This window comes from Methylobacterium mesophilicum, from assembly GCF_036441335.1.
GTDB lineage: Bacteria > Pseudomonadota > Alphaproteobacteria > Rhizobiales > Beijerinckiaceae > Methylobacterium > Methylobacterium mesophilicum_B.
Map to the genome: position 1 here is coordinate 342,564 of NZ_MLBW01000015.1, position 54,837 is coordinate 397,400.

The 54,837-nt window shown below is 72.4% G+C and carries 54 protein-coding genes, 1 tRNA gene and 6 pseudogenes (1 of these 61 cut by a window edge); 37 read left to right on the top strand and 24 right to left on the bottom strand.

The features are described from left to right. The first annotated feature begins 169 nt into the window (after positions 1-169). The 8 genes and pseudogenes from MMR14E_RS11200 to MMR14E_RS11235 all read left to right on the top strand — a co-directional run bounded on the left by MMR14E_RS11200 (position 170) and on the right by MMR14E_RS11235 (position 6,767). Positions 170-1,213: an ABC transporter substrate-binding protein gene (locus MMR14E_RS11200; RefSeq protein ID WP_331314261.1), complete on the top strand. Its 1,044-nt coding sequence runs from the start codon at positions 170-172 to the stop codon at positions 1,211-1,213. Further along, positions 1,210-2,115: an ABC transporter permease gene (locus tag MMR14E_RS11205; RefSeq protein WP_419539331.1), complete on the top strand. Its 906-nt coding sequence runs from the start codon at positions 1,210-1,212 to the stop codon at positions 2,113-2,115. The genes MMR14E_RS11200 and MMR14E_RS11205 overlap by 4 nt, the downstream gene beginning before the upstream one ends. 18 nt (positions 2,116-2,133) lie before the next feature. Continuing rightward, positions 2,134-2,952: an ABC transporter permease gene (locus MMR14E_RS11210; protein ID WP_331314263.1), complete on the top strand. Its 819-nt coding sequence runs from the start codon at positions 2,134-2,136 to the stop codon at positions 2,950-2,952. Positions 2,953-2,970: 18 nt separating this feature from the next. Then, positions 2,971-3,420: pseudogene (locus MMR14E_RS11215) on the top strand (aspartate/glutamate racemase family protein); the annotation flags it as partial. Continuing rightward, positions 3,414-4,619, top strand: a pseudogene (locus MMR14E_RS11220) (cobaltochelatase subunit CobN); the annotation flags it as partial. The pseudogenes MMR14E_RS11215 and MMR14E_RS11220, both read left to right, overlap by 7 nt. A 47-nt stretch (positions 4,620-4,666) precedes the next feature. Beyond that, on the top strand, positions 4,667-5,860 hold the full coding sequence (locus MMR14E_RS11225; RefSeq protein WP_331314264.1) for an amidase: 1,194 nt from the start codon (positions 4,667-4,669) through the stop codon (positions 5,858-5,860). Then, the gene (locus tag MMR14E_RS11230; RefSeq protein ID WP_331314265.1) at positions 5,857-6,189 is read left to right on the top strand and encodes a hydroxyisourate hydrolase; all 333 of its coding nucleotides are present in this window, start codon (positions 5,857-5,859) and stop codon (positions 6,187-6,189) included. Before MMR14E_RS11225 ends, MMR14E_RS11230 begins: the two co-directional genes overlap by 4 nt. A gap of 131 nt (positions 6,190-6,320) precedes the next feature. Continuing rightward, on the top strand, positions 6,321-6,767 hold the full coding sequence (locus MMR14E_RS11235; protein ID WP_331314267.1) for a hypothetical protein: 447 nt from the start codon (positions 6,321-6,323) through the stop codon (positions 6,765-6,767). Here the strand turns inward: MMR14E_RS11235 and MMR14E_RS11240 are convergent. After that, complete coding sequence (locus tag MMR14E_RS11240; protein WP_331314269.1) at positions 6,752-7,084, bottom strand: hypothetical protein; 333 nt, start codon at positions 7,082-7,084, stop codon at positions 6,752-6,754. The two genes, MMR14E_RS11235 and MMR14E_RS11240, sit on opposite strands and share 16 nt — an antisense overlap. A gap of 63 nt (positions 7,085-7,147) precedes the next feature. Here MMR14E_RS11240 and MMR14E_RS11245 point away from each other — a divergent pair, with 63 nt between their 5' ends. The 8 genes from MMR14E_RS11245 to MMR14E_RS11280 all read left to right on the top strand — a co-directional run bounded on the left by MMR14E_RS11245 (position 7,148) and on the right by MMR14E_RS11280 (position 13,816). Beyond that, positions 7,148-7,489, top strand: a complete 342-nt coding sequence (locus MMR14E_RS11245) for a hypothetical protein (RefSeq protein WP_331314270.1) — start codon at positions 7,148-7,150, stop codon at positions 7,487-7,489. A gap of 211 nt (positions 7,490-7,700) precedes the next feature. Then, positions 7,701-8,669, top strand: coding sequence for a glycosyltransferase family 2 protein (locus tag MMR14E_RS11250; protein WP_331314272.1), 969 nt, complete (start codon positions 7,701-7,703; stop codon positions 8,667-8,669). Positions 8,670-8,705: 36 nt separating this feature from the next. Next, positions 8,706-9,794, top strand: coding sequence for a CDP-glucose 4,6-dehydratase (rfbG, locus tag MMR14E_RS11255; RefSeq protein ID WP_331314273.1), 1,089 nt, complete (start codon positions 8,706-8,708; stop codon positions 9,792-9,794). 70 nt (positions 9,795-9,864) lie between these two features. Beyond that, positions 9,865-10,635 (top strand): glucose-1-phosphate cytidylyltransferase, encoded by a 771-nt coding sequence (rfbF, locus tag MMR14E_RS11260; RefSeq protein ID WP_331314275.1) that lies wholly within the window; start codon positions 9,865-9,867, stop codon positions 10,633-10,635. Beyond that, entirely contained in the window at positions 10,620-11,528 is a 909-nt protein-coding gene (locus MMR14E_RS11265; protein WP_331314278.1) for an NAD(P)-dependent oxidoreductase, read from the top strand. The genes rfbF and MMR14E_RS11265 overlap by 16 nt, the downstream gene beginning before the upstream one ends. After that, complete coding sequence (locus MMR14E_RS11270) at positions 11,528-12,073, top strand: dTDP-4-dehydrorhamnose 3,5-epimerase family protein (RefSeq protein ID WP_331314279.1); 546 nt, start codon at positions 11,528-11,530, stop codon at positions 12,071-12,073. Before MMR14E_RS11265 ends, MMR14E_RS11270 begins: the two co-directional genes overlap by 1 nt. 158 nt (positions 12,074-12,231) lie before the next feature. Next, positions 12,232-13,551 (top strand): lipopolysaccharide biosynthesis protein RfbH, encoded by a 1,320-nt coding sequence (rfbH, locus tag MMR14E_RS11275; RefSeq protein ID WP_331314280.1) that lies wholly within the window; start codon positions 12,232-12,234, stop codon positions 13,549-13,551. 88 nt (positions 13,552-13,639) lie between these two features. Beyond that, positions 13,640-13,816: a hypothetical protein gene (locus MMR14E_RS11280; protein WP_331314281.1), complete on the top strand. Its 177-nt coding sequence runs from the start codon at positions 13,640-13,642 to the stop codon at positions 13,814-13,816. A gap of 24 nt (positions 13,817-13,840) precedes the next feature. On the opposite strand, the gene MMR14E_RS11285 is transcribed toward MMR14E_RS11280, so the two are convergent. Further along, positions 13,841-14,116, bottom strand: a complete 276-nt coding sequence (locus MMR14E_RS11285) for a hypothetical protein (RefSeq protein WP_331314282.1) — start codon at positions 14,114-14,116, stop codon at positions 13,841-13,843. A gap of 73 nt (positions 14,117-14,189) precedes the next feature. Further along, positions 14,190-14,483 carry a hypothetical protein gene (locus MMR14E_RS11290; RefSeq protein ID WP_331314283.1) on the bottom strand — a complete coding sequence of 98 codons (294 nt, stop codon included), beginning with the start codon at positions 14,481-14,483 and terminating at the stop codon, positions 14,190-14,192. A gap of 495 nt (positions 14,484-14,978) precedes the next feature. Between MMR14E_RS11290 and MMR14E_RS11295 the strand changes: the two genes are divergently transcribed. Both MMR14E_RS11295 and MMR14E_RS11300 read left to right on the top strand, forming a co-directional pair. Beyond that, complete coding sequence (locus tag MMR14E_RS11295) at positions 14,979-15,233, top strand: hypothetical protein (RefSeq protein WP_331314284.1); 255 nt, start codon at positions 14,979-14,981, stop codon at positions 15,231-15,233. Positions 15,234-15,265: 32 nt separating this feature from the next. Further along, complete coding sequence (locus MMR14E_RS11300; protein WP_331314285.1) at positions 15,266-15,526, top strand: hypothetical protein; 261 nt, start codon at positions 15,266-15,268, stop codon at positions 15,524-15,526. Here the strand turns inward: MMR14E_RS11300 and MMR14E_RS11305 are convergent. Continuing rightward, the gene (locus MMR14E_RS11305; RefSeq protein WP_331314287.1) at positions 15,523-15,699 is read right to left on the bottom strand and encodes a hypothetical protein; all 177 of its coding nucleotides are present in this window, start codon (positions 15,697-15,699) and stop codon (positions 15,523-15,525) included. The genes MMR14E_RS11300 and MMR14E_RS11305 overlap by 4 nt on opposite strands. A gap of 467 nt (positions 15,700-16,166) precedes the next feature. Beyond that, the gene (locus tag MMR14E_RS11310; RefSeq protein ID WP_331314289.1) at positions 16,167-16,481 is read right to left on the bottom strand and encodes a hypothetical protein; all 315 of its coding nucleotides are present in this window, start codon (positions 16,479-16,481) and stop codon (positions 16,167-16,169) included. A 502-nt stretch (positions 16,482-16,983) separates the two neighbouring features. Between MMR14E_RS11310 and MMR14E_RS11315 the strand changes: the two genes are divergently transcribed. From MMR14E_RS11315 to MMR14E_RS11335, 5 genes and pseudogenes are all read left to right on the top strand, one after another. After that, positions 16,984-17,214, top strand: a complete 231-nt coding sequence (locus MMR14E_RS11315) for a hypothetical protein (protein ID WP_020094727.1) — start codon at positions 16,984-16,986, stop codon at positions 17,212-17,214. A gap of 90 nt (positions 17,215-17,304) precedes the next feature. Then, a complete protein-coding gene (locus MMR14E_RS11320) occupies positions 17,305-17,616 on the top strand; it encodes a hypothetical protein (RefSeq protein ID WP_331314291.1) in 312 nt (103 codons plus the stop codon). Positions 17,617-17,712: 96 nt separating this feature from the next. After that, the gene (locus tag MMR14E_RS11325) at positions 17,713-18,033 is read left to right on the top strand and encodes a polyhydroxyalkanoic acid system family protein (protein WP_331314292.1); all 321 of its coding nucleotides are present in this window, start codon (positions 17,713-17,715) and stop codon (positions 18,031-18,033) included. Positions 18,034-18,162: 129 nt separating this feature from the next. After that, entirely contained in the window at positions 18,163-18,372 is a 210-nt protein-coding gene (locus MMR14E_RS11330) for a hypothetical protein (protein WP_331314293.1), read from the top strand. Between the two features lie 261 nt (positions 18,373-18,633). After that, positions 18,634-18,909 (top strand): annotated as a pseudogene (locus MMR14E_RS11335) (outer membrane protein); the annotation flags it as partial. Positions 18,910-19,137: 228 nt separating this feature from the next. Here MMR14E_RS11335 and MMR14E_RS11340 read toward each other — a convergent pair. Next, positions 19,138-19,407, bottom strand: coding sequence for a GCG_CRPN prefix-to-repeats domain-containing protein (locus tag MMR14E_RS11340; protein ID WP_331314295.1), 270 nt, complete (start codon positions 19,405-19,407; stop codon positions 19,138-19,140). Between the two features lie 1,162 nt (positions 19,408-20,569). Beyond that, the gene (locus tag MMR14E_RS11345) at positions 20,570-21,793 is read right to left on the bottom strand and encodes a flagellin (protein WP_331314296.1); all 1,224 of its coding nucleotides are present in this window, start codon (positions 21,791-21,793) and stop codon (positions 20,570-20,572) included. 829 nt (positions 21,794-22,622) lie between these two features. Here MMR14E_RS11345 and MMR14E_RS11350 point away from each other — a divergent pair. Further along, the gene (locus MMR14E_RS11350; protein WP_331314298.1) at positions 22,623-22,760 is read left to right on the top strand and encodes a hypothetical protein; all 138 of its coding nucleotides are present in this window, start codon (positions 22,623-22,625) and stop codon (positions 22,758-22,760) included. A gap of 995 nt (positions 22,761-23,755) precedes the next feature. Here MMR14E_RS11350 and MMR14E_RS11355 read toward each other — a convergent pair. Then, positions 23,756-23,832 (bottom strand) — tRNA-Arg (locus MMR14E_RS11355). Positions 23,833-24,111: 279 nt separating this feature from the next. Here MMR14E_RS11355 and MMR14E_RS11360 point away from each other — a divergent pair. After that, positions 24,112-24,936: pseudogene (locus MMR14E_RS11360) on the top strand (acyltransferase family protein); the annotation flags it as partial. Between the two features lie 216 nt (positions 24,937-25,152). Here the strand turns inward: MMR14E_RS11360 and MMR14E_RS11365 are convergent. Continuing rightward, positions 25,153-25,782 (bottom strand): annotated as a pseudogene (locus MMR14E_RS11365) (LacI family DNA-binding transcriptional regulator); the annotation flags it as partial. A 572-nt stretch (positions 25,783-26,354) separates the two neighbouring features. Then, positions 26,355-26,561 (bottom strand): hypothetical protein, encoded by a 207-nt coding sequence (locus MMR14E_RS11370; protein WP_331314299.1) that lies wholly within the window; start codon positions 26,559-26,561, stop codon positions 26,355-26,357. Positions 26,562-26,802: 241 nt separating this feature from the next. Here MMR14E_RS11370 and MMR14E_RS11375 point away from each other — a divergent pair, with 241 nt between their 5' ends. Then, positions 26,803-27,024: a DUF6894 family protein gene (locus MMR14E_RS11375; protein ID WP_331314300.1), complete on the top strand. Its 222-nt coding sequence runs from the start codon at positions 26,803-26,805 to the stop codon at positions 27,022-27,024. Positions 27,025-27,254: 230 nt separating this feature from the next. Here MMR14E_RS11375 and MMR14E_RS11380 read toward each other — a convergent pair whose 3' ends face one another. From MMR14E_RS11380 to MMR14E_RS11445, 13 genes are all read right to left on the bottom strand, one after another. Then, complete coding sequence (locus tag MMR14E_RS11380) at positions 27,255-28,166, bottom strand: beta-xylosidase (protein WP_331314302.1); 912 nt, start codon at positions 28,164-28,166, stop codon at positions 27,255-27,257. Further along, positions 28,163-28,936, bottom strand: coding sequence for a TIGR04290 family methyltransferase (locus MMR14E_RS11385; RefSeq protein WP_331314304.1), 774 nt, complete (start codon positions 28,934-28,936; stop codon positions 28,163-28,165). The genes MMR14E_RS11380 and MMR14E_RS11385 overlap by 4 nt, the downstream gene beginning before the upstream one ends. After that, the gene (locus tag MMR14E_RS11390) at positions 28,933-29,328 is read right to left on the bottom strand and encodes a histidine phosphatase family protein (RefSeq protein WP_419539334.1); all 396 of its coding nucleotides are present in this window, start codon (positions 29,326-29,328) and stop codon (positions 28,933-28,935) included. The genes MMR14E_RS11385 and MMR14E_RS11390 overlap by 4 nt, the downstream gene beginning before the upstream one ends. Positions 29,329-29,416: 88 nt before the next feature. Then, on the bottom strand, positions 29,417-30,499 hold the full coding sequence (locus tag MMR14E_RS11395) for an inositol-3-phosphate synthase (RefSeq protein ID WP_331314305.1): 1,083 nt from the start codon (positions 30,497-30,499) through the stop codon (positions 29,417-29,419). Positions 30,500-30,526: 27 nt separating this feature from the next. Continuing rightward, a complete protein-coding gene (locus MMR14E_RS11400; protein WP_331314307.1) occupies positions 30,527-31,534 on the bottom strand; it encodes a UDP-glucuronic acid decarboxylase family protein in 1,008 nt (335 codons plus the stop codon). A gap of 15 nt (positions 31,535-31,549) precedes the next feature. Then, positions 31,550-32,638, bottom strand: coding sequence for a CgeB family protein (locus MMR14E_RS11405; RefSeq protein WP_419539335.1), 1,089 nt, complete (start codon positions 32,636-32,638; stop codon positions 31,550-31,552). 11 nt (positions 32,639-32,649) lie between these two features. Continuing rightward, positions 32,650-33,753 (bottom strand): CgeB family protein, encoded by a 1,104-nt coding sequence (locus tag MMR14E_RS11410; protein WP_331314311.1) that lies wholly within the window; start codon positions 33,751-33,753, stop codon positions 32,650-32,652. After that, positions 33,750-34,862, bottom strand: coding sequence for a CgeB family protein (locus MMR14E_RS11415; RefSeq protein ID WP_331314313.1), 1,113 nt, complete (start codon positions 34,860-34,862; stop codon positions 33,750-33,752). The genes MMR14E_RS11410 and MMR14E_RS11415 overlap by 4 nt, the downstream gene beginning before the upstream one ends. Positions 34,863-35,148: 286 nt before the next feature. Further along, positions 35,149-36,456, bottom strand: a complete 1,308-nt coding sequence (locus tag MMR14E_RS11425; RefSeq protein ID WP_331314315.1) for a TIGR04295 family B12-binding domain-containing radical SAM protein — start codon at positions 36,454-36,456, stop codon at positions 35,149-35,151. Beyond that, the gene (locus tag MMR14E_RS11430; protein WP_331314317.1) at positions 36,453-37,529 is read right to left on the bottom strand and encodes an SDR family NAD(P)-dependent oxidoreductase; all 1,077 of its coding nucleotides are present in this window, start codon (positions 37,527-37,529) and stop codon (positions 36,453-36,455) included. The genes MMR14E_RS11425 and MMR14E_RS11430 overlap by 4 nt, the downstream gene beginning before the upstream one ends. After that, positions 37,526-38,647: an NAD-dependent epimerase/dehydratase family protein gene (locus MMR14E_RS11435; protein ID WP_331314318.1), complete on the bottom strand. Its 1,122-nt coding sequence runs from the start codon at positions 38,645-38,647 to the stop codon at positions 37,526-37,528. The genes MMR14E_RS11430 and MMR14E_RS11435 overlap by 4 nt, the downstream gene beginning before the upstream one ends. A gap of 436 nt (positions 38,648-39,083) precedes the next feature. Then, positions 39,084-39,947, bottom strand: a complete 864-nt coding sequence (locus tag MMR14E_RS11440; protein ID WP_331314320.1) for an SMP-30/gluconolactonase/LRE family protein — start codon at positions 39,945-39,947, stop codon at positions 39,084-39,086. Positions 39,948-39,973: 26 nt separating this feature from the next. Continuing rightward, positions 39,974-41,299 carry a sugar MFS transporter gene (locus MMR14E_RS11445; protein WP_331314322.1) on the bottom strand — a complete coding sequence of 442 codons (1,326 nt, stop codon included), beginning with the start codon at positions 41,297-41,299 and terminating at the stop codon, positions 39,974-39,976. A 161-nt stretch (positions 41,300-41,460) separates the two neighbouring features. Here MMR14E_RS11445 and MMR14E_RS11450 point away from each other — a divergent pair, with 161 nt between their 5' ends. After that, positions 41,461-42,624 (top strand): aldose epimerase family protein, encoded by a 1,164-nt coding sequence (locus MMR14E_RS11450; RefSeq protein ID WP_331314324.1) that lies wholly within the window; start codon positions 41,461-41,463, stop codon positions 42,622-42,624. Continuing rightward, positions 42,621-44,330 (top strand): IlvD/Edd family dehydratase, encoded by a 1,710-nt coding sequence (locus MMR14E_RS11455; protein WP_331314325.1) that lies wholly within the window; start codon positions 42,621-42,623, stop codon positions 44,328-44,330. The genes MMR14E_RS11450 and MMR14E_RS11455 overlap by 4 nt, the downstream gene beginning before the upstream one ends. A 40-nt stretch (positions 44,331-44,370) precedes the next feature. Here the strand turns inward: MMR14E_RS11455 and MMR14E_RS11460 are convergent, their stop codons facing one another. After that, positions 44,371-45,120 (bottom strand): FadR/GntR family transcriptional regulator, encoded by a 750-nt coding sequence (locus tag MMR14E_RS11460; protein ID WP_331314327.1) that lies wholly within the window; start codon positions 45,118-45,120, stop codon positions 44,371-44,373. A 138-nt stretch (positions 45,121-45,258) separates the two neighbouring features. Here MMR14E_RS11460 and araD1 point away from each other — a divergent pair, with 138 nt between their 5' ends. From araD1 to MMR14E_RS11505, 9 genes and pseudogenes are all read left to right on the top strand, one after another. Continuing rightward, complete coding sequence (gene araD1, locus MMR14E_RS11465; RefSeq protein WP_331314329.1) at positions 45,259-46,278, top strand: AraD1 family protein; 1,020 nt, start codon at positions 45,259-45,261, stop codon at positions 46,276-46,278. A 2-nt stretch (positions 46,279-46,280) separates the two neighbouring features. Further along, positions 46,281-47,207: a Gfo/Idh/MocA family oxidoreductase gene (locus MMR14E_RS11470; protein ID WP_331314331.1), complete on the top strand. Its 927-nt coding sequence runs from the start codon at positions 46,281-46,283 to the stop codon at positions 47,205-47,207. A gap of 86 nt (positions 47,208-47,293) precedes the next feature. Continuing rightward, positions 47,294-48,838 carry a carbohydrate porin gene (locus tag MMR14E_RS11475; protein ID WP_331314332.1) on the top strand — a complete coding sequence of 515 codons (1,545 nt, stop codon included), beginning with the start codon at positions 47,294-47,296 and terminating at the stop codon, positions 48,836-48,838. Positions 48,839-49,062: 224 nt separating this feature from the next. After that, positions 49,063-50,571 carry an ATPase domain-containing protein gene (locus MMR14E_RS11480; RefSeq protein WP_331314333.1) on the top strand — a complete coding sequence of 503 codons (1,509 nt, stop codon included), beginning with the start codon at positions 49,063-49,065 and terminating at the stop codon, positions 50,569-50,571. Then, positions 50,558-51,598: a sensor histidine kinase gene (locus MMR14E_RS11485; protein ID WP_331314335.1), complete on the top strand. Its 1,041-nt coding sequence runs from the start codon at positions 50,558-50,560 to the stop codon at positions 51,596-51,598. Before MMR14E_RS11480 ends, MMR14E_RS11485 begins: the two co-directional genes overlap by 14 nt. A 142-nt stretch (positions 51,599-51,740) precedes the next feature. After that, positions 51,741-52,103: a hypothetical protein gene (locus MMR14E_RS11490; RefSeq protein WP_331314337.1), complete on the top strand. Its 363-nt coding sequence runs from the start codon at positions 51,741-51,743 to the stop codon at positions 52,101-52,103. Positions 52,104-52,504: 401 nt separating this feature from the next. Continuing rightward, positions 52,505-53,035 (top strand): annotated as a pseudogene (msuE, locus tag MMR14E_RS11495) (FMN reductase); the annotation flags it as partial. A gap of 8 nt (positions 53,036-53,043) precedes the next feature. Continuing rightward, entirely contained in the window at positions 53,044-53,970 is a 927-nt protein-coding gene (locus tag MMR14E_RS11500) for an aliphatic sulfonate ABC transporter substrate-binding protein (RefSeq protein WP_331314422.1), read from the top strand. Between the two features lie 18 nt (positions 53,971-53,988). After that, on the top strand, positions 53,989-54,837 hold the 5' portion of the coding sequence (locus tag MMR14E_RS11505) for a sulfonate ABC transporter substrate-binding protein (RefSeq protein WP_331314340.1). 195 nt of this gene lie beyond the right edge of the window; only the first 849 of its 1,044 coding nucleotides appear in the window; it begins with the start codon at positions 53,989-53,991; its stop codon lies beyond the right edge, outside the window.

Genomic DNA, 54,837 nt, shown 5'->3' on the forward strand with positions numbered 1-54,837 from the left:
GACGGCGGCGCCCGCCTGAAGACCGCCGGGCCGGGCGCGGCGGGCGCCCGGCCCCGGCCGCCCGGCACCCGCGTGCGCCTGCGCCCGACTGCACCCGAGCGGGTCGGCGTCTTCCCCGATCCCCGACACTGAGGCCGAGCCGCTCGAAACCGAGCCTGGAGAACCGACCATGCAACTGCACCGCCGCAGCCTCCTCGCTGGCGCCCTGACCCTCGGCGCCGCGCAGGCCTTCCCGGGCCTGTCCCGCGCGCAGGCGCGCAAGCTCGTCTTCGCGACCTTCACGGGCAGCTGGGAGGAGGCGCACCGGGCCGTGCTGGTGCCGGCCTTCCGCAAGAGCTCGGGCGGCGACGTCATCCTCGACCCGATGCTGTCGGTCGACCAGATCGCCAAGGTCCAGGCGGCCCGCGCCAACCCGCCGATCGACGTGATGCTGCACGATCCGGGGCCGGCCCTCACGGCCATCGCCCAGGACCTCGTCGAGCCCTACCCGGTAGCCCAGTCGGCCCATTACGGCGACCTGATCGCGGACGCGCAGGAGCCGATGGGCCCGGCGCCGTTCTTCCAGATCGTCGGCCTGACCTACAACCCCGAGAAGGTGAAGACGCCGCCGACCTCCTGGGCCGACCTGTGGAAGCCCGAGTACAGGGGCCGGGTCGGCATCACCAACCTGAATTCCACGCTCGGCACCGGCTTCCTCGTCGAGATCGCCCGGATGCACGGCGGCTCGGAGACCGACGTCGAGCCGGGGTTCAAGGCGCTGGAGGCGCTCAAGCCGAACCTCGCCGCCGTCGCCGCCAACCCGGGCGCCCTGGCGGCCCTCTACCAGCAGGAGCAGGTCGACATCGGGCCGGGCAATTTCAACGCGATCCAGATCCTGAAGGCCCGGGGGGTGCCGGTGGAGTTCGCCGCACCGAAGGAAGGCATCATCGCCTTCAAGACGACGATCCACATCGTCAAGAACACGCCGGTGAAGGAGCTGGCCTTCAAGCTGATCGAGGCCGCGCTGTCGCCGGAGGTGCAGGCCAAGCTGATGCAGAGCCCCTACCTGATCGTGCCGACCAACCGGAAGGTCGCGATCGAGGGCGAGGTCGCCAAGGTCCTGGCGAGGGACGCGGACGAGCTGAAGCGCAAGTCGGTGTTCCAGGACTGGACCGCGATCAACCGCGGCCGGCCGGCCTGGATCGAGCGCTTCAACCGCGAGATCCGGGTGTGAGCGCCGGCCCGGCCATTGCGGCGGGCCCGGTCGCGGCGCCCCTGCGCCCGGGCCGCGCCTGGACGGCGGCCTACGACATCCGCCTCGCGCTGCCGCTCGGGGCGTTCTTCCTCGTCTTCTTCCTGGCGCCGCTGGCGCTGCTGCTGCTCGTGAGCTTCTACGCCGATCCGGCCATGACCCGGTTCGGCCTCGACCAGTACGCCCGGTTCCTGCTCGACCCGTTCTCGCTGCGGGTGCTCGGCGCGACCCTGTGGCTCGGCCTCGAGGTCACGGCGCTGACCCTCCTGCTCGGCCTGCCGCTGGCGCTGCTCCTGACCTGGGCGCCCGGCCGGCTGCGCGGCCTGCTGACCCTGATCGTACTGCTGCCGCTGCTCACGAGCGTGGTGGTGCGGACCTTCGCGTGGATCGTGATCCTGGGGCGCCAGGGCATCGTCAACGCCGCGCTCCTCGGCCTCGGCCTCACCGACACGCCCCTGAAGCTTCTCTACACCGAGGGCGGCCTCGTCCTGGCGCTGGCGCAGGTGCAGCTGCCGCTGATGGTCCTGCCGCTGGTCACCGCCCTGTCGCGGATCGACCCGAACCTCGCCGACGCCTCGGCGGCGCTCGGGGCGGGGGCGTGGCGCACCTTCCTCCGGGTGACCCTGCCGCTCTGCCTGCCCGGCATCGTGGCGGGCTGCCTGCTGACCTTCGCGGCGGCGATCACCGCCTTCATCACCCAGTCGCTGATCGGCGGCGGGCAGATGCTGTTCATGCCCATGTACCTGTACCAGCAGGCCTCCTCGCTCAACAACTGGCCGTTCGCGGCGGCGATCGCGATCGTCTTCCTCGTGGCGGTCCTCGCCTGCGTCGCGCTCCTCAACCTCGCGGGCCGCCTGTCCGGCGGCCGCGCGCGCGCTGCCTGAGGCCACCGGGAGGTCACCATGCGGACGAGCCTGCGGCGCGATCTCGACTGGTTCAGCTTCCACGGCGCGGTGCTGCTGCTGGCCGGGCTCTGCCTCGTCCTGCTGGCGGCGCCGACCGTGATCGTCGTGGCGGTGTCGTTCACCAGCGGCTTCTCCCTGCGCTTCCCGCCGCCGGGCTACTCCCTGCGCTGGTACGCGGCGCTCGCGGAGGCCGAGCAGCTCCGGGCCGCCGCCTGGAACAGCCTCGTGGTGGCGGGCTGGACGACCCTGCTGTCGGTGGGGCTGGGCACCGCGGCGGCGCTCGCCATCGCGCGGTCGCGGCGGCTCTCCGCGCGCCTCCTCGACAGCCTGTTCCTGTCGCCCCTCGTCCTGCCGGCCCTGGCCTTCGGGCTCGCCGCCCTCATGCTGTTCAGCCTCGCCGGCATCCCGGTCTCGCCGCTGACCCTCGTGCTGGGCCACACCGTGGTCTGCGTGCCCTACGTGGTCCGGACCACCGTGGCGGCCCTGTCGCAGATGGACCCGGTGCTTCTCGAGAGCTCGACCTCCCTCGGCGCCTCGCGGCTCTACACGTTCCGCCGGGTGACCCTGCCGCTGATCCGGCCCGGGATCCTGGCCGGGGGCTTCATCGCCTTCATGGCGAGCTTCGACAACGTCCCGGTCTCGCTGTTCCTGCGCGACGCCGCCACCGACATGCTGCCGATCCGCATGTGGCAGGACCTTGAGGGCCGCCTCGACGTCACCGTGGCGGCGGCCTCCAGCCTGCTGATCCTCGTGACCGTGGTGCTCGCCGCCGTGATGGAGCGGGCCGCCGGCCTGTCCCGCCGGCTGGCGGGCTGACGCGCCCGGAGCCCTCGCATGCGCATCCTGCTCCTCAACCCCAACACCTCGGCGGCGATGACCGCGCGCATGGCGCGGGCCGCCGAGGCGGCGCTCGCCCCCGACGCGCGCATCACCGCGCTCACCGCCGCGACGGGCCTGCCCTACATCGCCGGCCGGGCCGAGGCGCAGCTCGCCGGCGCCGCCGTGCTGGAGACGCTCGCCGCCCACCATGCCGGCCACGACGCCGCGGTGATCGCCGCCTACGGCGATCCCGGTCTGGTCGCCGCGCGTGAGCTGTTCGACCTGCCGGTCGTCGGCATGGCCGAGGCCGCGATGCTGACCGCCTGCCAGCTCGGGGCGCGGTTCGCGGTCGTCACCTTCGCGCCCGCCCTTCTGCCCTGGTACGAGGACGCGGTGGCCCTGGCCGGGCTGTCGGCGCGCTGCGCCGGCCTTCACGCGGTGCGCAGGTCGTTCCAGGCCGTGACGGCGGCCTCGCGGTCTTCCTCCAGCCCGACCGCGGCCGCGACTCCGATCGCAAGGCCGGCTACCACGACCTCGACCGCGCCCCGACGCACGCCTACCTCGCCTTCCATCTGGGCCTGCGGCAGCATTTCGACGCCCTGGTGCAGCTCGGCACGCACGGCACCGCGGAGTGGCTGCCGGGCAAGGCCGTGGCGCTGTCGCCCGCCTGCTTCCCGGCACTCTGCGTCGGCGGCCTGCCGGTGATCTACCCGTTCATCGTCGACGACCCGGGCGAGGCCGCGCCGCTCAAGCGCCGCCTCGGCGGGGTCGCGCTCGGGCACCTGACGCCCGACACCGCCGTCCACGCGCCGACGCCCGAGGCGGCCCGCCTCCGCGAGCTGGTGGAGGAGTATGCCGCCGCCAGCGTGCTCGACCCCCGCCGCGCCGACCTCATCGCCCGCGCCATCCTGGAGGAGGCCGCGGCGGCCGGACTGCTGGACAGTGCCGGGATCGGCCCGGACACGCCGATGGACGAGGCGCTGACGCGGCTCGACGCGCATCTCTGCGATCTCGGCGAGACCGTCTTCCGGGACGGCCTGCACGTCTTCGCCCGCGCGCCGGACGGGGCCGCGGAGCCCGTCGCGGCGAGCGCCGATTCCGAGCGTGCCGGCCTGCTCGCGGCCCTCGACGGGCGGTTCGTCCGGCCCGGTCCCTCCGGCTCGCCGTCCCGCGGGCGGGCCGACGTGCTCCCGACCGGGCGCAACCTCGCGACCCTCGACCCGCGGGCCATCCCGAGCCGCGCCGCCGCGCTCCTCGGCGAGAGGGCCGCCGCCGCGGTGGTGACCCGCTACCTCCAGGACGAGGGGGCCTATCCGGCCCGGATCGTCATGGATCTCTGGGCTTCGCCGACCCTGCGTACCGGCGGGGAGGACGTGGCCCACGCCCTCGCCCTCATGGGCGTGCGGCCAATGTGGGACCATGCCAGCACCCGCGTCACCGGCTTCGAGATCCTGCCCCTCGCGATGCTGGACCGGCCGCGGATCGACGTCACCGTCCGCGTCTCCGGCGCGTTCCGCGACACTTTTCCCGACACGCTGGCGCTGCTCGACCGCGCCGCCCGCGCCGTGGCCGACCGGGACGAGGCCGACGACGAGAATCCCCTCGCGGCGGCGCGGCGGCGGGGCGACGCGTCGGTGCGCGTCTACGGGGCCGCGCCCGGGCGAGCGCGGCGCGCTGGCGGGCGGGGCGACCGCTCGGGCCCCTCGACGGCGTGCCGCTGACCGTCAAGGACAGCCTGAACGTCGCCGGGTTCGCGACCGGCTGGGGCAGCCGGCTCTACGCGGGGGAGGGGACGGGGCTGGCCGTCGACCGCGACGAGACGCCGGTGGCGCGCCTGCGCGCGGCCGGGGCGGTGATCCTGGGCAAGACCAACGTCCCGGAGCTGACCGTCCAGGGCTACACCGGCAACCCGGTCCACGGGGTCACCCGGAACCCGTGGGATCCGGCGCTGACGCCGGGGGGCTCCAGCGGCGGCGCCGTCGCGGCGGTGGCGTCCGGGATCGGGCCCCTGGCGGTCGGGACCGACGCGGGCGGCTCGATCCGCCGGCCCGCCTCGCATACCGGCCTCGTCGGCCTGAAGCCGACGGCCGGCCGGGTTCCGCGGACAGGCGGACTGCCGCCGATCATGCTCGACCTCGAGGTGGTCGGGCCGATGGCGCGCACCGTCGAGGACCTCGCGGCGGCGATGCGGGTCCTCGGGGCGGCCGACCCCGGTTCCGTCGCGCCGCACGGCTTCGGCCCGTTCGGGAGCGCCGTCATGCCGGAGCGCCCGCTGCGGATCCTGCACGTCCCGGCCTTCGGGACGGCCCCGGTCGATCCGGAGATCGCCGACAGCGTCGCCGAGGCGGCCGGGCGCCTCGCCGGCCTCGGCCACCGGGTCGAGACCGGCCGCTTCGACGCGGCGACGGCCATCACGGAGGCGTGGCCGGTCCTCGGCCAGGCGGGCATCGCGTGGCTGATGCGCGCGCATCCCGGCCGGCTCGGCGATCTGGGCCCCGACATCCGCGCCCTGGCAGAGGCCGGGGCGACCCTCTCGGCGGCCGACCTGTTCGACGTGCAGCGGATGGCCCTGGCGCTGCGCCGGGACCTCGCCGCCCTGTTCGCCGACCACGACCTGCTGATGACTCCCGCGGCGGCCGCGCTGCCCTGGCCGGCCGAGGACACCCATCCGCCGCGCATCGCCGGGGTGCCGGTGGGCTCCCGCGGCTCGGCGACCTTCACGGGCTTCGTCAACGCCGCGGGCTGCCCGGGAATCTCGATCCCCTGCCGCCCCTCGGGCGCCGGGCTTCCCATCGGGTTCCAGCTCGTGGCGCCCTGGGGCCGCGACGAGACCCTGGTGGCGATGGCGGCGGCCTACGAGGCGGCCCATCCCTGGCGGATGGTCTGGGAGGGCCGGGCCCCGTGACCGGCCTGTCGCTCCACGCCGTCGACGCCGCCACGGGCCGACCGGCCGAGGGGATGCGCGTGCGCATCCTGCGGGCCGGGGCGAAACGGCGGGTGATCGCCGAAGGTCGCCTCAGGGCGGACGGGACCCTCGACCATCCGGTCGTGCGGACGCGGCTCGCCGCCGGCCTCTACGAGGTCGTGTTCGACATCGGCGACTACGTCGGGGCCGCGGGGGAGGGGTTCCTGGAAGAGGCCGCGATCCGGTTCCGGCTCGACGACCCAGACCGCCACTGCCACCTGCCGCTGAAATTCACCGCCTTCGGCGTCGCGCTGTTCCGCGGCGTCTGAGCCGCCGGCCGCGTCGCTCCCGGACCCGGCCCGCGACAGCGCGGCCCGGCCGCCGCCCTCCCCGGCGAGGTGACCGGGGCCTCCGGAGAGCCTAGACTCGCCCCGATCGCGGCGCGCGCAGGAGGAAGCCGATGCGGGTTCAGGCGATGACGATCCCGGCCGCGGCCGGGCGGGCGACGCGCGGCGCCCCTCCGGCGCGCCTGCTGCTCGCCGCGCTGACGATCCTCGCGCTCCCGCTGGCCTTCGTGGCGGCCGCGCGGGTCCCCGCGGCGCCCGTCGATCCCGACCTCGTGCGGGTGATCCGGTTCATGGCGCTGCTGAAGGGTGGCTTCGCCCTGGCGGCGCTGGCCGGCTGCTTCTGGCGCCTCGGCCGGCCCGCCGGATGGCGCAGCGTCGTCTACGTGGCCGGACCGCCGCTCATGGCGCTCGGCGCGGCCGGCCTGTGGTCCCTGCGCGATCCCGGCTTGGCGGCGCTCGGTCTCCATCTCGGCCTGTTCGCGGTCCTCGCGGCGGCGCTGACCGACCGCGAGGCCCTGCCCGACCGGCTCCGCGCCGGGCGCCGTCAGATCGTCTCGTAGGCGAACAGGACCGAGATCAGCGTCAGGCCGATCAGCCCGATGACGAAGCAGATGTCGGCGCAGCGCTCCAGGCTGACCGAGAGGTCGCCGGCGTCGCCCAGGCGGATCGACAGGTAGGACGCGATCGCGCTGACCAGGAACAGGATCGCCGTCAGGGCGGCGGCCTCGTCGACGTGGCTCGGCCCGATCCAGCCCTCGGCGATCTTCACGAGGCCGATCAGCGTGGTGCAGACGCCCACCATCGTGCCGGCATTGGGGAGGATGTGGCGCGACAGGCTATCCTCGCCGGCCCCGGTGGCCTTCCGCCTTTCGGCCATGCGCTCCTCGTACAGCTCCGCGCCGGCCGATGGTCCCCTATACCGCGCCCGTGGAGGTTCGTCATGAAGCGCCCGCTCACCACCAACTTCTCCGCGCCGCCGCCGGAGCAGGCTCACCCGCCCGAGCCGGCGCCCGCGGCGGCGTCGTGGCGCGACGTCGCCCCGTTGGCGGCCGCCCTGATCGCCACCCTGGAGGCGATCGAGGCCGGGCCGAAGGCCGGTCCGGCGATGCGGGCGCACCGCTCCGCCATGCGCCGCCAGGGCGAGGCGGCCGCGGCGCTCGGCGGGTCCGAGGCGCTCGAGACCGTCCTCCATCAGGTCGCGGACGCCGACGCGGCCCGGGCCGAGCAGCGCCTCGCGCTCGTCCGTGAGGCCTGGGCAGGGCTGCCTGGGGGAGGGGCGTGAGGGTTCGTTCCCCGAGAGAGCGCGGCGCCGGCCGATCGGGGATCGCGCGCCGGGTCAGCGGATTCCGTGCGCCCTGATCGACACAGGTCTTCGATTCTGGCAGGTCTGACCCGCGTCACGCCGTTCCCGGTCTGGTCCGCTCAAACCGTGCGGCGCGCAGCCGGGCCGTCCGGCCCCGGCGCCTGCGTCGATCCAGTCAGAGAGCCGTTCGATGTCGCTGCCGCTGGTTTCCCTGATCGTGCCGACCCTGAACCGTGTCGAACTGCTGGCGCAGACCCTGAGCTCCGTCTCGACGCAGGATTACGGCAACCTCGAGCTGATCATCAGCGACAACGCCAGCACCGATGCCACGGGAAGCTTCCTGGGCCAGCTCCGGAACGATCGGCTCACGGTCCTCACCCGGTCGTTCACGCTGCCCATGGAAGCGAACGTGACCGACGCGGTCCAGCACGCGCGCGGCAAGTACATGCTGCTGCTGAGCGACGACGATCTCATCTCGAACACGTACGTTTCGACGATGGTGGCGGCGTTCGAGGCCGACGACGCGGTTCAGGTCGGGCTGGGGCGCAGGGTCCTGATCGACGGCGCGAGCCAGATCCTGCACCAGGCCGAGCCGCTCGCGGCGAAGGCCCAGGTCGAGGACGCGGAGTCGTGGCTGACGCGGTACTTCGCCAGTCCGACGGCCCACAACCAGATCAACACCGTGTTCTCGACCTTCTACCGGCGCCCCGCGTGGCTGGACGCCGGCGGTCAGCCGACGCTGTCGGGCTCCTACTTCTCCGACACGATCCCGTTCGTCGGCGTTCTCAACCGCGCGTCGAAGGTGTTCTACGCGCCCGAGGCCGTCTTCCTGTATCGGTTGCACCAGAATCAGGAGAGTCATCAGGCGACTTCGGCGGCGAAGCAGGCCTATGCGGGCATGTTCCAGTTCTTCGAGCAAGTGAAGCCGAAGCTCGGCGATCTTGCCCATTCGGACCCGCTCAAGTCCGCACTCATCCGGTATGTCCTGATGATGTTCTTCAACGCGTGCGGCCCGTTCGCCAAGGAGCAGAAGATCAGCGCGCCCGATCTGTACGGGTTCTTCTGGGACGCGCTGAGCCGCCACTCTCCCTCGGAGGCCGGCGCGGCGGGGACGGGGGATCGGGTCCAGATGCGGCCGGCGGATCCCGCCGTCGCGTGAGCCCCGATCGATGCCCAGCCAGTCCGGACCGTTGAGATGAGCCTCGAGCGCTATCGCGGCACCCGTGTCCTCGTCACGGGTCATACCGGCTTCAAGGGCGCGTGGCTCGTCGCCTGGCTGCTCGACCAGGGCGCCGACGTGATGGGCCTCGCCCTGCCGCCCCCGGCCGACAGGCCGAGCCTGTTCGGCGATCTCGCGCTCGCCGACCGGATGCAATCCGCCTTCGTAGACATCCGCGAGGCCGAGGCCGTGCGCGGAGCCGTCGCGGCGTTCCGTCCGGAGATCGTCTTCCACCTCGCGGCCCAGGCGCTGGTTCGGCGCTCCTACGCCGACCCGCTCGAGACCTTCGCGGTCAACGTCATGGGCACCGCCCACGTGCTGGAGGCGGCGCGCCACACCGACTCGGTCCGCGCGGTCGTCTGCGTGACCTCGGACAAGTGTTACGAGAACCGCGAGTGGGTCTGGGGCTACCGCGAGTCCGACCCGCTGGGCGGCAAGGACCCGTACAGCGCCAGCAAGGCCGCCGCGGAGATCGTGGCCGGCAGCTACCGGCAGGCCCTGATGCCGGGATCGCGCCTGCGCCTCGCCACCGCCCGGGGCGGCAACGTGATCGGAGGCGGCGACTGGTCCGAGGATCGGCTCGTGCCCGATCTCGTCCGCGCCATCCGGAGCCGCGCGCCGCTCGTGCTGCGGAACCCGGACGCGGTCAGGCCCTGGCAGCACGTGCTCGAACTTCTGCACGGCTACATGCTGCTCGGCGCGCGGCTCCTCGCCGCCGACGACGCGGCGGTCGGCGCCTGGAATTTCGGCCCGGCCCGCGCCAGCGAGGTCGCGGTGCGGCGGCTGATCGAGGAGGCGCTGGCCGCCTGGGGCGGCGACCCCATCCCGGTCCGCATCGAGCCCTCGGCCCTGCGCGAGGCCGGGATCCTCAAGCTCGACGCGGCCAAGGCGGAGGCGGCGCTGGGCTGGCGCCCCCGGCTCGGCTTCGCCCGCACGGTGCGCCTGACGATGGAGTGGTATCGCGACTACAGCGCGCGTCCCGCCGAAGCCCGGGCGCTCGTCGAGGCCCAGATCGCGGAGTATGGCCGGCTCGCCGCCGGCCGAGCAGACGAGGACAGCGCCTGACCATGCACGCACGTCGCCCCACCCTCCGCTCACGCCCCGCGGGCCGGAGAGATGGCCGGGGAAACGGCCGGTGAAGGCCGTGATCCTGGCGGGCGGCCTCGGCACGCGCCTGTCCGAGGAGACCGCCACGCGGCCCAAGCCGATGGTCGAGATCGGCGGCCGGCCGATCCTGTGGCACATCATGAAGGGCTACAGCCGCCACGGCATCAACGACTTCGTGATCTGCCTCGGATACAAGGGGTACATCATCAAGGAATACTTCGCGAACTACTTCCTCCACATGAGCGATGTGACGATGCACATCGCCGAGAACCGGATGGAGATTCACCGGAAGACCGCCGAGCCCTGGACCGTGACGCTGGTCGATACGGGCGACCAGAGCATGACGGGGGGCCGCCTGAGGCGCGTCCGGCATCACCTGGAGGGTGAGGAGATGTTCGCGCTCACCTACGGCGACGGCGTCAGCGACGTCGATATCACCGCGCAGATCGCCTTCCACCGCGCTCACGGCAAGCGCGCCACCGTCACGGCGGTGCGGCCCGACAAGCGCTTCGGCTATCTCGCCCTCGACGGCGATCGGGTCACGGCCTTCGAGGAGAAGCCCGACAACGAGGGCGGCTGGATCAACGGCGGCTTCTTCCTCCTCGCGCCGTCGGTGATCGACACGGTCGCGGGCGACGAGACGGTCTGGGAGCGCGAGCCCCTGGAGCGCCTGGCCCGGGAGGGCGACCTGCAGGCCTTCATCCACGACGGCTTCTGGCAGGCGATGGACACGCTCCGGGACAAGACGAACCTCGAGACACTCTGGGCGTCGGGACGGGCCCCGTGGAAGACGTGGTAGTGCCGCCGCCCTTCGGCCGCCTGCTCATCACCGGCGCGACCGGCTTCGTCGGCGGACGGCTGACCCGGGGCTTCGCCGAGGCCGGCATCGCCGTCGGCGCCCTGGTGCGGGCGGACTCCGACACCGCGGCCCTCGACCCGCGCGCGACGATCCTGCGCCACGACGGCGCGACGGACACGCTGCACGCCGCGATGCGCGCCTTCGCGCCTGAGGCGGTGATCCACGCCGCCACCCACTTCGTCGGCGTGCACGGGCCGGACCATGTGGCGCCGCTGATCCAGGCCAACCTTCTGTTCGGCACGCAGCTCCTCGACGCGATGGCGCGATGCGGGGTCCGGCACATGGTCAATTTCGGCACGATCTGGCAGCATTTCGCGGGTGATCGCTACGATCCGGCGACCCTGTACGCGGCGACCAAGCAGGCCTTCGAGGATATCGCGGCCTACTACGCCGAGGCGGAAGGCTTCACGATCCTGACCTTGAAGCTGCCAGACACCTACGGACCGGCGGATCGCCGCGGCAAGCTCGTCTCGGCCCTGCTCCAGGCCCAGCGGGAGGGGCGACGGCTCGACCTGTCCCCGGGCGAGCAGACTCTCAACCTGCTCCACGTCGACGACGTGCTGTCGGGGAGCCGCGCCGCGCTGGACAGGATCCGCGCGGCGCCCGCGCGCACGCGGGAATCCTTCGCGCTGCGCGGGCCCGAGACGCTGTCGCTGCGCGCGCTCGTGGCGCGGATCGAGCGACTCGGCGCGCGGCCCGTTCCGGTGGCCTGGGGGGCGCGGCCCTACCGGGCCCGGGAGGTGATGCGGCCCTGGATGGGGCCGCTCCTGCCCGGCTGGTCCGCCGCCGTCGGCCTGGATCGCGGCCTCACCGAACTCATGGCGGCGCAGTGATGTTCGAGATGCGGACCACCGACCTTCCGGGGGTGCTCCTCCTCCGCGCACCCGGCAGCCGCGATGCCCGCGGCAGCTTCCACAAACTGATGCACGCGCCGAGCCTCGCCGCGGCGGGGCTCCGGACCGATTTCGCCGAGGTCTACTGCTCCACCTCGGCGGGGGGCGTGATCCGCGGCATGCATTTCCAGGTGCCGCCCCACCAGCACGCGAAGCTCGTCTGGTGCCTGTCCGGCACGGTGACGGACGTCGTCCTCGACCTGCGCCGGGCCTCGCCCGGCTACGGCCGCGCCGTCGCCCTCGACCTCGACCTCGACGGGGCGGCGCCCGCCGGCGTCTACATACCGGAAGGCTGCGCCCACGGCTTCGCCGTGCGCTCCAGCGCGGCGACGCTGCTCTACCTGGTCACGTCGGTCCACGCCCCCGCCGCCGATGCCGGCATCCGCTGGGACAGCTTCGGGTTCGACTGGGGCATCGCGCACCCGACCCTGTCGGATCGGGATCGCCTGCATCCCGACCTCGACGCGTTCGCCACGCCGTTCTGAGCCGTGCGGCCGGTCAACGACAGGGGCACCGACAGGCGCTCCGGGAGGACCGCAGACGCGATTGCAGCAGGTCCCGGCGCCGATCGCAGTCTCACGCCCGGCCGATCCCGCGCTATAGCTGCCCGAGACCCGCGACCGGACAACAGTGTTTCGCCCCCATGACCGACGCCCTGCGCACCGAGATCCTGAACCTCGCCCGGGCGCATTTCGAGGCCCGGGGGAAGCCGGCCTTCGTGCCGGGCGAGACCTACATCCCGCCCTCCGGCAAGGTCATGGACGCGGAGGATTGCGCCCACCTCATCGACGCCTCCCTCGACATGTGGCTGACGGCGGGGCGCTACGCCGACCGGTTCGAGCGGGAACTCGCGGCGGCGTTCGGACGGAAGCAGTCGCGGCTGACCGTCTCGGGCTCGGCCGCCAACCTCCTGGCCTTCGCGGCGCTGACCTCGCCGAAGCACGGCGCGCGCCGCCTGCGGCCGGGCGACGAGGTGATCACCGTCGCGGCGGGCTTCCCGACCACCGTCGCGCCGATCGTGCAGCACGGCTGCGTGCCGGTCTTCGTCGACGTCGACGTCGAGACGCACAACGTCGATGTCGACCTGCTCGCGGCGGCGGTGACGCCGAAGACCCGCGCGGTGATGATCGCGCACTCGCTCGGCAACCCCTTCGACGTGGTCCGGGTGGCCGAGATCTGCCGCCGCCACGGCCTCTGGCTGGTGGAGGATTGCTGCGACGCGTTCGGCGCGACCATCGGCGGGCAGGGGGTCGGGACCTTCGGCGACGTCGCGACCCTGAGCTTCTATCCGGCCCACCACATCACCACCGGCGAGGGCGGCGCGGTGCTGATGGACAAGGGCCCGCTCGCCAAGATCGTCGAGTCGTTCCGGGACTGGGGGCGGGACTGCTACTGCAAGCCCGGCACTGACAACACCTGCGGCAACCGCTTCGGCTGGAAACTCGGTGACCTGCCCCGCGGCTACGATCACAAGTACACGTACTCCCACATCGGCTATAACCTGAAGGTCAGCGACATGCAGGCCGCCCTGGGGGTGAGCCAGCTGACCAAGCTCGAGCATTTCGTGGAACGCCGTCGCGCGAACTTCGCCGGTCTGGAGCGGCGCCTGCGGGAGCGCGGGCTCGACCGGCTCTTCCACCTGCCGCGGGCGACCCCGGGTTCGGAGCCGAGCTGGTTCGGCTATCTCCTGACGGTGCGGGACGGGGCCGCCATCGATCGGAACGCCCTCGTCGCGCGGCTGGAAGAGAGGCGCGTGGGGACCCGGCTGCTGTTCGCCGGCAACCTGACCCGGCAGCCCGCCTTCCGGGACGTGACCTACCGGGTGCACGCCGCGCTGACCCACACCGACAAGATCATGCGCGACAGCTTCTGGATCGGCGTCTGGCCCGGCCTGACGGACCCGATGCTCGACTACATGGCCGACACGCTCGCGGCGGTGATGCGGGAGCTCGGCGCCGGCTGACGGCCTCCTCCGGCCGCTGCGCCGCCGCAGGCTTGAGCGGACCGCGCGCGCGCACCACATCCACGGGTGCGACAGCGCGGGGCCGAGCATGTACGACCTCATCCACACCCTCCGCCTCTGGCTCTGGCGCCGCCAGGAGCGGGCCCTGGCGCGGGCGTGCCGGGTGTCCGGGACCAGCGACGGCGACTGGATCGCCGCCACCGTCGCGGCCTCCGCGACGAGCGCGGGCGCGCCGGTCTCGTATTCGAGCGGCGCCGGCCTGTAGCGGATCCCGTTCCGCCGGGTGCGGTCAGACCTCCGGGGAGGGTTCGGCGGCGGCGGCACCCGGCTCGGGCGCCGGGCCGGTGTCGAGGGTGCCGCTGTGGACCAGGGCGCCGGCCCAGGCTCCCGCGATGATCCGGACCTGCTCGATGGCCTCGGCGCGGGTGAAGGGCCTGTCGCCGCCCCCGGGCCGGCCCTCGTCCCAGTAGACGTAGCCGGTGCGCCGGCCGCCCGCATCCTCGACGCAGGCGGCGTTGTCGAGGACGCAGATCCGGAGCGGGAGCTTGAGGCCGAGTGTGGGCATAGGGCCCATATAGGACGCCGTTCCAGCGGGAAATCGGCCCGCCGGCCGCGCGGCGGTCCGCCTCAGGCCGGTCTCAGGTGGGTCTGGCCGCGTCGAGCGCCTGCTGCAGCTGCGTCACGACCTCGTCGCCCTTGGGCGGCGGCTCGGCCTCCTCGACCCGCCGGGCGACCTCCATGACGAGGTAGGTCACCGACGGCGGCCACGGCACGCCGTTATCCAGGAGCATCCGGGCAGCGCTCACCAGCATCCGGAACTGGTCCGGCGGGATCGTGGTCCCCGCCTCGTGCTGCGCGAGGATGTGGTCGGCGATCGCGGCCGCCAGTCCGGCGACTTCGGCCATCTTGTTGGGCGGATCACCAGCCGTCATGTCGGGTCACGCTCCGTCTGCGAAAGCACGGTGCGGAGCATCCGTCGCCTCTTCGGGGTCTCAGGCCGACACGGTTCCACAAGCAACCCTGGCGAGCAAGCCGTGCGGCCGCGGCACGCCTGCGTCGCCGTGGACGCCGCGGGATTCGGGGCCCTGCGAACGCGGCGCGCACGTCACGGCGGCCGCGAGGTACGCGTCGACCGCGGCGGCGGGAAGCCCGGGGCTGCGCCAGTTCATTCGCTGAAGGCGAGCGGCGTGGGGGCTTCGCCACCGGCCGCACGTCACTCCGAGCTGGGTGCACCTGCGGCTTCGCCGTGCTAGAACGGAAACAGAACAGACCACACGGACGAGCCGGGCACGCTCTGCGAGCGAGGCTTCCCCGCGAGGCCTGTGGACGCCTGTGGATGCGGCGCGAGAACCGACCTCCGCGGCGCTGCCTCGGGTAACCTGTGGGGTCTGTGGAGAACCTGTGACGAACCGGGGTGCGGGACGACGATGACGATGAGGACGGCGTTCGTGGTGCAGCCCTTCGAGGTGCACCGGAAGCGGCTGCGGCCGGCCCGGCAGGAGCCGGCGCAGACCGAGAGCGGGGCGGTGAAGAAGGCCGAGAACATGGCCAGGCGGATGCCGGGCGCGGCGGCGCTGAAGGTGGTGGCCGACGACGAGACCGGCGAGCTGGAGGGCGTCACGATCCTCGGCCAGTGGGGCGAGATCCCCGACGACTTCGCCGAGAGCCTGCAGGGCGCCTAGGCCACAGATCACCAGCGGGGCGGGAGTGCGCCATGTCGGCGGTTCGGCGGGTCGGGAACTTCCTTCAGGTGCAGGACGGCGACGGCTGCCGCCACCTGCTGCGCGTGACCAGTGTCCAGGCGCTGAGCGACACGGACCTGATGCGCAACGAGACCTTCATCACCGCGGCGGGCCGGACCATCCGGGTGACGCAGCCGCTCGACGAGATCGTGGACCTGGTGGCGCCGGGCGAACGGGCAGCGCAGGGGTCGGGGTCGGCTTCGGGGGCGCAGGATGAGCCGTGGCCGTTCTAGCCGCGGGAGATCATCCCGCGCGCCATCTCCAGCAGCAAGCGGCGGTCCGACAGGGTGAGCGCGCACCAGACGCGCAGCAATTCCCCCGTCATCTCGATCGTGGCGAACGCCTCGGATTCATCGAGAAAGGCGTCTTGCGGTGCTCCGAGTGCGTGCGCGATCTGCCGGAGCATCGATCTCTTGTCGTTCGGCCTGCTGTTTCCGCTCTCGAAGCCAGGATCCGCCAACGCAATCTCCGCCAGACGCACGGCAGCGTCGCGCCAAATCTAGATGATCTCTATAGCGCAATAATTCGATTTCTGCATCAACGAGTTCGAATTATATTTTACCGGTATAAAGCTACCAGCGATTCGAAATCGCGCAATGATCTCAGATTGACTGCCGAACCTGACAGAGAAGTGCCGATCAAAATTGGATGGTCCGCAACAGACTTGCCCGGCATCTGAGCTGAGCGCGGCGCTAGACCATCGCTCCAAGGCCACGAGCGATCCAGCGCCTTTGGTTCAACGCCGCGGTATTCACGGATCCGCACGGGCCGTCGCCCGCCGCGCCGCATCCGGCTGCCGGCGGAGGGACGGCCCACCGGTCCCGCCGCGATCGCGCACGGACCGGGGCAGATCTTCGGGACGGGGGCCGGCGGTCAGCTGCCGCCGCCGGCCTCGCCCCCCTTGCCGACCTGGGGAACGCCGCGCTCCGGCTGGCCGGCATTCCCGCCCGCCGCCGAATCCGTCGTGAGGGTCGCTGCCCCCGTCCCGGCGGGTGCGACGACGGCGGTGCTGCCCGGACCGCTGTTCTGGCTGCCGCCGGGAACGACGACGGTTCCGGGCGGCGTGCCCGGCGTCACCGCCTGGGGCGGCCCGGGCTGCCGGATCGGCGCGGGACCGGTGCCAGTCTGCGCCGATCCGGGCGACGCCGCGAACAGCGCGAAGATGGCGAAGAGGGCATGACGCATCATGTGCTCCTTGGCATCCCGGGGCCCTGACTGCGCCTCGCGCACGGGCCCCCGTGCCCGAACGCGGGAGGGCGGGCCGGGTTTCCGACGCCGTTCGCCGGCGTGCCCGGCTCCGCGTCCGGCTTCGTCCGGCGCGCAGGGCCTCGCGCGCGGCCGGAGCGCCGATGTCCGGACCGGCGCACGAAAAGGCCCCGCGCGGCGCTGCCGGCGGGGCTGAAGGCGGGTCTGCCTCGGGAGGATGCAGGGGCGTACGCTTAGCCGGCGTTGCGCCGCGGCTGCACTGGCGACACGACATGCCGGCCCCGCGGAATCGGCCGGTCGCGGCGGCGTTACGCTTGCATGTCGGGACAGTATCGCCCCGTGCGGCGGCCGGCCCGGACCGCGGCGCCGCGCTAACCCTCTGGCCATCCTTGGATAACCATAGCGACCGCCGGCTTGTGGACGCCGCGGCCGCGTCATCGACAGCGTCCCGCCGCTGTGGTGCTGATCGGCGGCGAGGAATCCCATGAAACACATCATCGTTCTGGCGATTGCGGCCACGGCCCTGACGGCCTGCAACGCGGCGAACCGGCCCGGCCGCGGCGAGCTCTTCATGAGCGAGGCGGACGTCGCCGCGAAGGACGACGCGATCTGCCGGGGCTACGGCGCCGAGCCGGGAACGCCGGAATACGTGCAGTGTCGGGGAACCCAGGACCAGCGGCGCGACGCGGCCCAGGCACCGCGCCGCAGCGGCTGAGCGGGTAGGCGGCCGCGCGACGACGGTACCTCGGGGACCAACGCCCCGCTCGCGCGTTGTCCGCGCGGACCGCCGACCCTGGAGCGCGTGATGCTCGCCCGATCCGCCCTGATGCTCATCCTCCTGACGTCGGGAGCGCAGGCCGCCGCCTTCGACGACCTGAAGGGCTACCTGGCATCCTGCCTGCGGTTCGAGATGGGCGGCGCCCAGGCCGAACGCGGCGGCCCGCTGTCGGCGAAGGTCCGCCGCGCCCTGGACCGGTGCTCCGACGACGTCGCGCGCCTCGAGCGGGCGGACGGGCGCCGGCTGCGCGGCGATGGCGGCATCAGCCCGTCGACCAAGGAGGTCGTCCGGAGCGTCGTGGGCGGTGGGGCCGACGGCGTCCGTACCGTCCGCTACTGAGTGCGCACGGTCTGCGCGGCGGGGCGATCGGGCGGCGATCATCGACCGTTAACCTTCCGGCCGCACCTCACGGATCCCGCCCGCGAGGAGATTCCAGTGCCGAAGCGCCTGACGATCACCGTCCCGCACGATCTCGGGACCGCCGAGGTGCGCCGCCGCATCGACCTGCACATGGACTGGGCGCTCCGCCGCCTGGAGGCGGAGAAGATCCGCGTCGAGGCCGAGGACTGGCTCGGCGATCGCCGCGCCTTCTCGGGCAGCGGTTACGGGCAGACGGCGCGCGTCGCGATCCAGGTGGCGGACGGCACGCTGGAGGTCGAGGCGCTGGTGCCCTGGATGGCCAGACTGTTCGCGCCCGTCATCGAGTCGGTCGGGCGCCACTACGTCGGGCGCCTCCTGTCCGACGAGGCCGCTTGACGCACGGCGCGGCCCACGGCCGCCCGCGCGGGATCCGGACGGCGATCGGTCCGTGGGCGTCCGGGGGCGGTTGTGGCCGGGTCGCGCCGGGGCTAAACGCGCCGGCTCGGTGGCGGCGCAGAGGCCCGTATGAGCGATGACGTGGCGGCCCTGCTCCTCGCGCTCGCGACCGAGAACGCCGAGCTCCGCCAGCAGCTCGCCACCGCGCAGGACATGCTGATGGAGACCGCCATCGATGCCGGCCACCTCCACGCCCGCATCGAGGCGATCCAGGCCGAGCGCGACGCGTGGCAGGCCGAGGCCGAGCGGCTGGCGCGACGCCCTCCGCGCACCGTGTGATCGGTCGCGCCACATTGTGCGCGGGCGCGTCGTGCGGGCGGCCGAACCCGAGATCGCGGCGTGGCCGGGGAGGGGCCACCTCGGATGGGCGCCGTTCGCCTTTCGACGGACGAACCGCATCGAAAGCCTGGGTTCCCGTCGGTCCGCAGCTCTGTGCAGTTTTGACGCACAGAATTTCGGCGGAAGGAGCGGCGGGTATGCCGATTACCGATGCGGATATTGGACCGGATNCAGGACGACCAGAACTTCTCCGGCAACCGCTTCCGCGACAGCTTCCGCACCGGCTGGGCCGCCGGCGGCGGCGTCGAGTACGCCCTGCCCACCGACTCCTTCCTGAACTTCTTCCGCTCCTCGGCCGTCACCCTCAAGGTCGAAGGCCTCTACGTCAGCCTCGACCGCCAGAAGAACTCCGCCGGCGGCGTCTTCTACGGCAACCTCCTGCCCCCGAACGGCACCGCCTACCTCAACGGCGCCGCCGCCAAGACCGAGTTCGCCGTCGTCCGCGCAGGCCTCAACTACAAGTTCGGCTCATACTGAGATCGGGCCGCGTCGCCCCCGGCTTCCGTGCCGGGAGACGCGGCGGCGGGCGAGGGGGCGCTGGTCCGCCCCATCGTCCGCCGCCGCCGAAGAGCGGCCATCCGGTTGGCCTTCGCATCCCCAGCCCGATCAAACTGGCCGCGAGGTCGGCAGCACCCCGGGAGCGCACGCTCCCGGGGTGTTCCTGCGTTCCGTCACGGAGTGCTGCGGCTCGGGGGAGGGGGGCCGCTACCAGTACCGGTTCGGCCAGCAGCGCCGCCCGCCGCGACCGAGGTGGAAGCCGCGCGGGCAGGCCCGACCGACATACCCGCCCCACTGGCCGCCGGCGCGGCATCCACCATACGGCCCGCGATGGCCGTAGGGCCCGCATCCGCCGTAGACGTGCTGGATCAGCCCGTCCTGCGCGGCGGGGAGCGGCACCCCCGCGACGGGCAGCGCCGAGGCCGGCGCGGCGATGCCGACAGTGAGTAGTGCCGCGGCGGCGAGTGACTTGAGCATCAACCCATCTCCAGGACTTGGCCGAGCCGATCTCCGTCGGCGCTGCCCGAATACCTGATCCGGCTGAAGGCTGCATGTCATGAACCGCATTGATTGGCCGTATCGCGAGAGCTTTCCTTTAAGCGCGGCCTCGATACTGCCGATCCACCCGCTCAGGCGCCCGCTCCGCCGGCGATACTGGTGTTCGCCGGACCTGTGGCCCGGTTCAGCCGCTCACTTGGGGAGAGCCGTCGCCGATCCGTCGCTCCGCGGCGATGCGGTATGCTGCTGGCTGCCTGTCTGCCAAGTCCGGTAACCCGCGATGGACCCGGCGAAGACGAGCCCCACGACGGCGAGCGCGATTATCGGAGGCTTGAGGTCGCGCCTTTCCCGTTCCCTGGATCCGCCCACGAAGCCTCCCCTTGGCTCGCCCCGAGTTGCCCGCGCGCCGGAGTGGATCGGTTCGCGTTCCTTATCTCCAAGGTCAATCAGGCGAACGGCGACAGGGATCCGGGGCAACGCCGCCGAACGGGGTTCGTCGTGGCGTGTCCATCGATCGCCGGTGCTTTGCCGTGGGGATCAGTGCCTTCTGCCTCGGATCAACCGGCGTAAGATGCTCGTCGGAAAGGAGCATTCACTCTAGACGCCAGCGCGCATCAAGAAATTCTACTTCTCCATTACGAGAATCGACATTTCTGAAGCGAAGCGCATTACGGCACTGCGCCCGACTTAAGAGTGATACTCAAATATATCGACGATTTGCGCACTATGCACTAAATTATACAGCTTGGCTTGTTCTGAAATAGATATCGAATGCAGGCCTTAGAAAAATTCTCCGGATCTTCAGCGACACATTTCCTGACGCAAGTCTCCATCTGCTTGCTGAAGAGCGCTCCATTTCTCCTAGCGATCCGCTCGAGAGCGGCGCGAAGATGGCGACGATCGCTGTGAGGGTGCTGTCACTGTGGATATTCGCTATGCACGAAATCGAAGCGAGACGGTTTCTGGATGAGGGAGCACGAGACATCAACACCGATTGACAAATCGAAGCCGGCCCCATCGGAACGACCACGGAATCAGATGGCTGCGAAACCCTTGTCGACGACTTGGCCCCGGCACAGGTCGCGGACGTCGGGCGGCCGGAGCGTCGCCCCGGCCGCCGCGTCGATCTCGGGGCCGAGACTCAGCGCAGGAGCTGGAGGACGCCCTGCTGGGCGGAGTTGGCCAGCGACAGGGCCGAGATGCCCATCGACTGGCGGGTCGACAGCGCCTGCGAGTTCGCCGCCTCCTGGTTCAGGTCGGCGTTGGTCAGGTTGGCCGAGCCCGTCTGCAGCACGTTGATCAGCTGCTTGGAGAAGTCCTGGCGGTTCTGAACCACCGACAGGTTCGAGCCCAGGGCGCTCGCCGCGGAGTTCAGGGTCGCGCCCGCCGTGGTCAGGACAGCCAGGGTCTTGTTGACGTCCGCGTTCAGCAGGAAGTTGCCGAGGCCGTTCTGGCTGGTCGAGCTGTTCGAGTTGGTGATCGACGACAGGCCCAGGCCGTTCGAGGTCGCGTCGACCGAGGCGACGTTGAGGTTCGAGCTGCCGGTGTCGTTGAACTTGATGTTCATGTCATTGCCCTTGCCGGCAATGAGGTTGACGCCGTTGTAGCTGGCGTCGCTGGCGAGCTGGGTGATCTGGTTGAGCAGGTTGTTGTACTGGCTCGCCAGCGAGGCGCGCTGGGCCGTGCCCGAGATCGACAGGTCGCTGGACACGACGGTGCTGGCGGCGGTGCCGTAGGTCGAGGCGGTGGTGCCCGAGGCGGTGAAGCCCAGCGCCGTCTGGCTGCCGGAGTTCTGGAATTCGACGTCGGCCTGGGCGTTCAGGACGATCTTGGTGCCGGTGCTGTCGACCGAGAAGATCGCGCCGGCGCCGAAGGCGCCGCCGGACGAGGTCGAGGCCGAGCTGACCGCGGCGTTGAGGGCGGCGACCGCCGCGTTGACGCTCGAGGAGGCGGCGAAGTTCGCCGATACCGAGCTGCCGTTGATGGTGAGCAGAACCGTGGAGGAGGCGGTGCTGCTCGTGGTCGGGAACGCGTTGGCGGCGGTGCCCGTGGTGGAGAGCTGGGTCGAGAGCGCCTGGTTGGCGATCGACTTGGCCTGGCTGACCAGCTTCTGGATCGAGGTGATGCCCTGGTTGGCGGCCTGGATCGACTGGATGCCGTTGGAGATGCCGTCGAGGAGGGTGTTCAGGCTCGAGGAGCGGCCGTCGAGGGCCTGGGAGGTGAAGAAGTTGGTCGGGTTGTCGAGGGCGGAATTGACCGTCTTGCCGGTCGCGAGCCGGTTCTGGGTGGTCGCCATCAACTGGGCGGTATCCTGCAGCGAGAGCAGGTTCTGACGCGTCGCGGCCGACAGGGTGATGGAGGACATGGGGCGTTAACTTTCTGGCTGGTTTCACCGATTCGCGGTGAAAACATTAACCAGGACCGTGCGTTTAGCCTGAGTTAACTGTGGACACATTGGGAAAACATATTGCGCACCGAAAATGGGAGATCAGCAGAATAGGCGCGGACCAATTCCATCTCAGGTACGCGCGTACGTCTCAGTCTCTCACCGATGGTTGCATGATCGACAATTCTGGGCCGGCCACGGCGCGGCGGACACTGACCGATGCCGACGCGAACACGCTGTCGAGCGCGCCAGAGCCCAGACGACCAAGGTGGCGTCTCGGCGCCGGATCCAGCCTTCAGCGGTCGTCGACAGGGCCGATCGTCAGCATGAGTCGCGGGCCGGGGTCCGATCCCCGATGGCTGGAACAGGCGTAGGCACGAGCCGAAGACCGCCGCGAGCGCCTGAGGCCTCGCTACGCCCGCTCGACGCTGGTGTCTCTAATCCCGTCCGCGCAGTGCGGCGCGACGTCTTCGTCTATGGCTGAGCCGAGATCGACAGAGGCATCGTCGGATCGCCGCACGGCGCTCACGGCGTCGACTCTGGAGATAACGCACGCCGCTTCAATCTCTCTATGACCAGCCAAGGCATGGAACCTTGGCACAGCGAACGAAAAGCCTGTTGCCCGCATCAACGGGCCTCGCTTCCCTCGGTCTACCGCTTGATCACCGCCCTGATCATCGTCAGTCCGGCGCACAGTCCCAAAACGCTTATGCAGACTCTGCATATCTGGCGTGAGGCATGTGGTATACCAATGCGGTGCGTGCGGTGCGATATCGTTTCTAACGCACCGCACAACAGGACGCTCCCCGTGACCCTCTCCACTGCCCTCGCGCTCCTCCCCTTCGCCGCGATCGCCAACTTCGCGCTCGTCGTGGCGCTGGCTGATCACTTCGACGCTGACCAGCCGGCCGCGAGCTTCACCGATTCGGTGCCGACGCTGGCCTGAGCCAAGCCGGGTCGATCGCAGGCGGCCGAGCCTCAGGAGCACCCGGATCTAAGTTGGCCCGGACAGCGAGCCTCCGGGGCGCGTGCGGCGGCCTGCTCGGCCGTCGCCAAGCGCGGTCCTGGGGCGCCCAACGACTTCGGGGCCGCGTGAGAGCCGCTCTCACGGCAGTGACGCCATCGCATCTCGATCTCGCTCCGCGCGTCGGACAGCGACGATCACTTGGTCACGCTGAAGCACCCGTCGGACGGGCGACCCCTTTTGAGAGGCGGCGGCGGGGCGGCTCTCGGGAACGGCGACAGCGACCTGCGTCTGCCGGAAATCGCCCACGCCGATCCGGGAGCCCGGGACCTGCGCGACCACAGGCCGCAGCGCGACGCGCGAGAGGACGAAAGCGTCCGCCCGACCGGGACGCAAGCGGGCGGTGGCCTCTGGCCACGGGAGGGATCGGGAGGGGCGGCGTCCGGGTCAGCATGCGGACGGAGGCGCGGAATGTCGTCGTGCCCTCGATCGCCGTGACCCGGAAGCCTTGGCGATGCACCTGCGCCACGTCGGTGATGCCTGACCCGGCCCTGACCACAGAGGTGCCTGCCAGATCGTAAAAGCCCACTCCGAGATCGATCACCGCGACCGGGAGGGCGGCGGCCGGAGTACCCGAATTCGGGAACAGCGTGACGGCCAGCGGGAGACCGGCCTCGCGGGCGAGATCCGCGCTCAGATCGGCCGTCACGCCGTCGAGCCCTCCATCGGCGGCGCGTCAGACGGAGATCAGGCCGACGGAGAGCGCGTCGACGAGACCGACCCGGAGCGTGCCGGTCGGGGCCAACTCCGCGTTCACGGGCCATCCTGCGCGGGGCTGGCAATCGTCATACTGGCGAGAGTGGCAGAAGCGGCCAGGGAGCAGAGAAGCCACGCGCTGTGGGATCGCCGCGGTGGCACTTTGGTGACACCGTCCCTCTCAGCATCGGGGCTAACCCCTGCTACGCCTTTGAGAGAATTGGCGCACCCGACACGATTCGAACGTGTGACCTTTGCCTTCGGAGGGCAACGCTCTATCCAGCTGAGCTACGGGTGCAGGCCGTGGCTATTCCGTAGCCCAACCGCGCCGGGAGCGCAACGGCGCCCGTCCCATCGCGTGACGCCGCGGGCGGGTTAGTAGGATCTCCGGCGCGTGTTGCCCCGGCGTCCTTGCCTTCGCGCACCGTTTCCCGGTCCCTGGGCGCCGGGCTTAGGGGTCACGGGGCGGGTACAGGTGGCGGAGGCGACGGGCGGCCGGGACGCGCGGGCGAACAATTTCGGATCCCTGCGACTCCTGTTTGCGGGCCTCGTGATCCTCGCCCACGCCCCCGAACTCGTGGATGGGAACCGGTCGCGGGAGCTGCTGACGCAGGTCTTCGGGACCCTGTCCCTGGGGGAGATCGCCGTCGACGGCTTCTTCCTCGTGAGCGGCTACCTGATCACCGCGAGCTACCGCGCCAAGCGCTCCTTCGGCGACTACCTCGCGCGCCGGGCGCTGCGGATCTATCCGGCCTTCGTGATCGCCTCCCTGCTCTGCATCGCCGTCGTCGCGCCCCTCGGCGGCGGCAATCTCGCGGCCGCCTCGCCACTCGAGACTCTGCTGCGGCTGTCGCTGCTGCTGATGCCTGTGGTGCCGGGCGCCTTCGCCGAGCTGCCCTACCCGCTGCTCAACGGCTCGATGTGGACCATTCCGTGCGAGTTCGGCTGCTACCTGCTGCTCGGCCTCGTCGGCACCGCTCGCGCCCTGCGCCGCCGCGGGCGCTATCTCGGCCTGCTCGCGGGGCTCGGGAGCCTCCTCGCCCTGCGCTGGCTCTGGATGCCGATCGGACATCCGGGCGATGCCCTCGGCTCGCTGTCGGAGATGATCCGCCTCACCTTCGTGTTCTGCTGCGGCGGCGCGTTCCGGCTGTTCGCCGACCGGATCGCCTACACGCGGCGCGGCGCGACCCGCGCCGCCCTGCTGCTCCTGCCGCTGATGTTCAGCCGGCCGCTGGCCGAGCCGGCCTTCGCGATCCTCGGCGGCTACCTGATCTTCTGGTTCGCCCTCGCGGTGCGCCCCATCGCCCTCAGCCGCGCCACCGCCCGGGTCGACCCGTCCTACGGGCTCTACCTCTACGCCTGGCCGGTGCAGAACCTGCTGGTCGCGCGGATCCCCGGGATCTCCCCCTGGACGGTCGCCGCCCTCGCCCTCGCGGCCGCCATCCCCCTCGGCCTGCTGAGCTGGTACCTGATCGAGCGGCCGATGCTCCAGTTCCGGCCGGGATCGGGCGGCGCGCGGCCGGAGCCCGGCGCGATCCCGGCGGCCGGGCCCGCCCTNGCAGGCGACCACGAGGGCGTCGCGCAGGGGCAGCCCGGCCTCCGCGAGGGCGTCCCGGTACCCGCGGAACCGCTCGGTGGCGGCGGCCGGCCGGCCGGCGTCGCCCGTGAGCAGGCAGATCGACCGGCTCCCCGCCGCGATCAGGTGGCGGACGACCCCGTGGATCGCGTCGCGCTCGGCCCGCGCGGCGTAGTGCGTGCCGGGCACGTCCAGGCCGAACACCACGAACGGGCACCGCTTGGCCTGGAGCAGGCCGATCAGCGGGTCGTCCCGGTCCTCGGGGAAGACCACGAGGCCGTCGACCCGGGCCTCGCTGACCAGGCTGGCGATCCGGCCCGGGCCGTCCGGGTCGTCGCCGCGGCGGCAGCGATGGACCAGGGTGTAGCCCTGCTGGTCGGTGACGGTACCGAAGGTCTGGAGGACGTGGCCGTGATCGGCCTCCACGCCCGGGCAGCCCCCGTCGGCGGCGGGCCCCGGCGCGGGGGCGAACACGCAGGCGACGCTGCGGCTCGGCTTCTTGCGCAGCGACCGGGCCGCGAGGCTGGGCACGAAGTCCAGGTCGCGCATGGCCGTCTCGATGGTCTCGCGCGTGGTCCGGGCGACCTTCTGCGGGTGATTCAGGACCAGCGAGACCGTCTGGAAGCTCACGCCGGCCCGTCGGGCGACGTCCTTGATCGTCGTCTGGCCCATCGTCACCTCGGGAGCCGATCCGGACGGCCGCCGCCCGGCGCGGGCGCGCGGTGCCGCCTCGATCGGTGCGACAGACTAGATCTGTATCGAACCGAGATAAAGTCGCGACCTGTGGGCGAAGACGGCGCCTTCCGGCGCAAAGGCTGCACGAGACCGATTATTCGCGCGCGAAATGCGGGTCGTCCTGCGGATTCTCGGGGGCTTCGGTCCCGCCTTCCGACCGGTCCGCCGGGCGGCATCGCGGGCGGGGATCGGAGCGTCGGGCGCCGCCCCCGAGCCGGAGGCCACGCCCACGATGCACCGTCGCGTGGACCGTCGCACGCACCGACGCGGTCTGCTCATCACGCGGCTCGGCGGTCAGGGAGGCCGGGCCGTCGGGCGACGGCCTCCTGTTGACCGTCCCCCGGGCCTCGAAGAGGCCCCGTCAGCCGGCCCGCTCGCGCAGCCGCCGCATCAATCGGAGCAGCACGCCGCGGATATGGGACCGGATCTGGGTGTTCTCTGCCATGGGACGCCGTTCGAAGCGCCGGTTCGCGGCGCCTCATGAAACACATCCCTTGGATGGACCGTTGCTACGTAAAAAGCGGGATCGACGCCGCAGCCGCGCCGCAGAACCACCCGCCAAGGACGTAGCCCGTGGTGCGGATCGACGACGCCCCGCGGGCCGTATGATGGGACCGGATCGTCGACAGAACGCTCCTGATGTGCGCGCGCAGCTTGTCCTTGCGGAGCGCGGCCGTCTCGGCGCTCGGGTTGGGCGGGTTGGCGGAGGTCGACATGTCACGGGGCCCCGGCTCAGGCGCGCCACCGCTCCGGGCCGTCGGACGACGGCGGGGGGACGCTGGACATTCTTGTAAGCGATACCGTGAGCGGAATCTCGGCCGGCTCGCGTAGTACCGGGCAAACTCCATGTTTTAGATACATTAAGGTTTATCGAGCCGAAGACCTTTCCCAGTCGTGTTTCGCACTACGTAGAGATATCCGGACGATCGCCGCGGGGCGGCAGCAGGGGGGAGGTCGGTGTCCGAGCGCTTCTACTTCGACCTCGAGAGCGGCGAGGAGACGATCCGGGACGACGACGGCGTGGAGGTCGGCAGCCTGGAGGAGGCCATGGCCGAGGCGCGCAGCGTCATCGCCGAGATGGCCGACGAGGTCTGCGCGGAAGATCCCGACCGGTCCTGGAGCCTGGTCGTGCGCGATGCCGCCGGCTACGCCCGCCACCGGCTGCCGATCCGGCGGTAGCGCCTGCCCGGGACGCCCGGCACGGCGCCGGGCGGCGCCCGACAAGAAGCCCGCCGCGGCCTGGCCGGGCGGGCTTGAGGTGATCTCGTCTCGGAGAAGGCCCGACCGTAGACCCGGGACGCGGCACCCGCATCCCCCATCCGGATGAGACGCGCGCACGTTCCCGCGACTGCTGGCAAACGGGCGGCCCGCGACCGCTCGGCCCGCACCCGGCCGGCGCGCGGCGCGCCCTACCAGGTCGTGCCCGGCCGGGGCGCGGGGGCGTAGCGGCGGACCATGGCGGCGCAGAACTCCGCGAACTCGGTGCGGACCAGCGGCGCGCTGGTGTGGTGGGGCGAGATCCCCCGGTGCTCCGGAGTGAAGCAGAAGGTGACGGTGACGTCGAAATCCCGCAGCGCCGCCATCTGCCGGTCGAACCAGTCGAGCGCGCCGGGGCGGAAGCTGTCGGCCCAGGACAGGCCGGTGCGCAGGTAGCGCACGCCGAGCCGCTTCATCCACGCGACGGCCTCGTCGAGCCGGTGGTCCTCGAAGTGGAACCACTGGCACAGGCCGATCTCCGGCGCGTGGCGGGCGAAGCTCTCCAGGGCGATCTTCGGGGTGCCGTCCTGCCGGAGCAGGCCCATGTGGAAGTGCCGGTAGTACGAGGAGCCCTCGGCCTCCTTGTGGCGGGTGGTGGCCTCCCATTCCCGCGGCAGGTCGTAGAGGCTGTACCAGTGGATCCGCGGCGCCCGGCCGGCGAGCAGCTCGAGGGTCCGGCGCAGGCCCCAATCCTGGACCTCCTCGGCGCCGAAGGTCGAGACGCCGACCTCCGAGACCCAGACCGGCAGGTCGGTGACCGCGCGGATCTCCTCCAGCTTGGCCGGCCAGTCGTGGATCGACCACAGGTTCCAGTCGAGGGGGAAGCCGTGCACCGCGACCGCGTCGACCGCGTCGAGGACGCCGCGGCCCGCCATGTTGCGGATGAAGACCGGGTCGATCGGCGAGATGCCGCCGAGGACGCGGAGCAGGTTCGGGTTCGCCGCCCGGACCGCGTGGCCCGCCTCCTTGGCCATCTCGGCGAAGAGCAGCCAGTCGGGGTCGATCTCGGGATCCCAGTGCGACTTGTTGTTGGGCTCGTTCCAGAGCATCACCGAGTCGATCATCGCGTTCCCCCGCGTCCGTGAGCCCGCGCCCGCGCGGGGTATGCGGCCCCCACCCCGTAGGGGACCGGCGCGGTGCGGCAGAGATAGACCTCCGCCTCGGGCCGGGCCGCGATGGCGAAGCCGCTCGCCCGCAGCATCGCCTCGATGCCGGCGCGGTTGGGGATCCACCAGTTCGTCCAGTCATGCGCGTAGGCGCGCTCGACGAAGTGCATCCGCGGGTAACCGGGCCGCTCGAACGGGTCCATGTCCCAGAAATCGTAATCCTCGGCGACGGGCTCGACGGCCCGGCTGCCGCGCAGCATCGACTGGAACACCAGGAGGTCGCCGGCCACGTGCTCGCGGATCAGGTCGAGGGCCAGCAGCGGGTGGCGCAGGTGGTAGAGCACCCCCATGAACAGCACCACGTCGAACCGCTCGCCCAGGGCCCCCACGTCGTAGACCGAGAGGTTGCGGAACTCGATGTCGTGGCCGAGCCGGGCGGCGGCGAAACGGGCCTGGGCGAGGTAGCGGTCGTCGGAATCGAGGCCGAGCACGCGGGCCGCGCCGCGCCGCTTCATCGCGATGGCGTAGAAGCCGCCGTTGCAGCCGATGTCGAGGACGCTCTTGCCGGTGAGGTCGGCGGGCAGCGCGTCGGCGAAGCGCCGCCACTTCACGCCCGGATAGTCGCCGAGGAAATGGTCCGGGGCGGTCCAGACGCCGTCGCCGAGGTCGATGTTGTGGAACCAGGGGCCGAGGGCGTCGGCCCGCCGCCGCAGCTCTTCGGCCGTCATGGCGCGGTCCGTTCGTTGATCGACACGACCCGCCCGCCGCCGGGCCAGAGGGCGAGTTCGCTGAGAGAGGCCGGGTCGACGACGATCCGGTCGTAGGCGTCGAGGCCGAGGCCGAGGAGTCCGAGCAGGACGGCCCGGATGACGTCGCCGTGGCTCACCAGGATCACGGGCGCGCCGTCCGCCGCGAAGCGGGCGAGGACCCGGCCGATACGTCCCTGCGCCTCCGCCATGCTCTCGCCCCCCGGCGGGCGGGCGGTCGCGCGCTCCGCGTTCCAGGCGGCCCAGAGGGGATCGGCCGCGAGGGCGTCGAAGCCGCGGCCCGTCCAGGCGCCGGTCTCGATCTCGTCGAGGTCGGGCTCGGTCGCGACCGTCAGGCCGAGGGCCGCGGCGATCGGCGCGGCGGTCTCGGCGGCGCGCGCGCGCGGGCTCGCCNCAGCGACCGGGCGGCCGGTCCAGCGCCCGCCGGTGCGCCGACCGCCCTCACGCGCCCTCGCCCGCCGCGAAGCGCAGGGTCCGCTCCCGCGCCTCGGCGTCGGTGAACTGCCGGGGCGGCGACTTCATGAAGTAGCTCGACGGCCCCTCCAGGGCCCCGCCGAGACCCCGGTCGAGGGCGAGGCGGGCGCAGCGCACCGCGTCGATCACGATGCCGGCCGAGTTCGGCGAGTCCCAGACTTCGAGCTTCAGCTCGATGTTCAGGGGCACGCCGCCGAAGGCGGTGCCCTCCAGCCGGATATGCGCCCATTTCCGGTCGGTCAGCCACGGCACGTGGTCGCTCGGGCCGACATGGATGTCGCCCGGCGCCAGGGCTCCGTCGAGCTGGCTCGTCACCGCCCGGGTCTTCGAGAGCTTCTTCGATTCCAGCCGCTCGCGCTCCAGCATGTTCAGGAAGTCGGCGTTGCCGCCGAAATTGAGCTGGTAGGTCCGGTCCAGCCGGACGCCGCGCTCGCGCAGGAGATTGGCCAGCACCCGGTGCACGATCGTGGCGCCGACCTGGCTCTTGATGTCGTCCCCGACGATCGGCAGCCCCCGCGCGGCGAAGCGCTCCGCCCATTCCGGGTTCGACGCGATGAAGACCGGGATGCAGTTCACGAAGGCGCAGCCGGCCTGGAGCGCGCAGGCCGCGTAGAACTCGGTCGCCCCTTGGGAGCCCACCGGCAGGTAGGAGACCAGCACCTGCGTGCCGGTGCGCCGCAGTTCGGCCGCCACGTCGGCGACCGGCTCGGAGGACTCCGCCACCACGCCCTCGAGGTAGCGGCCGATCCCGTCGAGCGTCGGCCCGCGCCGGACCGTGACGCCGGTCTCCGGCACCGCGGCGAAGACCTGCGTGTTGTTGGGCTGGGCCAGGATCGCCGCGGCGAGGTCGCGCCCGACCTTGGCGGCGGCGACGTCGAAGGCCGCGACCACCGCGATGTCGCGCACCCGGTAACCGCCGAGATCCGGCGACATCAGGCCGGGCACGGGCTCGCCGGGCGCCGCGTCGCGGTAATGGTGCAGCCCCTGCACGAAGGACGAGGCGCAGTTGCCGATCCCGACGAGGCCGACGCGGATGGGGGCGGCGTCCATCAGCGCCTCGGCCGCCCGGGGCGTGGCTCAGCCGGCGACAACGGCGCGCTCCTTAATGGCCGGACGGGCCCGGCGCGGGGCGATCTCGCGGGAGAACCACGCGATCGTCGCCTCCAGCCCCTCCTCCAGGGGCACCCGGGGCGACCAGCCGAGCAGGGTCTCGGCGCGGGTGATGTCCGGCCGGCGGCGCTGGGGGTCGTCCACCGGCAGCGGCCGGCGCACGATCCGCGACGGCGTCTCGGTCATCCGCACCACGAGGTCGACCAGCGCGCCGACCGTCAGCTCGCGGGGGTTGCCGAGGTTGACCGGGCCGGCGAGGGGCGTCTCCGCCGCCATCAGCCGCAGGAGCCCGTCCACCAGGTCGCTGACGTAGCAGAAGGAGCGGGTCTGCTCGCCGTTGCCGTAGACCGTGATGTCGTCGCCGGCGAGCGCTTGGCAGATCACGTTGGAGACGACCCGGCCGTCGTCGGCGCGCATCCGCGGACCGTAGGTGTTGAAGATCCGCGCGACGCGGATGTCGAGGCCGTGCTGGCGCTCGAAATCGAAGGTCAGGGTCTCGGCGGAGCGCTTGCCCTCGTCGTAGCAGGCCCGCGGCCCGGTCGGGTTGACGTTGCCCCAGTAGGATTCCTGCTGCGGGTGCCGCTCCGGATCGCCGTAGACCTCGCTGGTGGAGGCCTGGAGGAAGCGCGCCCCGGCATCCCGGGCGACTTCCAGCAGCCGTCCGGTGCCCAGCACGCTGGTCATCATCGTGTGGACCGGGTCGGCTTGGTAGTGCGGCGGCGAGGCCGCGCAGGCGAGGTTGAACACCCGGTCGAACCGCGGCAGCGCCGGCAGCGGCTCGGTCACGTCCGCCTCGACGAAGTCGAACCGCGCCTCGTTGGCGAGATGGGCGAGGTTCGACCGCCGCCCGGTCAGCAGGCTGTCGACACAGGTGACGCGCGCCCCGTCGGCGAGGAGCGCGTCGATCAGATGCGAGCCGATGAACCCGGCGCCGCCGGCGACGAGGACTCGGATGCCGCTCCTGGTTCCCACCATCATTCTCCCGAGTGCCTAGTGACCGATGATCGCGAGATCGGGCGCGGGCGCGCGCGCCCTGCAGAGATAGCGCTCCAACTCCGCGGCGCGGGCGGCGGCGGTGTGCCGCGCCAGCATCGCCGCGCGGGCGGCCGCACCCAGCCGCCGCCGCTCCGCCTCGGCGCGACCGCGCAGGACGGCGAGGACGGCGTCCGGACCGTCGGGCAGCAGGATCTCGCGCTCGGGGACGAGCAGGGTGTCGAGACCGTCCCAGGCGTCGGAGAGCACCGGCGTGCCGCAGGCGCCCGCCTCGAACAGGCGCACGCTCGGGCTCCAGCCGGCCCGGACCATGTCGGCGCGGGTGACGTTCAGGGTGTAGCGGCTCGCCCCGTAGAAGTCGGGGTGCCGGTCCGGCGGCAGGTGCTCGATCCGCGCCACGTTGGCGGGCCAGTCGATCCCGGCCGGGTACTGCGGACCCGCCACCGCGAAGCGGAGTTCGGGCGCGCGGCGGGCCGGCTCGATCAGCAGGCGCTCCAGCGTGGGCTGCCGGTCCGGGCTGTAGGTCCCGAGATAGGAGAGATCGTAGCGCGCCGCTCGGTCGAGAGCCGGGTACGCCTCGGGATCGACCGAGCAGTAGAGGGCTTCGGCCACGGGCGCGCCGTAGGCCCGCTCCAGGCGCCGCAGGGTCGGGCCGCCCGTGAAGGACAGGTAGAGGTCGTAATCCCGGATCTGCCCGGCCGCGAGGTAGGCGCAGGTGCCGGCCTCCAGGGCGGCCAGGGTCACGGGCGTGTCGATGTCGTAGAAGGCCCGGGTTCCCCGGGCCCAGTCGAGCACGCGGGCCCCCGCCGCGATGCCCTCCGGCACGTAGGAGCCGACGATCACGGCCTCCGCCCCGGCGATGGCGGCGCGGTGCGCGTCGAGCCCGTCGAGATCGGCGTAGAGGGCGAGATCGCAGAAGCCCGGATCGGGCAGGTCGCGGTGCTCGGCGTACCAGGGCACGTCGCGCTCCAGGAACAGGACGGCGTGGCCGCGGGCCGCGAAGGCCTTGAGGAGCGCCCGGTAGGTGGTCGCGTGGCCGTTCCCCCAGGACGAGGACAGGCTCAGGCCCAGGACGACGACGCGCATCGCGCGCGCGCTCACGCGACGCTCCGCCGGGTCGCGTCCGCCTTGCGGGCCGCCTCCGCCCGCAGGATCGCGTCGACCTCGACCGCCCGGTGCGCGTAGGTGTGCTCGGCGGTGATGCGCCGGCGGGCGGCCTCGCCGACGGCGCGGGCCCGCTCCGGGGTGAGGGCGGCGACGTGGTCGGCGACGTCGCGCCCGTCCCGGGCGACCAGCACCTCGCTCCCTTCGTCGAGGAACAGGCCGAGCCCCTCCCAGGCGTCGGTGATCAGGCAGGCGCCGGCGCCGGCCGCCTCGAACACCCGGGTGGCGGGGGAGAAGCCGACCGCCGCCATGCTGTCGCGGGCGATGTTCAGGACGGCGAGGGGCGTCGTGTTGAAGGCGTTGTGCTCGCGCGTGTAGACGTGGCCGAGATGCCGGACGTTGAGCGGCAGGCCGCGGCTCTCCCAGCCGTTGCCGCCGATGAGGAAAGACCGCTCTGGCAGGCGCGCCGCCGCCGCGAGGAAGAATTTCTCTACTCTTGCCTCGCGGTCCGGCAGGCGGTTGCCCAGGAAGGCGAGGTCGGCCGCGAAGCGCGGCTCCGGCGGCACCGGGAAATGGGTCTCCGGATCGAGCGCGTTGTAGATCGGGATGCAGGCGCGGGCGCCGAAGCCCTCGTAGGCCGCGACCACCGGCGGGCCGCCGCCGTAGGTGAGCACGAGGTCGAGGTCCGGCAGGGCGCGGCGGAGCGCGTGGTCGGGATCGGCGCGCATCTCGGCGAGCGTCGCCGGGGCGTCGACATCCCAGAAGATCCGCAGAGCCTCGGGGCGCGACGCCGCGATCACGCCCTGGAGCAGCGCGTCGTCGAACACGCCGACGCCGCTCGCCTTGACGACCACGTCGGCCCGCGCGGCCTCTGCGGTGACCGCGCGCGCCGCCTCGATCGTCGCCGGGTAGACCGTCACCGCCGCGTAGGGCGGCGGCTCGATGTCCCGGTGCTGCTGCCGGTCGAAGGCGTCCGGCTCGTAGAAGGTGATGGTGTGGCCGTGCCGCGCCAGGGCTGCGAGCATGCCCCGGTAATAGGTGGCGGCGCCGTTCCAGTAGGACGATAGCAGGGAGGAGCCGTAGAAGGCGATTCTCACGCGGTGGCCTCCAGGGTGGCGGGCGCCCGCAGGCCGGCGGCGATGGACAGGAGTTCCTCGGCCCGGTGCGCGCAGGTGTGGCGCGCCCGGATCGTGGCGAGGCCGGAGGCCGCGAGGGCGCGGCGCAGCTCGGGATCAGTCCGGAGGGCGCGCAGGTGGCTCTCCATCTCGGCGCCGGTGCGGGCGACGCGGTAGTCCAGGCCCGGCCGGAACAGCGCTTCCGCGTCGTCCCAGGGCGCGCAGACCAGCGGGATGCCGCAGGCGAGAGCCTCGAACACCCGGATCGTCGGGATGCCGGGCAGCCGCTCCACGTAGAAGCGCCGGGGCACGTGCACGGTGGCGAGATGGCGGGCGAACAGGCCGGGCGCGGCGGCGTTCGGCGCCCAGCCGTGATAGCGGGCGCCGGTGCGCCCGAGCGTCGCGAGCGCCGCCGCGGGGTAGCGCACGCCGTAGACGTCCAGCGGCAGGCCGACCTGCGCGGCCGGGCGGAACAGGTAGGTCTCGAGCTCCGCGCTGCGCTCGTCGTCACCCCAGTTGCCGATCCAGATCAGGCCGGCGCGGGCCGCCTCTTCCGCAGGCGGCCGGAACAGACGCGTGTCGGCCGCCTCGTGCCAGACGAAGGCGCGGCGGCCCCAGCCCTTCGCCCGGTAGACGGCGGCCAGGGTCTCGCCGAAGGCGAGCACGCCGTCGTAGCCGGAGAGGTCGAAGCGCTCCATCTCCGCCGGGGCGCTCACCGCCCGGTGGTGGGTGTCGTGGAACAGGAGCGTGTAGCGCGCCCCGCGGCGCCGGGCGGCGCCGAGCGCCGCCACGAGGGCCGGCTCGCTCCACTCGTGGACCAGCACGAGGTCGCATTCCGCCACGCGCTCCACCACCGCGTCGACCGCCGCGTAGCGGTCGGACGCCAGCTCCGGATAGGCCGCCCGGTAGGCGTCGAGGCCGGCCGCGCCGTGGTCGCGCAGGAGATTCGCGAGACTCCAGGCCCCCTCGGGCTCGTAGGCCGCGACGGCGTGGCCGCGCGCCCGCAGTTCGCGCAGGACGCCGCGCAGGAAGTGCGCGTTGCCGTGGTTCCAGCACGAGGCCAGCGAGTGGGTGAAGTAGGCGATCCTCATGCCGCGGCCCCGCCGAGCCGGGCCGGCGCCCCGTCGCGGAGGCCGCGCAGCACCCCGAGCACGCCCTCGGTCATCGCCTCGACCCCGTAGCGGGCGGCGCGATCGGCCGCGGCCGCTCCGGCGGCNGCCGCGATCCGCGCCGCGGAGGGGGCCGGGCCCAGGACCGCCACGGTCACGGCGAGGCCCCGCCGGACCAGGCCGGCCGCGAGGTCGAGGCTGTACTGCCAGACGCCGCCCACCGCGTCCGCGCTCATCAGGACGTGCGGCGCCGCTGCCGGGGCGGGGTTCAGCAGCACCCGCATGCGGCCTCCAGCTCGGGCAGGGGCAGGGGGCGCTCGTCCTGGATCTCGCTGAACTGCGCGAACTGGCCGAGGTAGTGGGCGTGCGCCCGCTCCCAGGCCCGGTCGTCGGGCTCGCCCCAGAGGCGGCGGTAATCCGGGGAGCTCGGATAGGGGTAGAGCGGCACCGGGTCGTTCGCCCAGACGCCCTGGCCGCGCAGGCGGTCGCGCCACGCCGCCACGAGGTCGGGGTCGTCGCCCGCGACCGCGATCAGGTTCGCCTGCACGAACGGCACGGTGCGGCGCGCGTGGATCAGCCGCTCGGCGAGGTCGTCGGTCGAGGCGCGGCAGCGCTTGTCGAGGGCGGCGCGGCCCGCCTCGGTCAGGCTCTCGATCCCGGCCTCGATGGAGACGCAGCCCGCCGCCCCGAGGAGGTCGAGCAGGTCGGGCTTCCACAGGTCGATCCGGGTCTGGATCCCGAAGCGTAGGTCCCGGGCGACCAGCGCCTCCAGGAGCGGCTTCTGCGGCAGGAAGATCTCGTCGACGAAGTAGACGTAGGTGACGCCCTGCGCGATCAGCCCGTCGATCTCGTCGAGGACGATGGGGAGCTCCCGGCGGCGATAGGCGTCGCGGAAGTCGATCTTGGCGCAGAACGAGCAGGTGTAGGGGCAGCCGCGCGAGGCCTCGACCTCCGCGCCCGGGCCGTCCGGCGCGGCGTCGAACCGGTGGTGGTGGTGCCGGTGCCGGGCGATCCAGTGATCCGGCCAGCGCAGGGCCGGCAGATCGGTGAAGCGGCCCGCCTGGGGCGGGCCGGTCACCGCGACCGCCCCGTCGTCGCGGACGGCGAGGCCGGGCACGGCCCGCAGGGTGTCCGGGCGCAGGTCGGGCAGGCCGGKGAGCCGGGCGACGACCTCCTCGCACTCGCCGCGCATGACGACCGCGCAGCCGAGCTTGTCGAGGACCGGGCGCGGCGTCGCGGAGCCGTGGGGGCCGACCGCCACGGTCGTCCCGCCCCGGCCCGCCAGGGTGTCGAGGAACAGGCGGGGCACCCGCAGCTCCGGCGGGGCGCAGCGCCAGAACAGGTAGGTGGGGGCGGTCGCCACCACCGTCATGGCGGGGGCGAAGGCGGCCACGCGGTCGGCGGCGGCCCCGGCGGTCAGGCCCTCGAGATGCGCGTCCACGAGCAGCGTCTCGTGGCCGGCGGCCGCCAGCAGCGCCGCGGAATAGCCGAGCTCGAGCGGCAGGTGCGGCTCGCGGCAGCCGAAATAGATGCTGTTGCGGAAGTCCCAGGGCGGGTTGACCAGGGCGACCCTCACGCGGCCGCTCCCGCGATCGGTGCCGCGATCGGTGCCGCGCCGTCCGACGGTGCGCGCGCGGCGGCGAGCCAGCCGGCGAGGTCGGCGACGCCGTCGCGCCAGGCCGTGAAGGGGGCGAGGCCGAGCCGCTGGACCGCCCGGCGGGTGTCCGAGACGTAGTAGCGCTGGTCGCCCGGGCGCCAGGCCTGGAAGCTGCGCGCCACCGGGCGCCCCAGCAGGGCGCCGACATGGTCGAGGAGCTGCAGCAGGCTCACGGCGTTGCCGGGGCCGCCGCCGACGTTGAAGGCGCGGCCCGCCGCGGCGTCGATGCGGGCGAGCGCCGCCCGGTAGACCGCCACCACGTCGCGCACGTGCAGGATGTCGCGCACCTGCCGTCCGTCGCCGTAGAGCGTGACCGCCTCGCCGGCGAGCGCCCGTATCAGGAAGTGGGCGACCCAGCCCTGGTCCTCGTTGCCCATCTGGCGGGGCCCGTAGATGCAGCTCATCCGCATCACCGCCGCCGGGATGCCGAAGCTGCGGGCGTAGTCGAGGACGTACTGGTCCGCGGCCCCCTTGGAGCAGCCGTAGGGCGTGTGGAAATCCAGCGGCCGGGTCTCGCCGATGCCGCGCCGGCGCAGCTCCGGATCGGCCGGCAGATAGGCGTCGCCGACCGCCTCCAGGGCGATGTCGGGCAGGTCGCCGTAGACCTTGTTGGTCGAGGCGTAGAGGAGCGGCACCGGCCGCGCCTCGGCCCGCAGGGCCTCCAGCAGGTTCACGGTGCCGAGGAGGTTGATCTCCATGTCGGCCCGGGGCGCGACGAGGCTCGTCGTCACCGCCACCTGGGCGGCGAAGTGGAACACCGCGCCGGCCTCCGCCACCGCGCGGCCGAGCTCCTGGACGTCGCGGATGTCGGCGACGATCGGGACGATCCGGCCGCCGTGGCGCTGCCGCAGCCACGCGAGGTTGGCCTCGACGCCGGGGCGCGAGAGGATGTCGTAGACGATCACCGCGTGGCCGTCGGCCGCGAGGCTGTCGGACAGGTTGGCGCCGATGAACCCGGCGCCGCCGGTGACGAGGATCGGCCGGCCGCTCACGCGACGAGACCGCGCGCTTCGAGCTCGCGCCGCGCCTCGGCGACGCGGTCGACGGCCTGCTGCTCGGCCACCCAGGCGGCGAGTTCGGCGAGCCCCTCGGCGAAGTCGCGGCGCGGCGCGTAGCCGAGTTCCCGCCGGATCTTGCCGATATCGGCGATGCAGTGGCGGATGTCGCCGAGCCGCGCCTGGCCGGTCACCTCCGGCGCGATCTCCGCGCGGCCCATCGCGCGGGCGAGCAGGCGGGCGACCTCGCTGACCGTGCGGTCCTGGCCGCTGCCGACGTTGTAGACCTGGCCGGCGGCGGCCGGGTGCTCCAGGGCCAGCGCGAAGGCCTGCGCGACGTCCTCCACGTGGACGAAGTCGCGCCGCTGCGCGCCGTCCTCGAAGATCATCGGCGGCTGGCCGTTGTGGAGGCGCGCCGCGAAGATCGCCAGCACGCCGGTATAGGGGTTCGAGAGCGCCTGGCCCGGCCCGTAGGCGTTCCACAGGCGGAGCGCCACGCCCTCCATCCCGTAGGCGGGCGCGAGGGTGAGCGTCAGGCGCTCCTGCATGTACTTGGTCAGCGCGTAGACCGAGGCGAGCGCCGGCCGCTTCGTCTCGGGCGTCGGGATCGGCCGCATCGGCTGCCCATGCCCGTCGAGGGGGTCCCAGGGCTCCCCGGACCGGCGCGGGCGGCGCACCACCTCCTCGGCGGTCGACCCGTCCGAGGCGCGGTACAGCCCCTCCCCGTAGATGCTCATCGAGGAGGCCACGACCACGCGCTTCACCGGGGCGTCGATGAGCTGCTGGAACAGGACCGCCGTGCCGCAATCGTTGACCGAGACGTAGCGCTCTACCGCGTACATGCTCTGGCCGACGCCGACCTCGGCCGCGAGGTGGACGACCCGGTCGATGCCCGACAGGGCGCGGGCCACGGCGGCGCCGTCGCGGACGTCGCCGGCCTGGAACTCGACCTCCGGCGGCAGCGCCCCGGCGCCGCCGGGGCCCGTCTCGCCGCCGTGGACCTGCTCGATCAGGCTGTCGAGCACCCGCACGCGGTAGCCGCGGCGCAGCAGCTCGGCGGAGAGGTGGCGGCCGATGAAGCCAGCACCACCGGTAATGAGCACGGATTCCGGCACGAGGCGTGGAAACTCCCCTGCAAGGACTTAAAGCTATGTAGATCGGGAATCCCGTCCCGATGAAATAACTCAAGTTAAGAGCCGAATTTGTTCGGCCGCAAGCGGGACTATAACGGCGAAAACGAATAAATACGGCCGCTCATCTGTCGTCAACAACGGATCATCGTGCGGCAGTCGATCCGCGGGCGCGGCCAGTATGGCCGCGGCGGAGGGCGACGATCAGCGACCTATTCCCTCAGCAAAGCCCGACCGGATGTACTGGCCGGGCCTCGCCGGCACCGCGCGGGCACATGCCGCGGCGGCCCCGCCGCGGGATCCGGGGGCCCGTTGCCACGCGCGGGCCCCGGCATCCCGCTCCCCGGCCGCCGGGGAACCGGCCCCGCCGGGGGAGGGGGAAGATCGCCGCAGGGGCCTGTTGTCCTAGGCGCCGGGTCCGTCAGCCCGCGAAGGCGCGGGGCGGCAGGCCGGCGACGCCGACGTCGAGCTCGAACAGCGCGCCGGCCTCCGGCACGTGCTCGGCCCCCCGCGCCGCCGAGGTGACGAACAGCCGGTCGAGGCCGTGGCCCGCGAAGGCGCAGCTCGTGATGTTGGGGGCGGGCAGGGGGATCGCGCGCAGCAGGCGCCCGTCGGGATCGAAGCGGCTGATCCGGCCGCCGCCCCAGTGGGCGATCCACAGGCAGCCCTCGGCATCCGTGGTCATGCCGTCGGGCCAGCCCCAGTCGTCGGGGAAGCGCAGGAAGGGCCGCTTGCCCGTCAGCGCCCCGTCGGCGGCGAGGTCGAAGGCGTAGACCGTCCGGGCGGCGCTGTCGCTGTGATAGAGGATCCGGCCGTCGCGGCTGAAGGTCGGCCCGTTGGCGACGCCGTAGCTGGTATCCATCCGTCGCCACGTCAGGTCCGGATCGAGCCGGTGCAGGGCGCCCGAGACCGCGGTCTCGGCCTGGTGCATGCTGCCGGCCCAGATCCGGCCGGCGCCGTCGACCTTGGCGTCGTTCAGGCGGTTGTCCGGATCGTCGGGCTCGGGGTCGCCGATCGGCGCGAGGCGACCGGCCTCCAGATCGTAGGTCGCGAAGCCGCTCTTCAGCCCGACGATGAAGTCGCGCCGGCCCGCGCGGGGGATGATCCAGCCGATCGGTTCCGGGAACGGCCGCGTGCCGGTCGCGCCGACGGCGAGGTCGAGCCAGTTCAGGGCTGGCGCCTCGATATCGACCCAGAACAGCACGCCCCGTTCCGGAACCCAGACCGGGCCCTCGCCGAGCCGGTCGCGGCGGGGCCGATCGAGGATGCGGATCCGCGGGTCCATGGCCGTGCCCCTCGCCCGGCCGACGCTCAGGCGCCGGCCGGCCGCGATGCGGCGCCGGTCCGGCAGCCCCAGAGCGCGTAGAACAGGACGTAGAGCTCGCAGGCGGCGGTGATCAGGAAGGCGTGCTGCAGCCCGTACCGGTCCGCCGCCCAGCCCTGCACCACGACCAGGGAGCCGCCCGCGATCGCCATGATCAGCAGCCCGGCGCCCTCCTCGGTGAGCGGGCCGAGGCCGCGGATGCCCAGGGTGAAGATCGTCGGGAACATGATCGCGTGGAACAGGCCGACCGAGATCAGCGCCCACAGGGCGAGGTGGCCGGTGGCGAAGGTCGCCACGAGCATCACCGCGCAGGCGCCGACCGCCGCGCCGGCCAGGACGGTCTCGGCCGGGCACCGCTGCATCAGGTAGCTGCCGACGAAGCGGCCGACCATCATGCCGCCCCAGAGCAGGAACAGGTAGCGCGAGGCCTGGGCGTGGGTCAGGTCGCCGATCTCGGGCTGCGACACGAAGTTGATGAACAGGTTCGACACCCCGATCTCGGCGATCAGGTAGATGAAGATCGCCGGCACGCCGAGCACGAGGTTGCGGTGGCGCCAGAGCGACAGGCCGGCGCGCTCGGCCCTGGCGGCCCGGGCCGTGGCGCCGCCGGAGGCACCCATGGCGGGCAGCGGGAAGCGGGCGATGACCACGGCGAGGACGACGAGGATCACCGCCACGATCAGGTAGGGCAGCTGCACCGACTGCGCGTCGGCGAGGCGCTCGGCCGGGGTCAGGGTGGCGCCGGCGGCGGCGTTGCCCGAGGCCGAGCGGCCGAGGATCAGGTAGCCGCCGAACAGCGGCGCCAGGGTCGTCCCGAGGGAGTTGAACGCCTGCACGAGGTTCAGCCGCGCCGGGGCGCTCTCGGCCGGGCCGACCACCGCCACGTAGGGGTTCGCGGCGACCTGCAGGAGGGTGATGCCGCTGGCGATCACGAACAGGGCCGCGAGCGTGATCGCGTAGGAGACCCGGTGGGCGGCGAGGATCATCCCGAGGGTGCCCAGCGCCATGATGCCCAGCCCCGTCACCAGGGCGCGCTGGTAGCCGACGCGCTCGATCAGCTTGGCCGCCGGGATCGAGGCGACGAAGTAGGCGATGAACCAGACGGACTCGATCAGCGTGGTCTGCGTGTAATCGAGGTCGAACACGCTGCGCAGGTGCGGCAGCAGCGTGTTGTTGATGACCGTGATGAAGCCCCACATGAAGAACAGGCTCGCCAGCAGCGACAGGGCCGGGCGGTAGCCGCCCCGGTCGCGCGCGGCCTCCGCCCCCGTCCGGGGCGCCGCGGTCCCCGCGGTCGCGATCGGTCCAGCCATCCGGCGTTGTCCTCTGCCTTTCGGGCCGCCTTGCCGGGGTCCCGTGTTGTCCCTTTTATTTGTCTGAGTATATACCGGGTTCGCGGACGTCAACCGCGCGCCCCGTCGTGGACCGGCGCAGGACCGGCGCGGCGGGCTGAATCACGAGGGGGGAGAACGCGATGCGAGGAGTGGGATCCCTGGCGCTGTGCGCCTGTGCGGCCCTGCCGGGCCTGACGCCGGACCCGGCGCGGGCGGCCGAGCCGACCCGGACGGTGTTCGGCACGCTGCCGGACGGACGGACGGTCGAGGAGGTGACGCTGACGAACGGCAAGGGCATCACGGCGCGGATCCTGTCGTGGGGGGCGCTGCTGCGGAGCCTCGACGTGCCGGACCGGTCCGGCAAGGCCGCCGACGTGGTGCTCGGCTACGACGACCTCGCCTCCTACCTGGCCAGGGGCAACTATTTCGGCGCGAGCGTCGGGCGCTACGCCAACCGCATCCGCGCCGGGCGCTTCACCCTCGACGGCCGGGCCTACACGCTGGCCACCAACGACGGCCCGAACGCCCTGCACGGCGGCGCGGCCGGCTTCGACAAGCGGCTCTGGACGATCACCGCGGTCAAGGGCGGCGCGGCCCCGTCGGTGACCCTCCGCTACGTCAGCCCGGACGGCGAGGAGGGCTATCCCGGCACGCTGACGGCGACCGCCACCTACGCGCTGGACGACACGAACACGCTCACGGTCACCTACGAGGCGACGACCGACAAGCCGACCATCGTCAACCTGACCAACCACAGCTTCTTCAACCTCGCGGGCGAGGGCTCGGGCCGCTCGATCCTCGACCAGACCCTGACCATCCCGGCAGAGCGCTTCACGCCGGTCGACGCCACCCTGATCCCGACCGGGGAACACCTGCCGGTGGCCGGCACGCCCTTCGACTTCCGCGAGCCCGCGGTGATCGGCGCGCGGATCCGCGACGGGCGGGACGTTCAGATCGTGCGCGGGCGCGGCTACGACCACAACTGGGTCGTGACCGACGCGCCCACGGCCGAGCCGCACCCCGTGGCGCGGGTCGAGGATCCGGACTCGGGCCGCGTCCTCGACGTGGCGAGCAACCAGCCCGGCCTCCAGTTCTACGCCGGCAACTTCCTCGACGCGACCGCGGTGGGCAAGTCCGGCCTCGCCTACCGCCAGTCGGACGCCCTGGCGCTGGAGCCGGAGCTCTTCCCCGACACGCCGAACCGGCCGGCCTTCGGCTCGGCCCGGCTCGATCCCGGCAAGACCTACCGGAACGTGATCACCTACCGCTTCTCGACCAGCCCCGCCCACCGGACCCAGAAATGACCGACCGACCGATTGCACGGCCCCTGCGCTCGCGCGCGTGGTTCGACAACCCCGACAATATCGACATGACGGCGCTCTACCTGGAGCGCTACCTGAACTTCGGGCTCAGCCTGGAGGAGCTGCGCTCGGGCAAGCCGATCATCGGCATCGCCCAGACCGGCTCGGACCTGTCCCCGTGCAATCGCCACCACCTCGTCCTCGCGGAGCGGATCCGCGAGGGCATCCGCGAGGCGGGCGGGATCGTCCTCGAATTCCCCGTCCACCCGATCCAGGAGACCGGCAAGCGGCCGACCGCCGGCCTCGACCGCAACCTCGCCTATCTCGGCCTCGTGGAGCTGCTCTACGGCTACCCCCTCGACGGCGTGGTGCTGACCACGGGCTGCGACAAGACCACCCCGGCCTGCCTGATGGCGGCCGCCACCGTGAACATCCCGGCCATCGCCCTGTCGGTGGGGCCGATGCTCAACGGCTGGTTCAAGGGCCAGCGCACGGGCTCGGGCACGATCGTCTGGAAGGCCCGCGCGATGCTGGCGGCGGGCGAGATCGACCACGACGGCTTCATCAAGCTCGTCACCTCGTCGGCGCCCTCGACCGGCTTCTGCAACACGATGGGTACGGCGACCACGATGAACACGCTGGCCGAGGCGCTCGGCATGATGCTGCCCGGCTCGGCCGCGATCCCGGCGCCCTACCGCGACCGGCAGGAGGCCGCCTACCGGACCGGCAAGCGCATCGTGGAGATGGTCGCGGAGGACCTGAAGCCCTCCGACATCCTGACCCGCGACGCCTTCCTCAACGCCATCGCGGTCAATTCCGCGATCGGCGGCTCGACCAACGCGCCGATCCACCTCGCGGCGATCGCCCGCCACATGGGGGTCGCGCTCGACATCGCGGACTGGCAGACCCACGGGCTCGACGTGCCGCTCCTCGTCAACCTGCAGCCGGCGGGCGCCTATCTCGGCGAGGATTACTACCGCGCCGGCAGCTTGCCCGCGGTGGTGGCGCAGCTCATGCGCCGCGGCCTGATCCGCGAGGGCGCGCTGACGGTGAACGGGCGCACCCTCGGCGACAATTGCCGCGGCGCCGCGATCGAGGACGAGGACGTGATCCGGCCGATCGACCGGCCCCTGAAGGAGGCGGCCGGCTTCCTGGTCCTGCGCGGCAACCTGTTCGACGCCGCGGTGATGAAGACCAGCGTCATCGGCGACGATTTCCGCGCCCGCTACCTGTCGAACCCCGAGGATCCGGACGCCTTCGAGGGCCCCGTCGTGGTCTTCGACGGGCCGGAGGATTACCACGCCCGGATCGACGACCCGAGCCTCGGCATCACCGGGGAGACCCTCCTGGTCATGCGCGGGGCCGGGCCCGTGGGCTACCCGGGCGCCGCCGAGGTGGTGAACATGCGCCCGCCCGCGCGGCTGATCCGGGCCGGCGTGCAGGCGCTGCCCTGCCTCGGCGACGGGCGCCAGTCCGGCACCTCCGGCTCGCCGTCGATCCTCGACATGCTGGTCGACGCCGACGAGATCGCGCGCCGGCGCGCGGCCCTGGAGGCGGCCGGCGGCTACGCCTACCCGGCCGCGCAGACGCCCTGGCAGGCGATGCAGCGCGCCGCGGTAGGCCAGATGCACACCGGGGCCATCCTGGAGGGCGCGGAGGCGTTCCAGCGCATCGCGCAGACGCGGGGCGTGCCGCGCGACAACCACTGAGGCCAGCGAGGTCAGTGCGGCGATGCCCGCGCCGGCACCGTCAGGGCCGCATCGCCAGCTCGGTGTCGGCGAGGGCGAGGCGGACCAGCTCGGTCATCGTCGCGCGGGCGGCGTCCGGGTCGCCCGCCACGATCGCGTCGTAGAGGGCGCGGTGATCCGGCATCGGGTCCCGGGGCAGGCCCTGGCGGCGGTGCTTGAAGATCGTCGTCCACGTGACCGCGGCGGCGATGGAGCTCGACAGGGCGATCAGCGCGCCGTTGCGGGCCGCTTCCAGGATCGTGTTGTGGAAGGCTTGGTCGGCGGACCGCCCGGCCTCGGTGGCGAGGCCGTGGCGGCCCATCTCCTCCAGGGCGTGGCCCATCCGGGCGATGTCGAGGCCCGAGCGCCGCTCGGCCGCGAGCGCGGCCGCGGCCGGCTCGACGATCATCCGCAGCTCGAACAGGTCGCGGATGAGCGACTCGCTCGGCTCCGACTCGAAGGCCCAGGCGAGGATGTCGGGATCGAGCAGGTTCCAGCGGCTGCGCTGGCTGACGCGGGTCCCGGTGCGCGGGCGGCTCTCGACGAGCCCCTTGGCGCTCAGGATGCGGATCGCCTCGCGATAGGCGGTGCGCGAGACGTTCAATTTCTCAGAGAATTCGATCTCCCCGGGCAGCACGTCCCCGGGGGCGTAGCGGCCGCCGAGGATCGCCACGCCCAGATCGCGGGCGACCGAGCCGTGGATCCGGCGCGACCCCGAGGCGAGGGGCAGCGTGACGCTCTCCGAACCGCGCTCCTGCCTCACCGCGTCCACCTCCGATCCGGGCCACCGGGTCGGGGCAGGAACGGCGCGATCGTATCCTGAAGTTGTAGGAGCGCAAAGGGGAGCGCCCGTCGCACCGGAACCGCGACCGCGCTTGCGGGCGGGGGCGAACTGGCCTAGCCTATTTGTATGAGTAGTGAATCGCCAGGGCCCGTCACGGTCCGCGGCAGCGTCCTGGCCGGCGCCGCCGACGTCACCGCGGCCGCGATTTTCCGGGCCGTCGATCCCGCCACCGGCGCGGCCCCGGTGTCGGCCTTCACGGCCGCCGGCCGCCCGGGAGTCGAGGCNGCCCTCGCGGCGGGGGGCGATCTGGCCGCGACGGCGGAGCGGGCGGGACTGGGCGCGCCCGTCGATCTCGACGCGGTCCGGCTCCTGCCGCCGATCGACCACGCCGATCCCGCCCACCTGCTGCTGAGCGGCACCGGCCTGACGCATCTCGGCTCCGCCGAGGGCCGCGACGCGATGCACCGCCCGGCCGCGGCCGGCCCGGCACCGACCGATTCGATGCGCATGTTCCGGATGGGCGTCGAGGGCGGCAGGCCGGCGCCGGGCGAGGCCGGCGTGCAGCCCGAGTGGTTCTACAAGGGCGACGGGTCCTGCCTGGTCGCCACCGGCGAGCCGCTGGTCTCGCCCGCCTTCGCCCTGGACGGCGGCGAGGAGCCGGAGATCGCCGGGATCTACCTGATCGACGCCGACGGAACGCCGGTGCGCCTCGGCTTCGCCCTGGCGAACGAGTTCTCCGACCACGTGACCGAGCGCGGCAACTACCTGTGGCTGGCGCATTCCAAGCTCCGCCCGGCGGCCCTCGGCCCGGAGCTCTGGCTCGGGACCCTGCCCCCGAACGTGCGCGGGACCAGCCGCATCCTGCGCGACGGCACCGTGTTCTGGGAGAAGCCGTTCCTGTCCGGGGAGGCCAACATGTCCCACAGCATCGCCAACCTGGAGCGGCACCACTTCAAGTACGCGCCGTTCCGGCGCCCCGGCGACGTGCACGTCCACTTCTTCGGGACCGCGACCCTGTCGTTCAGCGACGGCGTCGCGACCCGGCCGGGCGACGTGTTCGAGATCGAGGCCGCGCCGTTCACGCGACCCCTGCGCAACCCGCTGGCGGCGGCGCCGGCCGTCGACGCGACCGTGCGGGTGCTCTGACCATGACGGATCCGATCCGCATCGGCCTGGTGGGCGTCGGCAAGATCGCCCGCGACCAGCACCTGCCGACCATCGCCGCCTCGCCGGACTACGCGCTCGTGGCGGTGGCGAGCCCGCACGGCGGCCTCGACGGCGTGCCGAGCTACGCCACCCTGGAGGCGATGCTGGCGGCGCACGGCGACCTCGACGCCGTCGCCCTGTGCCAGCCGCCGCAGGCGCGGTGCGCGGCGGCCCTGGCGGGGATCGCGGCGGGCCGCCACGTCTTCCTCGAGAAGCCCCCGGCCGCGACGCTGGCCGAGGTCGGGCTCCTCGTCGCGGCCGCGCGGGACCGGGGGGTGAGCCTGTTCGCGAGCTGGCACTCCCGCTACGCGCCGGGGGTGGAGCCCGCCCGCCGATGGCTGGCGGGCCGCAGGATCCGGTCGGTGGCGATCGCGTGGCTGGAGGATGTCCGGCACTGGCACCCGGGCCAGGACTGGATCTGGGACGCGGGCGGGCTGGGCGTGTTCGATCCGGGGATCAACGCCCTGTCGATCGCCACCCACATCCTGCCGCCGTTCTTCCTGACCGGCGCGACCCTGTCGGTGCCGGCGAACCGGCAGGCGCCGATCGCCGCCGACCTGCACTTCGCGGACGCCGCCGGAACCCCGATCCAGGCCCGGTTCGACTGGCGCCAGACCGGGCCGCAGACCTGGGACATCCGCGTCGAGACCGACGACGGTCCCCTGGTCCTGTCGCGGGGCGGGGCCGCCCTGACGATCGCCGGCCGCGACCAGCCGCTCCCGCCCGAGGCGGAGTACCGCGGCCTCTACGACCGCTTCGCCGCCCTGGTCCGCTCCGGCGCCAGCGACGTCGACCTGAATCCGCTGATCCACGCCGCCGACGCCTTCCTGCGCGGCGAGCGCCGCACGGTGGAGGCCTTCACGGACTGACCGGACACGGACTGCCCGGGAGGGCCCCTGCGGGACACGAACGCGACAGAGCCAGGCAAGGCCGCGCGGTTAAGGGGGAGTCACACATGGGAAAGCTTGGGGGACAGCGTTGGGGAAAGCATCGGCGATGGGCCGCGCTCGCGATCTGCGCCGCGTCGGTCACGGCGGGCCCGGCGGTCGCGCAGGGTGAGGCGACGGCCCCGGACGGGGGACCGTCCCTGGTGAATCCGGGCCCGACGGCGAGCCCGGCGCAGAAGGCCCGCTATCGGGCGAACCGCGCCCGGCGGCGGGTCATCCGGGAGGCGCGGAGCTTCTCGGGCGCCAGCAGCGCCGCGGCCAGCCTCGACGTGCAGGGCAGCAGCGCGGCGCCGCCCAGCCTGCCGCCGGGCACCCTCGACCTCGGCAACGGGATCAGCATGATCCTGAACTACACCGGCGAGTTCGCCGCCAACCCGTCCGGCGGCATCCGGCAGGGATCGGCCTACGCGGGCCAGATCGCGTTCGGCCTCGACGCGGATCTCGCCCGCCTCGCCGGCATCGACGGCGGCTCGGTCCACACGGTCGTGACCCAGCGCCACGGCCGGAGCCTGGCGCAGGACGATATCGGCTTCAACGGCAGCGTGCAGGAGATCTACGGCGGCGGCCAGACCGCCCACCTGACGCTGCTGTCCTACGAGCAGAAGCTGCTCGACAACCGCCTCGACATCGAGGTCGGCCGCCTGCTCGCCAACCCCAACTTCCTGGCCTCGCCGCTCTACTGCAACTTCCAGAACAACGCGACCTGCGGCGCGCCCAAGTCCATCTTCAAGCTGACGAACTTCACCTACTGGCCGATCGCCACGTGGGGCGGCCACGCCAAGGCCTGGGTCACCGACACGGTGTTCCTGCACGCCGGCATCTACGAGGTGAACCCGCGCGACCAGTTGCCGACCCGGAACGGCGTCGACTGGTCGACCCGCGGCGCCACCGGATTCCTGGTGCCGGTCGAGGTCGGCTACTCCACCAATTTCGGCAACGACCCGCTGCCGCGCAACTACAGCATCGGCGCCGTGTTCGACCGGTCGGACTACACGGATCCCGTGCTCGACCGGCGGGGCGCCGCCCAGGTCTTCAGCGGCCTCGATCCGCTGACCCGGTTCGGGCGGTCGGCGGTCTACGCCCGCTTCGACCAGATGGTCTGGCGGCCGGATCCGAACGGCGTCCAGGGCCTGTCGGTGTTCGGCGTCGCGATCGGCGGCACCGGCGGCCGGCAGACCCAGGACTACTTCCTGGAGGGCGGCGCCGTCCTGACCGGCACCTTCCCGGGCCGGCCCTACGACACCCTCGGCCTCGTCGTCGCCATGGAGAAGCTCTCGCCGCTCGGCACGGCCAACATCCGGGCGGCGCGCGCGTCGCTGGGCCTCGGCACGCGGACCGTCGAGTCCCTGCAGACCATCCTGGAACTCAGCTACGGCATCCAGCTCACCCCGGCGGTGCGGCTGATGCCGAACCTGCAATACGTGATCGACCCGGACCAGACCCGCTTCCCGTTCCGCCCGAAGCCGATCCCGGACGCCGTCGTGATCGGCGCGAAGCTGTCGGTGGACCTGTTCACCCTGGCCGGCCTCGCGAAGGGCCCGGGCAGCCAGTGACACCCTGACCACCCCGGCGCCCGCTCCCTGCGGGCGCCGGGCCCGCGGTCCCGGCCGGGGGAGGGGCCGTCCCGNGGCCGCGAGGCCCGTGCGCGCCGGGCCGGATCGCCGTGCCGGCGGCGCGGCGTTTCGCGCTGCGCGCACCTTCGTGTACGAGACCGGGCTCCGCGTTCCGTCGCGCGGTCGGCGGGCCGGGCCCGTGGGACGACGGCAGAGACCTCGACATGGCAGTGACCGATCACGACGCGGCACCGGTCTCCACCGGAGTGACCGGCCTCGACCACATCCTGGCCGGCGGCTACGCGTCCCAGCGCTCGCACCTCATCGAGGGGCGGCCCGGATCCGGAAAGACCACGCTGGCGATGCAGTTCCTCCTCGACGGCGTGCGCCGGGGCGAGCGCTGCCTGTACATCACGCTCTCGGAGAGCCGGCGCGAGCTCCTGAACGTCGCGGAGCGCCACGGCTGGTCCCTCGACGGCATCGAGATCTGCGAGCTCGTCGCGCCGGAACTCAGCCTCGATCCCGGGCAGCAGCAGAGCCTCGTCCACTCGTCCGACCTCGAGCTCGGCGAGACCGTCCGGATGGCGATCGCCGAGATCGAGCGGCTCAAGCCGCAGCGCGTGGTGTTCGACAGCCTGTCGGAGATCCGACTGCTCTCGCAGGGATCGCTGCGCTACCGGCGGCAGGTCCACGCCCTGCGCAGCTTCCTGCTCATCCAGAACACCACGGCGCTGCTCCTCGACGACCTCACCGCCGAGACGGACGACCTGAACCTGCACAGCCTCAGCCACGCCGTGGTCCGGCTGGAGCAGCTCGCGCCCCTGTACGGCGGCGAGCGGCGGCGCCTGCGCGTGATCAAGATGCGCGGCACGCCGTTCCGGGGCGGGTTCCACGACTACGTCATCCGGCGCGGCGGCCTCACGGTGTTCCCGCGCCTCGTCGCGGCCGAGCATCTCGCCACCTTCCCCGACGACCGGTGCGGCACGGGCAGCCCCGAACTGGACCAGCTGCTCGGCGGCGGCCTCGACCGGGGCACCAGCACGATGCTGATCGGCCCGTCCGGCGTCGGCAAGTCCACGGTGGCGCTCACCTGCGTCACCGCGGCGATCGCCCGCGGCGAGCGGGCGCTGATCCTCAGCTTCGACGAGACCACCGGCGTCCTCACGCGCAGAGCCCGCGGCCTCGCCATGCCGGTCGAGGACGCGATCGCCGCCGGATCCCTCATCGTCGAGCAGATCGACCCGGCCGAGGTCTCGCCCGGCGAACTCGCCGACATCGTCCAGAACGCGGTCGAGCACCGGGGCGTGACGACGGTCGTGATCGACTCCCTGACCGGCTATCACAACGCCATGCCGGAGGAGAATTACCTGCTCCTGCAGATGCACGAGCTGCTGACCTACCTGAACCAGCAGGGCGTGCTCTCGCTCCTCGTCCTGGCCCAGCACGGCATGATCGGGGCGATGGGCGCGAATGTCGACCTCACCTACCTCAGCGACACGATCCTGCTGTTCCGCACCTTCGAGGCCGACGGGCGGCTGCGGCGCGCGATCTCGATCGTGAAGAAGCGGACCGGCGGCCACGAGGACGCGATCCGCGAATTGCGGATCGACTCCGGCGGGATCCGCGTTGGCGAACCGCTCAGCGCGTTCCGAGGGATCATGACCGGCGTTCCGACATTCGAGGGTGAGCGGTCGTCGCTCCTGCCGACCCGCGCGGCAGATGACCGAATCTGAACTGCCGGTTCTCATCTTCGCGCCGGGGGGCCGGGACGCCGCCGTCGCCGCGGCGATCCTCGGCGAGGCGCGGATCGCGACGCGGGTGTGCGCCAGCCTCGCGGACGTGGTCTCCCGGCTCGACGCGGCCGCCTGCGCGGTGCTCACCGAGGAGGCGCTGCTGTCCTCGAACCGCCAGGCCCTGGCGGACTGGATCGCCGCGCAGCCGCCCTGGTCCGATTTCCCGTTCATCCTCCTGCGGCTGCGGGGCGCCGAGCCCAACGCGCAGCTGACCGACATGCTCGGCAACGTCAGCGTGCTGGAACGCCCGTTCCACCCGGCGACGCTGGTCATGGCGGCCCGCTCCGCCCACCGCGCCAAGCGCCGGCAGCTCGAGGCGCGCGCCCATCTCGAGGAGCGCGAGCGCACGACCGAGCGGCAGGCGCTCCTGATCCGCGAGCTGCATCACCGGGTGAAGAACACGCTGGCGACCGTGCAGGCGCTGCTCGGGGCCTCGGCCCGCTCCGCCACCAGCGTGGACGCGTTCTACGCCTCGTTCTCGGCGCGGGTGATCTCCCTGGCCAAGACCCACAATCTCCTGACCGAGGATTACTGGCAGCAGGCGCCCCTGCGCGAGATGCTGATGAACGAGCTGGGGCCCTACAACGACGTCGAGGGCGCGCGCATCCGGCTGGAGGGCCCCGCGATCGACCTGATGGGCGACCTCGCCGTCCCGACCGGCATGGCCATCCACGAGCTGACGACCAACGCGGCCAAGCACGGCGCGCTGTCGGTTCCGGAAGGCCGGATCGCGATCCGCTGGGATATCGAGCAGACGCCGGCCGCCCGCATGCTCCACCTCGACTGGACCGAGCGGGGCGGTCCGGCCACGGCGGCGCCGACGCGGAAAGGCTTCGGCTCGACGCTGCTGCAGCGTGTCCTGAAGGTCCAGTGCCAGGCGGACATCGCCTTCGATTTCCAGCCGGCCGGGCTGCACTTCACCATGCGGGCGCCGCTGCCCGAGACGCGCGTCGTCCCGGCGTACTGAGGCGGTCAGGGTTCTGGACCCGGCGCCGCGCCGGCCGCAGGGTGTGCGCTTTCACACAGACGTGTCTTGCGTTCCGCGGCCCTGATCGAACTTATCGCAGGTGCGAGATTTGGGATGTCGCAGCACAGCGATATGTCTTGCGATGAATAAGTTCGTACCTCTCGTGGCGGCCGTGGTGGCCTGGGCGGTCTTCGGCACCTGGGCCGAGGCCCGGCGCTCGGCTTTGCAGAAGGACATCCCCGCGCTCCGCCCGGGGATCGAGGCCGATCTGGCGGCGAGACACTGTCCGGACGTCCGGATCGATACGGAGCGCTTCCGCCAGTTCTCGCGCGAGAACCACCTGAACCACGCCGACTTCTTCACGAAGAAGCGCTCGGTCGCCCTGCAGCAGGATCTCGACGCGGAGCTGGCGCAGTTCCGCGCGCGTCCCGGGGAGGCCTGCGCGCAGATGTGGACCAAGTACGGCGACGACGGCACCGTGCAGCATCTCCTCGTCCGCAAGTAGGCGCACGCCCGCCGGTCCGGGGGCGCCCGGCCGCACCGGCACCGGCCGCAGTCCCGGCATCTCGAGCTCGAGGATTCGGTTCCAGGCCCGCCCGTGTTTCGAGAACGCGCTTCTCCCGATGGGCTCGCCCGGAAACTGAAGTCCCTCTCCCCGCGCGCGAAACCCGCGATGCGGCAAGATCTCGCCGGCATCCCGCGCCGCGGCCGAGATGAAACTCCATATTGGGCGCCCGATTCCGAGGAGAACGTTTTTCCTTCATCGGAGAATTGGGAACGCCGTTTCATTGACGGCGGCAGCCGCGGCCATCAATTCTAGCGGCCTGTTCGGATGTCCGGCCGCGCAACCTCCGTTCTTCGGGATCGGGGCGGTCCGTCATCCTGTCTCACCGCAAGGCATCCGGAATGACACGACCGAGACTCGTCGGGCTGAGCGCCAACGTGCAGCGGCCCTCGAAGACCCGCACGCTGGTGGATGCCGTGCTCCGCGAGGCCGGCGCCCAGGCTTCCCTCGACGCGGAGATCCTGGACTTCGTCGATGCCGGGACCGGTCTCGGCGCCGCCTGGACCCGCGACCAGCTCGCGCCGGCCGCGCGCGGCGTGCTCGCGGCCATCGAGGAGGCGGACGGGCTGGTCGTCGGCTCGCCGGTCTACAAGGGCGCCTATACCGGCCTGTTCAAGCACCTGTTCGACCTGGTCGATCCGGGGGCGCTCGCCGGAAAGCCCGTGGCGATCGTGGCCACGGGCGGCGGCGCGCGCCACGCCCTCGTGGTCGAGCACGCCTTCCGGCCGCTCTTCGGCTTCTTCGGGGCGCTCCAGGTCCCGACCGCGGTCTACGCCTCCGATCCCGATTTCAGCGACGGCGCACTCACCGAGGCCGGCGTGCGCGCCCGCGCCCGCGAGGCCGGCGGACAGCTCGCCGCGCTGCTCGTGCACCGNCGGCCCTGGCGCCGGCCCTGGCGCCGGCCCTCGCCCCGGACGCCCGGGCGGCCGAGCCCGGCGTGCTGCGGATCGGCTACCAGAAGAACGGCATCCTGGTCGTCGCCAAGCAGCAGAAGATCATCGAGAAGCGCCTGGAGCCCCTCGGATACGCGGTGCGCTGGATCGAGTTCTCGTTCGGGCCGCCGCTGCTGGAGGCCCTGTCGCTGGACGGGATCGATCTCGGCCAGACCGGCGACGCGCCGCCGATCTTCGCCCAGGCCGCGCGCTCCAACCTCGTCTACGCGGCCGCCCAGGAGGCCGGCGGGTCCGGCGCCGGAATCCTGCTGCCGAAGGGCTCGGAGATCCGCAGCCTCGCCGAGCTCAAGGGCAAGCGCGTCGCCTTCGCCAAGGCGTCGAGCTCCCACAACCTGACCATCGCGGCGCTGGAGAAGGCCGGCCTGCGCTACGCCGACATCGAGCCGGTGACGCTGGCGCCCGCGGATGCCGCGGCCGCCTTCGCCCGGGGCAGCATCGACGCCTGGACGATCTGGGACCCGTACTTCGCCATCGCCGAGCAGGGGGAGGGCGTGCGCGTGCTGGTGCGCGCCACCGACGTCACCCCGCAGAACAACTTCTTCCTGGCGAGCCGGCCCTTCGCGGAGAGCCGGGCCCCGGTCCTCACCGCGGCGATCGACGCCCTGGGCGAGGTGGCTTCCTGGTGCACGCAGAATCGCGGCGCGGTGGCGGAACTCCTGTCGCAGGGCACGGGCGTGCCGCTGGCCGCGACGCGGCGGGCGGTGGACCGGACCGACTACGTGATCGGTCCCATGACCGACCGCGTCGCCGCCGAGCAGCAGCGGGTCGCCGACCGCTTCCACGCGCTGAGACTGATCCCCAAGCCGATCCGCATCGCCGACGCGGTCTGGACGCCCCCCGCCCGCAACGGCTGAGACCGATCGCAGAGAGCCATGACCGACCGATCGCCCCGCGCGCTGTCCCTGTCATCCGCCGGCGCCCCGAACCGCCGCCGCCTCCTGTCCGCCGGCCTCGGCCTCGCGGCGGCCGCGCTGCTGCGGCMCGCCCGCGCGGCCGGCAGCATCCGGATCGGCTATCAGAAATACGGGTCCCTCGTGCTGCTGAAGGCCCGCGGCACCCTGGAGAAGACCCTCCAGCCCCTCGGCACCGCGGTGGCGTGGTCCGAGTTCCCGTCCGGGCCGCCGCTCCTGGAGGCGCTGAATGCCGGGGCGATCGATTTCGGCTCGGCCGGCGAGGCGCCGCCGATCTTCGCCCAGGCGGCGAGCCCGGAGCTGCGCTACGTGGCCGCCGAGCCGCCGGCGCCGCGGGGCGAGGCGATCCTCGTGCCCAGGGACAGCCCGATCCGCAGCGTCGCCGACCTGCGCGGCAAGACCGTCGCCCTCAATAAGGGATCGAACGTCCACTACCTGCTGGTGCGCGCCCTGGAGCAGGCGGGCGTCCCCTACGACGCGGTGACGCTCGCCTATCTGGCGCCGGCCGACGCCAACGCCGCCTTCGTCCGCGGCTCCGTCGATGCCTGGGTGATCTGGGACCCGTTCCAGGCCGCCGCCGAGCGGGCCGCGGGCGCCCGGGTCCTGGTCGACGGGCGCGGGGTCGACGGGCACGCGCTCGCCCCCAACCGCCAGTTCTACCTGTCCCGGCGCGGCTTCACCGACACCAGCCCCGCGGTCGTCGCGGCCGTGCTGCGGGCGATCGGGGAGATCGACGCCTGGGCCGAGGGCCACGCCGACGCCGTGGCGGCGGAACTGGCGCCCTCGGTGGGCATCCCCGCGCCGGTCCTC

What these genes read in the sequence shown, in the direction of transcription:
- MMR14E_RS11200 (WP_331314261.1), top strand. Translation starts at nt 170, where the DNA reads ATGCAACTGCACCGCCGCAGCCTCCTCGCTGGCGCCCTGACCCTCGGC.
- MMR14E_RS11210 (WP_331314263.1), top strand. Translation starts at nt 2,134, where the DNA reads ATGCGGACGAGCCTGCGGCGCGATCTCGACTGGTTCAGCTTCCACGGC.
- MMR14E_RS11235 (WP_331314267.1), top strand. Translation starts at nt 6,321, where the DNA reads ATGCGGGTTCAGGCGATGACGATCCCGGCCGCGGCCGGGCGGGCGACG.
- MMR14E_RS11240 (WP_331314269.1), bottom strand. Translation starts at nt 7,084, where the DNA reads ATGGCCGAAAGGCGGAAGGCCACCGGGGCCGGCGAGGATAGCCTGTCG.
- MMR14E_RS11245 (WP_331314270.1), top strand. Translation starts at nt 7,148, where the DNA reads ATGAAGCGCCCGCTCACCACCAACTTCTCCGCGCCGCCGCCGGAGCAG.
- MMR14E_RS11250 (WP_331314272.1), top strand. Translation starts at nt 7,701, where the DNA reads ATGTCGCTGCCGCTGGTTTCCCTGATCGTGCCGACCCTGAACCGTGTC.
- rfbG (WP_331314273.1), top strand. Translation starts at nt 8,706, where the DNA reads ATGAGCCTCGAGCGCTATCGCGGCACCCGTGTCCTCGTCACGGGTCAT.
- MMR14E_RS11270 (WP_331314279.1), top strand. Translation starts at nt 11,528, where the DNA reads ATGTTCGAGATGCGGACCACCGACCTTCCGGGGGTGCTCCTCCTCCGC.
- rfbH (WP_331314280.1), top strand. Translation starts at nt 12,232, where the DNA reads ATGACCGACGCCCTGCGCACCGAGATCCTGAACCTCGCCCGGGCGCAT.
- MMR14E_RS11280 (WP_331314281.1), top strand. Translation starts at nt 13,640, where the DNA reads ATGTACGACCTCATCCACACCCTCCGCCTCTGGCTCTGGCGCCGCCAG.
- MMR14E_RS11285 (WP_331314282.1), bottom strand. Translation starts at nt 14,116, where the DNA reads ATGCCCACACTCGGCCTCAAGCTCCCGCTCCGGATCTGCGTCCTCGAC.
- MMR14E_RS11290 (WP_331314283.1), bottom strand. Translation starts at nt 14,483, where the DNA reads ATGACGGCTGGTGATCCGCCCAACAAGATGGCCGAAGTCGCCGGACTG.
- MMR14E_RS11295 (WP_331314284.1), top strand. Translation starts at nt 14,979, where the DNA reads ATGACGATGAGGACGGCGTTCGTGGTGCAGCCCTTCGAGGTGCACCGG.
- MMR14E_RS11300 (WP_331314285.1), top strand. Translation starts at nt 15,266, where the DNA reads ATGTCGGCGGTTCGGCGGGTCGGGAACTTCCTTCAGGTGCAGGACGGC.
- MMR14E_RS11305 (WP_331314287.1), bottom strand. Translation starts at nt 15,699, where the DNA reads ATGCTCCGGCAGATCGCGCACGCACTCGGAGCACCGCAAGACGCCTTT.
- MMR14E_RS11310 (WP_331314289.1), bottom strand. Translation starts at nt 16,481, where the DNA reads ATGATGCGTCATGCCCTCTTCGCCATCTTCGCGCTGTTCGCGGCGTCG.
- MMR14E_RS11315 (WP_020094727.1), top strand. Translation starts at nt 16,984, where the DNA reads ATGAAACACATCATCGTTCTGGCGATTGCGGCCACGGCCCTGACGGCC.
- MMR14E_RS11320 (WP_331314291.1), top strand. Translation starts at nt 17,305, where the DNA reads ATGCTCGCCCGATCCGCCCTGATGCTCATCCTCCTGACGTCGGGAGCG.
- MMR14E_RS11330 (WP_331314293.1), top strand. Translation starts at nt 18,163, where the DNA reads ATGAGCGATGACGTGGCGGCCCTGCTCCTCGCGCTCGCGACCGAGAAC.
- MMR14E_RS11340 (WP_331314295.1), bottom strand. Translation starts at nt 19,407, where the DNA reads ATGCTCAAGTCACTCGCCGCCGCGGCACTACTCACTGTCGGCATCGCC.
- MMR14E_RS11345 (WP_331314296.1), bottom strand. Translation starts at nt 21,793, where the DNA reads ATGTCCTCCATCACCCTGTCGGCCGCGACGCGTCAGAACCTGCTCTCG.
- MMR14E_RS11370 (WP_331314299.1), bottom strand. Translation starts at nt 26,561, where the DNA reads ATGTCGACCTCCGCCAACCCGCCCAACCCGAGCGCCGAGACGGCCGCG.
- MMR14E_RS11380 (WP_331314302.1), bottom strand. Translation starts at nt 28,166, where the DNA reads ATGATCGACTCGGTGATGCTCTGGAACGAGCCCAACAACAAGTCGCAC.
- MMR14E_RS11385 (WP_331314304.1), bottom strand. Translation starts at nt 28,936, where the DNA reads ATGACGGCCGAAGAGCTGCGGCGGCGGGCCGACGCCCTCGGCCCCTGG.
- MMR14E_RS11395 (WP_331314305.1), bottom strand. Translation starts at nt 30,499, where the DNA reads ATGGACGCCGCCCCCATCCGCGTCGGCCTCGTCGGGATCGGCAACTGC.
- MMR14E_RS11400 (WP_331314307.1), bottom strand. Translation starts at nt 31,534, where the DNA reads ATGGTGGGAACCAGGAGCGGCATCCGAGTCCTCGTCGCCGGCGGCGCC.
- MMR14E_RS11405 (WP_419539335.1), bottom strand. Translation starts at nt 32,638, where the DNA reads ATGCGCGTCGTCGTCCTGGGCCTGAGCCTGTCCTCGTCCTGGGGGAAC.
- MMR14E_RS11415 (WP_331314313.1), bottom strand. Translation starts at nt 34,862, where the DNA reads ATGAGGATCGCCTACTTCACCCACTCGCTGGCCTCGTGCTGGAACCAC.
- MMR14E_RS11440 (WP_331314320.1), bottom strand. Translation starts at nt 39,947, where the DNA reads ATGGACCCGCGGATCCGCATCCTCGATCGGCCCCGCCGCGACCGGCTC.
- MMR14E_RS11445 (WP_331314322.1), bottom strand. Translation starts at nt 41,299, where the DNA reads ATGGCTGGACCGATCGCGACCGCGGGGACCGCGGCGCCCCGGACGGGG.
- MMR14E_RS11450 (WP_331314324.1), top strand. Translation starts at nt 41,461, where the DNA reads ATGCGAGGAGTGGGATCCCTGGCGCTGTGCGCCTGTGCGGCCCTGCCG.
- MMR14E_RS11455 (WP_331314325.1), top strand. Translation starts at nt 42,621, where the DNA reads ATGACCGACCGACCGATTGCACGGCCCCTGCGCTCGCGCGCGTGGTTC.
- MMR14E_RS11470 (WP_331314331.1), top strand. Translation starts at nt 46,281, where the DNA reads ATGACGGATCCGATCCGCATCGGCCTGGTGGGCGTCGGCAAGATCGCC.
- MMR14E_RS11475 (WP_331314332.1), top strand. Translation starts at nt 47,294, where the DNA reads ATGGGAAAGCTTGGGGGACAGCGTTGGGGAAAGCATCGGCGATGGGCC.
- MMR14E_RS11480 (WP_331314333.1), top strand. Translation starts at nt 49,063, where the DNA reads ATGGCAGTGACCGATCACGACGCGGCACCGGTCTCCACCGGAGTGACC.
- MMR14E_RS11485 (WP_331314335.1), top strand. Translation starts at nt 50,558, where the DNA reads ATGACCGAATCTGAACTGCCGGTTCTCATCTTCGCGCCGGGGGGCCGG.
- MMR14E_RS11490 (WP_331314337.1), top strand. Translation starts at nt 51,741, where the DNA reads ATGAATAAGTTCGTACCTCTCGTGGCGGCCGTGGTGGCCTGGGCGGTC.